We start from the raw sequence: 57,671 nt of genomic DNA, 5'->3' as shown, positions 1-57,671 counted from the left end.
GGCTCCTCGTCTAGACGCGCATCCAGCACGGCGTTCCGATAGTCGACCATGATGTCCGCCGCGACCCGATCGAGCACCGCCGTCCCGACCTCGATGTGATTACCGCAGGTACGACCGGTGCAGGGATCCGGAAACCCCAGCTCACCGATACCCCCATCGACCACCGATTCCCCCTCCACCCCCCGCCCCACGATCTCCCACGTATAGGCACCGACATCCCCAGCCTGCGCGCGATGGTGCTCGGACATGGCCCGAACGGTACCGGACCCACCCTCCCCAAGCGTCAAATCCCAGTCGCCCGCAACTCAACCCCCTGCAACAAACTCCAATCGAAATACGCCCAGTAGTCGCCTCTTTGCCCTGTCGCGGGGTCGATCGCGGAGAAGGCGGAGACGTCGCCGATGGCGCCTATTCCGTCGACATGGTCGAGCGGAGCGAAGCCGCTGTCCGATAGCTCGCTATGGGTGCAGGACCATGGTGTCAGGTCGGAGAGGGATTCCAACCGCGGTCGTGGATGCTGTGGGTGACGGACGAATCGACGGAAAAGTATGCGAGCGTGTGGGATTTCGGTCAACTCGACCTGGAGTCCTGGCCAGAACGACAGATCCCATCGGGCGTACCGGAATTCACGTCCACCGTGATAGTCGATATTCGTCGAGTCCGGTGCGCCCCAGCCGGTTATGAATTCGGCGATCGAGGTGATCCGATGCGCTTGACGCCGTTGCTCGGCGGCCGCTGTGTCGGCGCGCGTGACGCCGAGCGTGCGGAGCAGCGCCTCCGCCGAAGCGGGGGCGCTGTCGCACATCGGATGCAGCATTGCCAGCTGATATTCGTAGAGAGTGATCACAGAACTCTCGTTCACCAATTCCCCCTGGTCCGCGCCTCTTGGAGACGAACGTACCAGTCTCGGTGGTATTCGGTTGGCTGCCAGTCGATCTCGGGAGCTGGGTTCAGTTTGGGGCGCAGAGGGCGGTTTCTACTAGTTGGTTGATGTTGCGGGTGGGTTCTGGGGTGGTGGGGACCTGGTTGGCGATTACGGTGACGGAGCGGCCGTCGGGGGTTACGCCGCCGCGGGTTTCGAAGCCGTCGATGTCGCCGCCGTGGCCCCAGCTGTCTTTGCCGCAGGGGAGTTGGGTGTGCATGATGCCGAGGCCGTAGCCGGCGGGCGGTCCCGTAACCGGGAGGGGGACGGTGGTTTTCAGCTCGGCCAGTTGGGCGGGTGGTAGCAGTTTTCCGGCGAGGAGGGCGGTGAAGAACTGGTTGAGGTCGGCGCCGGTGGAGACCATCGCGCCGGCCGCACCGGCCGAGGTGACGTTCTGGTCGGTGTAATCGACCAGGGCGCCGTCGATCTCGGCGTAGCCGCGGGGGTGTGGGCCGCGGATCTCGGTTTCGTCCGGGTCCGGGTAGTAGGTGCCGTGCAGGCCGAGCGGCTCGATGATGCGGTGGGTGATCTCCGCGCCGAGCGAGTTTCCGGTGATCTTCTCGATCACCATGCCGGCGAGGGCGTAGTTGGTGTTGGAGTATGCCCACTGGGTGCCGGGTTCGAAATCGGCGGGGGCGGTGAGCGCGTTGCGCACCACCTCGGCGATATCCGTTCTCCCCCAGCGGACTTGCTCGTTGTGCGTCGAAATCTGGCCGGGTTTGGGCGTCGTGCCGAACTCGGCCGCGTATTCGGGAATTCCGCTGTTGTGCTGCAATAGGTTTCGGATCGTGATCCGGTTTCCGTCGATACCCGGGCCGTGCACGACGCCCGGCAGATACCGTTCCACCGGACCGTCGAGATCGACCTTGCCCTCGCCCACCAATTGCAGCATGACGGTCGATACGAATACCTTTGTGTTACTGGCGATTCGGACTCGGGCGTCGTCCGGGAACGGCGTGCCTTGCTCGCGGTTGCCCAACCCCGCCTTCGCGGTCCAGGCCTGACCGTGATCGGTGACCACGATCTGAACGCCGGGCAGGTGGTCCACCGAGACCAAATTATTCAGGGCCTCAATGATTTTCGCCCGATCGGCATCGGTGGCGACGGGCTCGACTCGATCCGTTCCCGTGGAACTGCATGACGTCGCGATCGCGGCGACTACTGCTCCGGTGACCACCACGGTGGCCAACGATCGATCCCATACCCGGATGCGCAAGACGATTCCCTTCTGTTGCGGACGCAGTCACGGTATGAGAAATCGGGGTAGCCCCGCTATCCGGCAGACCCCTCTCTTTCCGGTAGTGCTGGCACCACCCGTGCGGACTGTGACCTGGGTCGTTCCAGATCAGGACTATGAAAGCCGCCACTTCTGAGTTAGTGTGACACCGCGTACTGGTAACGCGAATTTTCAGATAGCTGGATGGCTGGGCCGGGCGCGTAGGAGCGCCCGAAGGTGGAAGGGATCTCAATGAAGAGTGGAACAACCTCGGGTGCTGCGGCAAGGACCTGGCGTCGAGCCACGGTCCTGGTCGGCGTCGCAACGATCCTGCTGGTCAGTGCCGCGACGGGCGCCGGGATGGCGGCCGCGGCGCCGGCGAACGACGTCCCGATCCAGCCATTGCCGGTGCTGGTACTGCCGCCCGAGCTGGACCCGTTCTACAAGGCGCCCGCGGACGTGATCGCCGCGACCGAACCCGGCGGGATCATCAAGGCCCGCCAGATCACGCCCGCCCTGCTGTCGGTGGCGCCGTTCAATATCGACGCATGGCAGGTGCTGTTCCGGACGAACGACAGCCACGGCAACGCGGTCGCCACCGTGACCACCTTGATCAAGCCACGCGGTCCCGCTCCGGAGGGCGGGCTGAAGCTGCTGTCGTATCAGGTCGCCGAGGATTCCACCGCGCAGTACTGCGCGATGTCGTATGTGGCGCAACAGGGTTCGATACCGGCCGACTACGTCAACTCGGCCGAGACGTCGCTGGGTATCGCGTTGGGCGTCTCCCAGGGGTGGGCGGTAGCGATCACCGACTACCAAGGCCCGAACTCCGCGTGGGGCGCGGCGGTCCTGGGCGGTCAGGCGACCTTGGACGGCATCCGCGCGGCCGAGAATTTCGCACCGTTGCAACTGACCGCGGGCCCGGCGACACCCGTCGGACTGATGGGCTACTCCGGCGGCACCATTCCGACCGGCTGGGTCGCCGAGAATCACGACACCTATGCCCCGGAGATCAATATCGTCGGCGTGACGATGGGCGGCATCGCCACCGCGGACCTGAAGGGCGTGCTGCGGTTCAACAACTTCAACTACGGGGCCGGGCTGATCGGCCCGGCGATGCATGGTTTCGCCACCGAATACCCCGAGGTCCAGAACGTGCTGGACAGCCAGTACGACTGGTTCGGGCGGTTCATGATGACGTTCAAGAGCTTCATCTGCCACCCACAGGGTTCGGTGCTGTTCCCGTACTGGAACTACCTGGGGTCGTTCACCGGATCCGGTGACCCACTTGACCTTCCGCAGGTCAGCGCTGCAATCAACGCCCAGGAACTCGGCAAGCGGACCCCGCATGTTCCGATGTATCTGTACCACGCACAGAGCGACGAACTGATCCCCAACGCGGGCGTCGATCGGGTGGTGAACCAGTACTGCCAGGATCCCGGCGCGAGCATCACCTACACGCGAGAGTTCTTGGCGGAGCACATCTCCGGCATCATCGGCTGGTTGCCGAAGGGGTATCGGTTCATCATCGACCGGATGAACGGCGTTCCCGCGCAGGCGGGTTGCAAGATCGACAGCCCGTACAACACGCTCACCGACGGCGACTTCGTCGGCCTGATCGGCAAGGAGTGGCCCCAGATCGCCGCACTGGTAACCGGATTCCCGGTCGGCGCGCACTGATCGCGTCCACCGACTCGCGGCGTGCGTTATCGGTGCCCGTGGGCCGGTAGCCACGCCGCGACTCGGAAGCCGCCGTCCGGTGCCGGTCCCGCCTCTAGCCGGCCACCCAATTGCGTTGTGCGCTGGCGCATTCCGTCGAGTCCGCGACCACCGCCGTGATCATGCCGGTCACCACCGCCGCCGGTGTCGGTGATCGTCACGGCGAGTTGTCCACCGACGACTCGGATGTCGACGTCTGCTTGTTTCGCACCGGCATGACGCAAGACATTGGTCAGGGATTCCTGCACGATCCGATACGCGGATTCCGCGACCACCGACGCGACATCGATGCTTCCGTGCCGGTGCACGGTCACCTCGACGCCTGCCTTCGATATGGTCTCGGCCAGTCGGTCCAGGTCGTCGAGATCGGGCGAGGACGCGGAATGATCGCGATCGTCACCGATCACCCCGAGCAGCCTGCGCACCTCGTCGAGGGCTTGCCTGCCGACCTCCTCGACCGCTTCGATGGCCAGTTTCGCCTTGGCCGGATGTGTGTCGAAGACGTCGTTGGCGGCCGCGGCCTGGAGCACCATCAGCGACACGGTGTGGGCGAGCACGTCGTGGAGTTCGCGGGTGATCCGCGCCCGCTCCTGCAACACCATGCGGCGCGCCTCGGACTCGCGCCGGGCCGATCTGGCTCGGCCGAGCGCACCCCAACTCCATGCCAGCGCCGCCGCGCCGGACCACAGCAGCGCAGGCAACCACCGGTCGGTGGCACCGAGCGCGGCCGTGAAGAGCGCGACCGCCGCGCCGAGTCCCCACAGCGAAATTCGGGCCGGGCGCAACCAGGAGAGCGTCGTCAGCACGATCAAGGCGACGCCCGGCCCCAATTGCAGGTGCATCAATTCCGGGGTCGCGCCGACGAACAGCGAGACCAAGGTGACTACCAGTGGCCTGCGGTCCATCCACCAGACGACCGCGACCTGGCAGACCGCCAGCGCGATCGCGGCGAAGCGACCGGCCGAGGTGAGTGCGGGCTGCGGGATGAGCAGCATCGGCGCGACCGTGGCGAGTGTGCACGCGACCAGCAGCACCCGCCAACGCCGTGACAGTCGAGTCTCGAACAGATCCGGCACGTTGCCGACGCTACCGGGCCTGCGGAGCCGCGGAAGCCTCACCGATCAGCGCGTCCGGGATCGGGCGGGCGAGTTCACGAACCCCCGGGCGATTTGGGCCGGACCAGGCCGAGGTCGTAGGCGAGGACCACCGCCTGCACCCGATCGCGGAGTCCGAGTTTGCGCAGAATGGCCGAGACATGGGTTTTCACGGTGCCTTCGGTGACGTCGAGTTTCGCCGCGATCTCGGCATTGGAGGCCGCCTGCGCGATCAACGTGAGCACCTCGATCTCGCGGTTCGTCAGCTCGGCCAGGTGCGGTGTCGCGACGGGTTCCGGGTGGACCTCGGCGACGAATCGGTCCAGCAGGCGCCGCGTCACCCGTGGCGCGAGGAGGGCTTCGCCGCCGGCCACCACCCGGATGGCCTCGACCAATTCGGCCGGCCGCGCGTCCTTCAACAGAAATCCGCCTGCACCCGCCCGCAATGCCGCGTACAGCAATTCATCCTCGTCGAAGGTGGTCAACACGATTACCGATGGGCGATGCTCGGCGGTGGTCAATTGCTGAGTTGCCTGGACGCCGTCGACACCCGGCATCCGGAGATCCATCAGGACGATGTCGGGCAAGGTCTGCGCCGCCAAACGGACTGCCTCCGCGCCGTTCTCGGCCTCGCCGACGACCTCGATATCGTCCCTGGTCTCCAGAATCATCCGAAGCCCGGTACGCACCAATGCTTGATCGTCGGCGACCAGCACCGTGACCGTCATCAGTCTTTGACAGGATCTGCGCCGCTGCGTTTGGTCACCGAGTCGCCCGCGTCGAGCGAATCCCACAGTGCCCGATCGACCCGTACCTTCACCGTGCTCCCATCGTCGAGTTGCACCACCAGGCGACGATAAAGGTTAGCCCCGTCGAGCAGGCCACGCGATTTCTTGACCACCGTCCCGTGCCATTCCTGCTGCGCCATCTGATCCACTCCTCGCTGGTAGAGCCTCATCGCCGGCCCGTTGGCGCGGCGTGCGCTCCAGTGTTGCCGCTAGGGCCCGCCCGGCACATCAACTTGCAGCGGTAGTTGTCTCTCTGTCGAAAGTTAGAGACGGCGGGGACACACCGTCGCAGGCCGTAATGCGCCGTGTCGCGAGGGCACCCCTTGAGACTTGTCTCCGCGATGGCATCCGTTGATCGCCCGGCGGTAGCCGGTAACGAGTTCGTGGTCAATCGAGAGGCTGGGATATGAAACGTACGTTGGCAGTCCTGATCGGGGTGGTGGCAGTTTTCGGCGCCGCCGCGTGTTCGGATGATTCCAAGCCTGCACCGAGTACTACCAGTGTGAAGGCGACGACGACCACGTCAGCGGCGCCGACCACCACGACGGCGCCGGCGGTGAGTCCCGCTCCGCAGCAGCCGACGACCAGTCAGCAGCGCGGCGCGGACGGCTCGACCAACAACAACCTGAGCCCGGAATACTGCGCCAAGAACCAGGATCCGGGTTGTCCGCTGGGTAGCTACGTCGGTCCCAACGCCATCCCCAGCCCGAACGGCGACGGCACCTGGGTGCCGTGCGAAGGCACGATCTGCACCAACCCGAACCACGGGGCGGGCCCGGAAACCACTCCGCCGGTCGAAACCCCGACGACCACCCCGCAAGATACCGCCCGAGTCGAGGGCGCCCCGTGTGAAGGCGACGGCCGCTGGGTCCACCTCACCGGCGACAACGCCGCGCACTACGGCACCGAATGGCTCTGCCAGCACTGACGCCCGACCCGGCGACGAGGCGCGATGGTGGTGGGCTTTCCTCGCACCGCCACCGTCCGCCACGCACCCCGATTGCGTCATGAAACTTGTTTACTAGAAAAGGAATCGGTGAAAGCTGCTGGAACTGGTCGCCGGCTGGTCGGAGTCCGGTGCGCGCGAACCGATCAGGCCTTCAACGCGCTTCCGGACGGGACGAGCCGGTAGCCGGTTTCGTCGCCGACGACGAGACCCGCTGTGGGAGCGGGGAAGTGGGTGCCGAGGATGAGAGTGTCGGTGTCGGTGAGGGATTGGAGTAGGTCGCGGCGGGAGGCTTCGGCCAGGCGAGGATCGATGTCGACACAGCTGCCGATGGTGGGGTCGGTGAATTGGACGGGATGGTGGATGCAGTCGCCGGTGATCAGCGCGTCGCGGTCGCCGAGTTGGACGGCGAGGTGGCCTGGTGTGTGGCCGGGGGTGGGGAGGAGGCGCAGGCCGGGGACGACATCGAGGCCGTGGTCGGGGACGTCGAGGATGTCCAGGAGTCCGGCGTCGTTGATGGGGTGGACGGAGTCGTCGAACATCTGCCGGCGGGCCTCGTCCATGTCGTACTCAGCCCAGAACTGCCATTCGGCGCGTGCCGTGAGGTAGCGAGCGTTGGGGAAGGTCGGCGCCCAGGTGTCGTTGTGCCAGTGGGTGTTCCAGCCGACGTGGTCGGTGTGCAGATGGGTCAGCACGACGACATCGACGGATTCCGGGGCGTAGCCGGCCGCGCCGAGGCGCTGGAGGTAATCGGTGTCGAGGTTGTTCCAGGCCGGGTTCGCCCGGGTCTTGCCGTTGCCGATGCCGGTGTCGACGAGGATGCGCAGTCCGTCGATCGTCACGGCGAAGGTCTGGCTGTGCAGGTTCAGCGTGCCGTCGGTGTCGGCGAAATGCGGTTGCAGCCAAGGCTGTTCGGTGACCACGTCGGGAGTGGCGGAGGGGAGCAGCCAGGCTCCGGTGTGCGGGGGCAGCGCGATCTCGTCGATGCGGTGGACGGTGAGGTCGCCGACAGTCCAGGTGGGGGCGGTCGCTGTGGGCATGGGATTTCCTTCGGCTGCGAGGTAAAAGCTATTCGTTTGCGTTAAGCGACGGTAGCTCCTAGTCTGGCGTTAACGCAAACTATTCGCTTTTGTGCGTCCGACGGCTGAGAGGTGCCATGTCCACACATCCGCTGACCCCGTCCGAGGCGGCCCGCTGGTCCGCTCGCGCGGGACTGGTGTTGCCGGCCGAGCGTCACGCCGGCCTGGCCGCCACCGCCGAGCACATCCACTCCGTCGTCTCGGCGCTGCGGGAACTCGATTTCGACGACATCGCACCCGCCGCGGTCTACCGCGCGCAGGAAGGCCACGATGAAACCGCATGAGCTGACCATCACCGCGGCCGCGACGGCGATCCGCGCCGGCGAGATCTCGCCGGTCGAATTGGTCGATGCGGTGCTGCGCCGGGCCGAGCAGGTGCAACCGCGGTTGGGCGCATACGTCACGATGACCGCGGATCGAGCCCGCGGCGCAGCGCGCGCGGCCGAACGTGAAATCGCTGCTGGACACTACCGAGGCCCACTGCACGGAATTCCCATGGGGCTCAAGGACTTGATCGATGTCGCCGGTCTCGGGACCACGGCCAGTTCGCGCGTGCGCGAGACCCACCGCGCCGAGTCCGACAGTGCCGTCGCCGCTCGTCTGGCCGCCGCCGGCGCGGCCCTGCTGGGCAAGACGCACACCCACGAATTCGCCTACGGTCTGACCACTCCGCAGACCCGCAACGCGCGCAACCCCACTCGCGTCGCGGGTGGATCCAGCGGCGGATCAGCCGTCGCCGTGGCATCCGGAGCGGCGACGTTCGCGGTGGGCACCGACACCGGCGGGTCCATCCGGGTCCCCGCGGCACTCAACGGCGTCGTCGGACTCAAGCCGACCTACGGACGGATCTCCCGGCACGGCGTGGTCCCACTGTCCTGGTCGCTGGACCACGTCGGCCCGATCACGCGAACCGTCGCCGACGCCGGTCTGGTGCTGAATGCGTTGTCCGGGTACGACTCCCGCGATCCGGCATCGGTGCCGACGCCCGCCGAAGACCTCGACGCCCCGGCCGACCTGACCCGACTGCGGGTCGGCATACCGACCAACTACTACTTCGACCGCGTCGACCCCGAGATATCGGCTGCGGTCCACCGAGCCATCGAGCACCTGCGCGATCTGGGCGCTCAACTTGTCGATGTCGACATCCCCATGAGCCGATACTTCCAGGCCATCCAGTGGGGGCTGATGGTCCCGGAAGCCAGCGCCGCCCACGAACAGACTCTGCCCACGACCGGCGACCAATACGGCGATGGTGTCCGCGTTCTGCTGGAGGCGGGTGAGCTGTTGTCCGCCGGCGATTATCTACGCGCGCAACGTGCCCGAACCCTGCTCCGCCGCGCATGGGCAAGCATGCTGGAGAGCGTGGATGTTGTTGCGGCACCATCGGTTCCGATCACCGCCGTTCCGGTCGGTCAAGAAACGGTGACCTGGCCAGACGGCACCACCGAAGCCGTCGCCGACGCTTACGTCCGCCTCAATTCGCCCGGTAACATCACCGGAGTTCCCGCGCTGTCACTGCCGGTCGGCAATGACAGCGCGGGCCTACCGATCGGCATGCAACTCCTCGGACATCCCTTCGGCGAAGCGACTCTGCTGCGAGTCGGGCGTGCCTACGAAGAGTCAGATCTCGTCACCACAGTTGGACGCGATTTAGGGTGACAACATGAGTCGTAAGCCGATGGTCCGTCCCGGAGGGCGAAGCGCGCGCGTCCAACAGGCGGTCCACTCGGCCACACACGAGCTGATGGCCGAGATCGGACGCGACGGTCTGACCGTTCCGTTGATCGCCACCCGCGCCGGCGTCACCCCGTCGACGATCTACCGGCGTTGGGGCGACCTGCGCGAGTTGCTCTCCGACGTAGCGGTCGAACGACTCCGTCCGGAAACCGAACCGGAAGATCACGGCACCCTGGCCGACGACCTGACCGCGTGGGCCGAGCAGTTCCTGGACGAGATGAACTCGCCGCCTGGGCGCGCCTACATTCGCGACGCGCTGCTCGGTGATCCCGACGGGTCGAATGCCGGGCAGTGCTCGGACTACGCCGCGGAACAGATCGCGGCCATCCTCGCGCGGGCCGGCGATCGCGGCGAAGCGACGCCCGATCCCGAGGACATCCTCGACCGCGTGGTCGCTCCGATGATGTACCGCTTACTCTTTCGGCCCAGCGCGCTGAATGCCGAATACGCCGGCCGGCTCGTCAACGATTACTTCGCCGGGCACGTGGGTTAGTCCGCCGTCAGTGACCTGCGGCCAGTCCGGCCGCCAAAAGACCGAAGGCGGTCTCGGCCCGCGCCACCGCCGTAGGGTAGATTTCGTCGGCGCTCCGGCCGGAGCGTATCGCCTGGGCGTTGTGATACGTGAGAATCCGCTGTGCGCTGAACACCTGTGCCGCAACAAGATGCGCGAGGAATTCGTCGTTCGGCTCGACGGTGGTGCGCAGCGCGTCGGCGAGATCCTGCTCCTGGGCGACCATGTATCCGGCCAGATGCGCCATCAGCGCGGGCGTCGAATACAGCAGGTGGTGGAACGTGACGGCTTCCGGGGTGTCGTTGAGTCCGGTGAGCGGATCACGCTGAGCGAGTAGATCGAGAAAGTTCTGCCGGAGCGCACGCAGCGCGGACGTGCCGGCCGGGCGTTCCCGGACCACGACCGCGGACCCCCGCCCGCCGCCGATGAACCGGCGCAGCACCAGATCTTCCTTCGTAGGGAAGTACGCGAACAGCGTGGGCTTGGATACCTCGGCCGCGGCCGCGATGTCGGCGACCGACACACCGTCGAACCCCGACTCCTGGAACAGCGCGAAGGCCGCGTCCACGATCGCCTGCCGCGTGCGGCTCTTCTTGCGCTCGCGCAACCCGGGTTCTTCCATGAGGCCAGCGTAGCGAAATCCGATTCCGTAAATAATTTGACTTGGACATATAATTGACCGAGTTAAGATATCTGACTACCGAGGTGGGGGTTGACGCGACCATGCAGAACACTGATCACGACCACGTCGAGCCCGAGATTCGGGCCGAACGCGATTACCTGAGTGCCTGCCGCGCGGCGCTGGCACGCATGCGCGAAGAGGCGGTTTCCGCGCTGGCCACCGGCCGGGGTGAGGGCGATGTCTTCGACAAGATGCAGAACTTCGCCGCCCGGCAGTTCCACCAGCGGCAGATCAAGGAGCTGTCCGGACTCGACGATGTGCCGTTGTTCTTCGGACGTCTGGACTTCCCGTTGGGCGACGTCTACGACACGGTCCGGGATCTCGGTGCGCCTTCGTCCGCGCCCGACAGTGATCGCGTCTACGTCGGGCGTCGCGGGGTCAGCGACGAGGCAGGCGAGCTCATGGTCATCGACTGGCGCGCCCCGCTGTCGCGTGCCTTTTACGAAGCGAGCCAACAGGATTCGATGCAGGTGCGGGTGCGCCGCCGGTTCGGTTTCGATCATCACGGCGAGTTGACTGCCTTCGAGGACGAATCCTTGGACTCCCGGTTCGCGCGGGCCGACGCGAGTGACCTGCTGGCGGCGGAGATCGAACGACCGCGCAAGGGTCCGATGCGCGACATCGTGGCGACGATCCAGCCCGAACAGATGAGCCTGGTGCGTTCTCCGTTGGATCGCACGCTGTGTGTCCAGGGTGCGCCCGGCACTGGGAAGACGGCCGTCGGCCTGCATCGGCTGGCGTATCTGCTGTTCACCGAGCGGGATCGGTTGCAGCGGGAGGGCGGGGTCGCGGTGATCGGGCCGAACCGGTCGTTCCTCGCGTACGTCCGCAACGTGCTGCCTGCCCTCGGTGAAGTGGAGGTCTTGCAGACTACGATCGATGAACTCACCAGCTCGGGCGTCGACGTCACGCGGGCCGAAGATCCACGGACCGAGCGGATCAAGGGTGACGCGCGGATGGCCGAAGTCCTTCGGCGGCACCTTTTTTCGCGCATCGGGCCGCTCGAGGATTCGGTGCAGGTGAAGCATTTGCAGCGCACGTGGCACCTGTATCCCGAGGAGATTGCCGACGAGCTCGCCGAGGTGCGCGACCGGGGGACCGACTACCGCAGTGGCATCGAGTTGCTCGCCCAGCGCCTGGCCCTGCTCGTGCTGCGTCAGATGGAACGCAGCGGTAATCCGGCGAGTACGAGCACGCTGCGTCAGCTCAGCCGGAACCGGGCGATCGTCCGCGCGGTCCAGCAGATGTGGCCCGAAACCGACGCTGTCCGAGTGGTTTTCGAAATTCTCACCGATCCCGATGAACTTGCCCGTGCGGCCGACGGCATCCTGTCTGCCGACGAGCAACAGGCCATCCTCGGTAATCCGCGCCCGCGCAGCGTGAAAACGATGACCTGGTCCAGCTCTGACCTCGCCCTCATCGATGAGGCCTCGGGGCTGATCGAACGTCCGGCGAAACTCGGCCACATCGTCGTCGACGAAGCTCAAGATCTCAGTCCGATGCAAATCCGCGCGATCGGTCGTCGCGTCGCCGGTGCCTGCACGGTTCTCGGTGATCTAGCCCAGGCCACCAGCCCGTCCGCCGCCGAAGACTGGGCCGCGGTCCTCACCCACCTCGGGCGGCCGGACGGGCAGATCGAGGAACTCACCCGCGGCTACCGCGTCCCCGCCCAGGTCATCGACTTCGCCGCTCGCCTGCTGCCCTACATCGCGCCTGAACTGCGCGGCCCCGCGTCGTACCGACAGTCCGTCGACGCCCTCCAAATCACCAGAGCCGCACCGGAAGACATCACCGAGACGGTGCTTGGCGCATGTGCCGCCGCGTTGATCGAAGAAGGATCAGTCGGACTGATCGCCGCCGAACGCGACATTGCAGAACTACATAAAGCCCTGTCGGCCAACGGATTACCGCATGTCATCCTGGGCGTCGACGACGACAACGACGCCCGCCTGACCCTGGTCCCGGTCACCCTCGCCAAAGGCCTCGAGTTCGACACCGTCCTGGTCATCGAACCCGCCCGCATCGCCGACGCGGAACGACGAGGCCTGCAACGCCTTTACGTCGCACTCACCCGAGCCGTCAGCAACCTGCGCATCATTCACGCCGACGCCCTGCCGGAGCCTTTGGTGCGAGAACCAGCGATGAGCCTCTAACGCCCTGGCGTCAGAAAGACGGCTGAGCAAGGGGCGCGCAGTGTGGCACGGCCGTTGGTCGCGGGCGCCCGATACTGCGCTGCGGATGCGACTGCAGTGACCGTAGCGCTCGATTCGCCGGTGGTGTCGGCCCGACTCGGTCCTGGTGGATGGTGACGTGGCACACATAGGGTGACGGGATGCGCGTACACCCGCTTTTCGCGCTTCGGATACTGCTGACGGTATCTGCGGCACTGTTCATGGTCACGCCGTATTCACCTGTGGCACAGGCTGATCCGGACGCAGGTGCGGCGGGTTTGGCGTGGGACTCGACCTACCGGGAACCGCCGCGTTATCCGAACGTGCACATCGACTGGGACGTGCCCATCACGATGAGCGACGGAACGGTGTTGAAAGCCAACATCTATCGCCCCGCCGATGCGGCGGGCGCGCCGATCACCGAACCGACACCGACCATCGTCAACCTCACGCCATACACCAAACTGGTGTGGAACGTGCTGGATTCGGCGATGGCGGTCCCGGTGATCGGCGACGCGCTGCTGCAACTGTTTCGCGACTTCGACCTCACCGGAACACCTTTCGACGGTCTGACCGACATCACCAAGGCCTGGGGCACCGGCCTGCCGCGGAACCTGACCGTCGACCGCAACCTGATCAAGTCCGGTTACACCCAGGTGGTCGTCGACGTGCGCGGTACCGGATTCTCCCAGGGCGTCATGGAATTCTTCGGCGCACGCGAACAGCAGGACACCGTCGAGGTGATCGACTGGACCACCGGCCAGCCCTGGTCCACCGGCGATATCGGGATGAGCGGCGTCTCCTACTCCGCGGTCAATCAGATCCAGGCCGCCGACAAGCAACCGCCCGCGCTGAAAGCGATCTTCCCGGTGGTGCCGGGCAGCGATCTGCTGCGCGACATCCTCGCGCCCGGCGGTGGGTTGCAGGTCGGTTTCGTGCCGGCCTGGCTGGTCGGGGTCAACGGCCTCAAACTGATGCCGGACCTGCTGTCCGCCGTGCAGGGACGGTTCGACTGGAAGTGGCTGGCGGACCGCGTTGCCAGTCCGATGACGTTCTTCGACATGCTGATCGGCGCACTGGCCGTGACCGACGTCGACCAGTTTCCGGACAGCGTGCGCGCCCTGCTCGGCGAGCACAGTCCGCTGCGCGACGGCATCCTCTCGCACCCGGACCGCATCCACACGCCGACCTTCGTCGTCGGCGGCTGGCACGACGTGTTCACCAACACCGAACCCTTTATCTACCAGCAGATCCCGCTGCCACCGGGGCAGAAGCAGCTGCTGATGGACAACGCCTATCACATCAATGTCGGCGCGGACTTCGGCGAACCGGGCTTTCCGCCGCGACTGGATGTCCTACAGCGGGCGTGGTTCGACAAGTGGCTCGAGGGCATCGACAACGGCATCGATAACTACGGCCCGGTCACCAGCAAGCAGCTGGGCGGCGGTTGGACCACCACCGGCCAATTCCCGCGCGCCGGTGTCGAATACCAGCGCATGTATCTCAGCGCCGCATCGAGCGGCACCGCTGACACCAGCGTGTATGACGGAAGTCTCACCACAGCAAGCGATTTCACGCCGGGGCAGCTGACCGTCGCACCGGGTGTGACGAGCTTGTGCGCCAACGATGCCGCGGTGGTGACCGCCGGCGCCGCCTCGATCCTGTCCGGCTGTGCGAAAGACGCACGGCCGCATGAACTCAACGGACTGACCTTCACCAGCCCGCCCGTCGCCGAACCGACACTGGTCTCCGGCCCGGTCAACGTCCACCTCAACACGGTCCTCGACGCCGCCGACGGCTACTGGAGCGCCACCGTGAACGACGTCGCGCCCGACGGCCGCTCGACCGTCCTGGCCACCGGACAACTCACCGCCTCACTACGCGCCATCGATCCCGACAAAAGCGTCCGGTCGCCGAACGGTGACTTGACCGCCCCCTACCTGCGATTGACCCTCGACAGCCGCCAGCCGATCGTCCCCGGCGCACCGACCACCCTGGACATCGGCCTCACACCGACCGATGCGGTACTTCAGCCCGGCCACCGGCTACGCGTGGACGTCTTCGCCAGCAATCTCCCGAAGGGGCTGCCGCTGACGCCGATGCTGGTCGACAGTCAGCTCAAACCTCAGCACCTACTGCTCGACCCGAACGAACCGAGCTTCGTCAACGTCCCGATCGGCGGCCGACCGGCCTGGTGAGTGGTCCGCCGCGGCCGAATCGCGACTCCGGCGCGCGGTCGAGCGGATATGTCGGTCCTCGATGCCAGACTCTGGGGCATGAGATGGGCGGTGGCCGAAGCGGGCGAGGGAGGTGCGCGTCTGTGTCCGCTCGATCAGGACGGTCACCCGGCGGGGCCGGTGCTGCACGAGCCGTCGCTGGCCGAGGCGGTGCGCTCGCGTCCGGAGGTCGATCGGTGGGTCTGGCGGTCGACGGCGGAGATCTACCGGACCTTGCTCGCGGCGGGGGTGCGGGTCGGCCGCTGCTATGACGTGCAGACCGCGGAGTCCCTGCTGATCGGTCACGAGGAGGGGCAGTCGGGTCAGCCGCGCTCGTTGGCGGCAGCCTGGGCGCGACTGCACAACCTGCCCGTCCCGCTGGACGCACCCGCCCGGGCCGCCGAGACCCAGCCGTCGCTGTTCGAGTCCGGCCCGGTCCCGCTGCCGAACGGCACCGACGAATTCACCGCCCTGCTGGAGGTTTACGCGGGGCAGATAGCGCGCACGGCGAAGACCGAATACCCCGACCGAATGCGGTTGCTCGTCGCCTCCGAGTCGGCGGGCATGCTGGTGGCCACGGAGATGCAGCTGGCCGGGATCCCTTGGCGCGCGGACGTGCATCGCGAACTGCTGGACAAGATGCTGGGCGATCGCTTCCCCGGCAGCTCGGAACCGCGCAAGATGGCGGAATTGGCCGACGAGGTGTCGAGGGCGCTCGGCGTGCGAGTCCGGGCCGACCTGCCGCAAGACATCATCAAAGCCTTCGGCCGGGCCGGCATCCTGTTGTCCTCCACCCGAAAATGGGAGCTGCAAAAGATCGATCACCCGGCGGTCAAACCGCTGCTGGCCTACAAATCGCTCTACCGCCTGCACACCGCCAACGGCTGGGCCTGGCTCGAACAGTGGGTGCACGAGGGCCGCTTCCGGCCCGAATACCTGCCCGGCGGAACGGTGACCGGCCGCTGGACCACCAATGGCGGTGGCGCACTCCAGATCCCGAAGGTGATCCGGCAAGCCATCCGGGCGGACCCCGGCTGGTCCCTGGTCGTCGCCGACGCCGACCAAATGGAACCGCGAGTGCTGGCTGCGGTCTCCCGCGACCCCGGACTGATGGAAGTCGCCGGCCGCGGCGACGACCTGTACGCGGACCTGGCCGCCCGCGCTTTCGGCGGCGACCGCGACCAAGCCAAAATCGCCCTGCTCGGCGCAATTTACGGCCAGACCTCCGGCGACGCCCTCACCCACATGGCCGAACTCCGCCGCCGCTATCCGGCCGCGATCGCGTACGTCGACGACGCTGCGCACGCCGGTGAGGAGGGACGTCTGGTCCGCACCTGGATGGGCCGCACCTGCACCCCGGTCACCGCCGGACTGCCCGACGAGGCGGACTTACCGCAGGAAGAAGTCCGCTACGGCACCGCCGCGGCACGCGCTCGCGGCCGCTTCACCCGAAACTTCGTGGTGCAGGGCAGCGCCGCCGACTGGGCCCTGCTGGTGCTGGCGGGCCTGCGCCACGCGATGCACTCCGCCGGTCTTCGCGCCGAACTCGTCTTCTTCCAGCACGACGAGGTCATCGTGCACTGCCCGGCCGAGGAGGCCGAGCAGGTCGCGGAGATGATCGCCACCGCGGCCGACAACGCGGGCCGCATCGCGTTCGGGCCCACGCCGGTGCGTTTTCCGTTCACGACGGCGATCGTGGAGTGCTACTGGGACGCCAAATGAGCGCGACCCACGTAGCCGCGCGAAGGTTGACGTAGCGGCCAGTTGACCATGCCGCAGCGGCATAGTTTTGACTGGAGTGGATGTCGGCACCTTTGTGCGGGCAACTTCGATTCCTGAGGGGGCAGTCGTGGCGTGGAGTACTCGTCAGCTCGCCGATCTCGCCGGCACGAGCGTGCGGGCGGTACGGCACTATCACGAGGTCGGGCTGCTCAACGAGCCCGAACGGCGGTCGAACGGCTACAAGAGTTACGGCGTCGCGCATCTGGTGCGGTTGCTGCGGATCAAACGCCTCACCGATCTCGGGTTCTCGCTGGCCCAGATCTCCGAGATGGGCGAGGCCGCCGAGCATCCCGAACAGGCGCTGCGCGCCTTGGACGCCGAACTCGCGGCGAGCATCGAACGCATGCAACGCATTCGGGTCGAGCTGGCGCAGACCCTTCAGCAGGCCGCACCGACCGACCTGCCGCCCGCACTGGCGCAGGCCGCCGCGCACGCGGACCTGTCCGACGCCGATCGTGCGTTCGTCGTCGTACTGGCACGCGTACTCGGTCCCTCGGGCATCGACGCGTATATCGAGATGCTCCAGACCTACAAAGCAGATCCCGCGGCCGTCGAGTTCGACAACCTGCCCGCGGACGCCGACGCGACGACCCGTCGCAACCTGGCCGCACGGATGGTGCCGCAGGTCCGGACGATGCTCACCAAACATCCGAACCTGCTGAACCCGTATGTCGATGCGCCCAGAGGTGCGCGTTATGCCTGGCAGACGGCGGAAGTCGCGGTGAACGACCTCTACAACCCGGCCCAGATCGACGTGCTGGCGCGCGTCGGCGAGGAGATCGAGGCCGCACCGGAGCCCGGCTGGGCGTGATGGGCAAGCCGTCCGCCGGTGCCGCGACCGCCCCGGGACAGGCTGGGTGCGGCCGCGACTCGGCTTAAGCCCCGAACCAGTGCGTGAGCGCCGCACGCAGTGTCTGTGCCGCGGTCTCGACCGGTTCGTCGATGGATGCGGCCCAAGCGATATGCGCATCCGGCCGGATCAATAGCGCGTCGGCCGGGCGGTCACCGGTCTTCGCGGTGCGGATGTCGACCCGGTCTTGCCAGTCACGAGCGATCTCCAGAAACTCCGGACGATCCGCGAGGTCGAGCAGCACGGGCCGGGCGGCCCGCAGGAGTTCCGCGACACTGGTGACGCCCGCGTCCGAGTGCAGGGTGAGATCGGGCGCGAACGTGCCGGTCAACGCGTGGTGCTCGGAACCGGGCATCGGATAACGGATATCGGCGTGGCCGACCAGCTCGCCCATGCGCCGCAAGGCAGGCTCGTCGCTGACCAGTTCCTGGAACACCTGCCGCAGCGCGTCGGCGGCCAGATCGTCGCCGCGCCGCAATGCCACCTGCGCTCGCGTTTGCAGCATTGCGCGGGCGCCGGCGAAGTGGCGTTCGTCGTGATAGGTGTCCAGCAGTCCGTCCGGCGCCCAGCCGTTGATCTCCGCGCCCAGCTTCCAGGCCAGGTTGACCGTGTCGAGCATGCCGACATTGAGCGCCGTGCCGGTCGCGGGGAACAGGTGGGCCGCGTCGCCGGCCAGCATGATCCGCCCGTCCCGGTACCGCTCGACCTGCCGATCCTTGAAGGTGTAGCGCGAGAGTCGAATCGGCTCGCCCAGCGGCAGGTCCGCGCCGAGCACCCGGCGCGCGCTGGCCGCCACCTCGGCGAGGGTCAGCGGTTCATCGTCGTCGTATTCGGTGGACTCGTCCTCGGTGGTCTGCATGGACCACACGCCGTCGGTGATCGCGAACGCGAACACGCCGCGGTCGGTCCGGGTGAAACCCGAATGGATCCGGCCCAACCCGGGCACCTCGATGTCGCCGTTATCGAGCACCGTCACCGCATCGGGCACGGTGACCTGGGCCAGCCGGTTGACCTCCGGATAGGTGGTGCCGGGGAAGGGGATCGCGGCCAGCTCGCGGATCCGGCTGCGTCCGCCGTCGCAGCCGACCAGGTAGCGGGCGGTCACCTGATGGGTTCCGTCCGGTCCGCGCACGTCCGCGGTCACGGTGTTCTGGTCCTGGCGCACCCCGACCACCTCGTGCCCGCGCCGGATCTCGGCGCCGAGTTCGCGGGCGTGCTCGTCGAGCAGGCGCTCGATCTCCCGCTGCGGGATCGGCAACGTGTGCATCGGCGCGTCCGCCATCCGGGTGAAGTCCAAATAGATGTTGCCGAACGGGAATCGGGGCGCGAGGTGCGGATCGCTGCTGACCGCCTCGAACCGGTCGAGCAGGCCGCGGTAGCGCAGCAGGTCCAGGATTCGCCCGCCGATGCCGCTGGCCTTCGGGGTGTCGCGTCGCTGCGACTGCCGTTCCAGTACCAGCGAACGCACTCCGGCAAGGCGCAGCTCACCGGCCAGCATCAGGCCACTCGGGCCAGCGCCCACGATGATTACGTCGGTGTCGGTCAATCGAAAACTCCCATTTACGCAGGTTCTGGCTACGGCGGACGAGTATGCCGTACCGCCCGGGTCTTGCGGCAAGTCCCGGGGTGCGCTATATGTTGGGAGGGGAAGGGGTGGGGATGCGCCGTTCCGGCAACCTCTTGGCAAGGCCGCGAACGTATCTGCTCACACCAGTGCGGCCCGCCCCTGGGCGTATTCGATGAGGGTCTCGACGTAGTTCGACGTGTCCGGGTCCGTGAGGCAGGCCCGGAGTTGCGTGACCGCGTCGTCGAGTTCCGGTCCTGGTCCACGATCGGCGAGCAGGACGACGATCGCCTCCAAGGTCGCGAACTGCGGGTCCGGATCGGCCAGCAGCTCATCGAGGTATCCGTCGGGTTCCAGTAGTCGAAGGGCCCGGCGCGCGTAGGTGTGCACGCGCTTGGGTAGCTCGGCGCGGATGGTGTCGACATCGTCTTGCAGCGCATGTCCGCCGGGTAGGCCGCGCAGGGACCACGGCTCGGTCAGGTTCTCCGGCAGGCCGCGTTCGTTGAGCAGGCCGGGACCGCTCGCCTGCTCGATCGGCACCAGGGGCAGACCCAGCTGTGCGTTGCGCCAGTTACGGAACTCCCACCAGGCGAGCGGTGTCGCGCTCAGGCACAACCCGAACCGCAGCACCTGCTGCCCGTCGGTCCAGGTGCGTTGCGTTCGAGTGCGCCCGACGGACGCCAGACCGCCCGGCACCTCCCGCACCCACAGGCCCTCCGAGCCCTCGAAACCATAGGGCAGTAGCAGCTTGCCCGCATCGCGCGTCAGCCGGCGCAGCGCCGAGTCCATTCCGACCATGTCAGCAGGCTAGCGGTACCCGCCGACATAATCGGATCAGCATGCATCGCACAGTGTTTCGCGGTATTCGGAGGACGCCTCTTCGGCTTACTTCGTTTCGACCCGGCCGAGCGGGTCGGCGCCCGCCGTCAGCGCGTCCTGCGCGGCCTGCCACGCGGAATCGCCCGGGAAGAACTGGCTGCGGAGGTAGGCCCAGGTGAGCCGCTGGACCGCGGCCACTCGCGCGGGATTCTCGTCGGTGGTCTCGGCGACGTCGTAGCCCGAGATCCCGCCGAGCCCGTGCTCCGCGTCGAAGAGGGTGAGCAGGGACTTCGGGCCGGGGGCGAGGAAGTATGGGTCGGTGTGCCAGTCCGGACCGTTAACGGTCAGGTGCGCCGAAGCGTCCTGGTCGCCGGCGACCACGAGCGTGGGCGTCGTCATCTTGGCGAAGTCGGTGGTGGCGAAGAACGAATAGTTCTGCGCGACGAACTCGGTGAGGGCGTCGCCGCCCCTGCCGGGCGCGGCCAGCAGCACACCCGCCGTGATGCGCGGCTCGGCGAGGTTCACCTCGGTTCCGTCGTCCGGATCGGTGAGCCGCGCACCCAGCAGCAGGCTCGCGGTGTGCCCGCCCATCGAGTGCCCGGCAACCGCGACCTTGCCACGGTCCAAGCGTCCGGCGAGTTGCGGCACGGCCGATTCGAGCACGTCGAGCTGGTCGAGGATGCGCGTCATATCCTCGGCTCGTGACCGCCAATACATCGGTGCCCCAGGGGTATTGGGAGCCAACTTCAATGTCGAAGAACTCAGGTGGGTGGGCTGGATAACGACGAACCCGTGCGCCGCCCAGAAATTGACGACGGGAGCGTAGCCGTTCAATGAAGAGAGATTGTTCGAGTGCCCCTGGCCGTGCGAGAGCAGAACGAGCGGCAGGTCACCGCCGGCCGTCGGCGCGGACACGCGCAGTTGCAGGTCCACGGGCCGACCGGGACTCGGCAGCGTGATCGGACTGACCGAGAGGACAGGCGTCTCGCCGAGGTTGATCTCACTCATGATGCGTCTTTCCGTTCGATATCCGCCGCCGATTCCGTTCGGTACGTGCGGGTTTCAGCAGAGTCAGCGCTGGCCGCAGTGAAGCGGAACGTTGCTCCGTATTAATATACGGAGCGCTGTTCCGCTTTGTCAACGGCGCGAACGACCGATGATTTCGGGTCGCGCGCCACGTTCACATGAGTAAGGCCTATAACGATTCACGCGGCGTCAGCCGCGCCTATCGGATGAGCCTGGATCAGGGCACCTTACGCATGTGGCGACCCGAACCCGGCTTCTCCCAACGCTTTTCCGGCAGCTTCAGTTCGGACGGCAACCGGATCACGCCTTAGGCGGCTCAGGCCATCGCCGGCAACCGCATAGGCTCGGTGACGTTCCAGGTGGCCGGCACATCACGCATGAGCAGGGTGCAGTCGAGAGTCGCACTGCCGCTGGGGAATCGGGTGGTGTCGTCGAAGAAGGTCGACCGGACGGCGTGGGTGTGCGCCGGGCGGACCTGCCAGGCGTTGGTGGACAACTCGAGTCCGTCGAGCCGGCTGCTGTCGCGGCTGGCGGAGTAACCGATGCTGCTCTCGCGGAAGAAATCCGAAGCGGCGGTCAGATCGGGGAACAGCATGCTGCCGCCGAATTCGTCTACGGTGCGTACATCCACGCTGACCTGGGTCGAATTGTCGCGGGTCGTATAGGCGACGTGCAGATCGCGTTCGCTCTCTACGACCTCGAAGCGGGCGAAGCTGTGCACTCCGGGGAACAACCGCCCGCCGAGTGCCACATTCAACGACGATCCGCTGTCCCGGCGCGGAATATAGACACCGCTCTCGACCCCGTCCGGACCGTCCCATTCGACGGCGATCCGATGCGCGGCATTCTCGCTGCGCACCCCGACGGCGCTCGGCAGCCCGACCGGACGCACCTGACCGAGCCGGACGAGACAGATCCCCGCGACCGCCCAGTCGTTCGCCAGATGCGGTCGTAGCGGCGCGGGCAGCAGGTCCGCCACCACCTCCGGCTCGACGCGGTAATTGATCAGCAGTCGTCTCTCGATGATGCTCGAAATCTGCGGCATCATGGCGTAATTCCTCTCCCGAACCCCTTCGATTTCGACCGTACTCAGAATCGCGCCCATCGGCTGCGAGACTTTCGTCGCATTCGGCCGGGAAACGCCGGAGGGCGGGGACCAATACTGGTCCCCGCCCTCCGTTTACCGCACGCGACCGCGCGCGGTTATCAATCAGCCCAGACGCGCCTCGATCGCCTCGATGATCCGCGGCCGCAGCTCGGCGGCGCTGATCACGGCGTCGACCGAACCGACCTCGACCGCGCGGTGGATGTTGTGCACCTTGTCGAATTCCGCGGCGACCTCGCTCAGCTTCTCCGTGCGCACCGACGACCTGGTCTCGTCGAGCTCGGCGGTGAGCGTCGCGCGGTCGGTGCCGGAGGCGTTCGCCGCCCGCGCCGCCAGCTCCCGCACCCGCGAGTCACTCGCGGTGCGCCGGTTGACATCACCGGCGAACACGACCGCGGCGGCGGGAGCGCCACCGAGCACCGAGGCGAACGAACCCTCCAGCGCGAGCACGGTCATGTTCGGGTTCAGCTGCTTCGAGAACACCACGAACGCGCCACCGTGGTACCGCGAGATCACGCAGAACACAATGGGCCCTTGGAAGTTCACGATCGCCCGGCCGATCTCGGCGCCGTACTCCAGCTGCAACTTCTTCATCGACTCGGGCGAGCCGTCGAAGCCGGACAGGTTGGCCAGCACGACCAGCGGCCGATTTCCACTGGCCCCGTTGATTGCCCGCGCCGCCTTCTTCGACGACTGCGGGAACAGGGTGCCCGCGGTGTAGGTGTCCGGTCCGTCGGTGGCCGGGAAGCCACGCCGCGGCACGCCGCGGGATTCGATGCCCAACAGGCACACCGGAATACCGCCGAGGTGCGCGTCCTGCACCACCGCGGTCTCGGCGTCGGCCATGCCCGCCCAGCGCTCCAGCACCGCGTGGTCCTGGTCGGACACCGCGCGCATGACGGACCGAATATCGAAGGGCTTCTTGCGATCCGGGTTGGCGGCCGCGGAGAAGATCTCGCCGACGGTCCGGAAGTCGCTGTCCGCCAACATGTGCGGGAAGTCGGAGATGTCGCGATCGGCGGGATCGGTGGTCTGCGACCGTCGCGGCGACTGCTCGCCGGGTGCGATGTAGGTGTGGTCGTAGTGCGCCATCAGCACGTCGCGGGCCGCGGCCAGATCCGGTGCCCAGTACTGGGCTTGGCCGTTCGGGCCCATCACGCGGTCGTAGCCGCCGATGCCGAAGTTGTCCTCGGCCGACACGCCACCGGAGAAGTCCAGCGCCTGCTTGCCGGTGAGCACCATCGCGGAGTCCGGCGTCATCACCAGGATGCCCTTGGTGTGCATGAGCATCGTCGCTTCGGCGTTCCAGTACGGCTGCGCGCCGACGTTGATGCCCGCGACCACGATGTTGATTTCGCGCCCGTCCTGGGTGAATTCGACGATCCGCTTGAGCGCGGCCGCCACCCAGTCCATGTTCTCGGTGCCGGACTCCATGGAGATCCGCGCGCCGGAGGACAGCGCGTACCACTCCAGCGGCACCTGCATCTGCTCCGCGAGATCCAGGGCCGCGATGATCCGGCGGCACTCCGGTTCCGACAGCGCGCCAAGGGATTTCGTCGGATCGCCGAGCAGCACCACCCGGCTGATGCCCTCCGGGTACTGCGCGGTCGGCGTGTTGACCACACCGGCGACGATCGCCGCGGTGTTGTGTCCCTTCGGCCGGTCGACCGGCACCAGCGTGTAGTCGGGCGCGAGGTCGTACTCGTCGAATTCGCCGAGCAGGCCGGTCAATTCGTACGGGTAGACGGTGCCGCGGCTGCTGGCCCGGAGCACCTTCTGCCGGTACTCGTCGAGCGGCTCGATCACGTCGTCGGTGCGTTCACCGACGGTGACCTCGGTGGCGTCGAACCCGATGCGCACGGCGACCTTGGTCAGCTCGCCGGACTTCGGGTCACGCTGACGCGCGATGAGCAGGATCTCTTCCAGCCCGGCGCCCGCGGTGGTCGGGCGCACGTGCCGCACGACCGTCTCCAGCTCGGCCGGGGTGACGTCGATCGGCGGCCAGATGTACATCACGATGCGGTTGGTGTTGAACCGATTCGCCGACGGCCGCATCGACTGCGCCCGGCGGATCGAGTCGAGACAGGTCGCGATGGCGATCTCGGCGGTCGGCAGCGCGAGCAGCCTGCCGTCCTGCTCCCGCAGCGCGGCCAGGTCCCGCACCTGGGCGAACGCGATGAGGCGCTCGTCGGACGGGTTCTCCTTGGCGACGCAGCGGAACAGGTACACCTCTTCGTCGTCCGAGGACGGCAAGCGGGTGAGGTCGAACTTGCGCAGCCGCTGCATCTGCATCCGCTGTGCGATGTACGGGTGCAGGCCGCGGATCAGTCGCTCCTCGGCCATACCGGTGGCCGACGGACGGAAGGTGAAGTGGTGGTGCATGACCGCGCCGCCGCTACCCGCGACCGCGACGGTGATCCGGTGCACCTGGCTCGGCAGCGGATACCCGCCGAGCACCTCGTGCAACGCCGACGCCATCGCGTCGAAGTCCGCGGGCTGCTTCTCCCAGCTGAGGTAGATATCGGCGTCGATGGACGCGGCGCCGCCCCTGGCCAGTTCGGTGAGGCCGTTCAGCACGGTGTCGAGCGCGTCGAACCGCACGGCCGCCGAAACCAGGCTCAGGCCACGGCGTTCGGCGATCACGAAGGTGCAGCCGGCCACCTCGCGGGTGTGCACGTCGCTGAGGCCCTTGTTGCCGTAGTACCGGCGGGTCAGCACCTCCAGCATGACCGTGTTGTCCCGGTTGCCGCGGACCAGTCGCTGCCCGAGCAGCCGCACCAGCGGCTCGGTGCTGCGCACCATCTCGGAGATGCGCTCGGCCCGGTCCGGCGGGCCCTGGTGCGCGTCCAGGTAGCGCAGGTGCTTGCGGATGTTGGTGTAGACCCTGGCGCGGTTGCGCCGCAGCAACGGCTGGCCGTACCAGGCGTAGACCAGGCCACGCGCGAGGTCGGCGATCACCGGGACGCGGACCTGGGTGGCCGCGACGAGCCGCTCCAGGGCCAGGCCGACCGGCTCGCGCAGCGCACGATCCGGCATCGGCTCCTGCAGCCATTCGCGCAGCAGCGTGGTGATCACGGTGACGGTGTCGGACGGGCGCTGCTGGGCGAGGAAGATCCGGAAGACCGCGGCTTCGAGTTCCGGGGTGCGATCCAGCTCGGTCACGCCGTAGTGACGCAGCGCGTTGGAGAGCTTGGCCTGGAACGACTCCGGCAGACCGGCCCGTTCCACGTCGAGGCTCTGCAAGTAGGTGTGGAAGTACTCGCGCGGGCTGTGCACGTGGCTGTGGTTGCCGTCGTCCTCGGACGAACGGTTCTGACTCAGCTCCGCGAGGTCGGCGAACACCTCCATGAGCTCGAGTTCCTCGGCGAGCGGCCGGCGGCCGTCGGCGAGGGCGGCTCGGCGCGCGGTGAGGTAATCGCCGAGCACCCGGCTGTCGTCGTGCGGGTCGACGTCGTAACCGAGCAGTAGGCTGCGCAGATCTTCCTGGCCGCGGGTAGTGCGCTCGTGCGGCTGGATCTGGGCGGGCCCGACCGGCAGGTCCAGCTCGACCGACCCGACCGCGGCTTCGGCCTCGGCTTCGTCCCCGTCGCCGAGCGGCTCGAGCCACATCAGCGGCGCACCGGTCTCCACCTGGCTGCCGACGGATACGGCGCATTCCTTGACCCGCGCCTTGAACGGCGCACGCAGCACCGTTTCCATCTTCATGCTCTCCAGCACCAGGATCGGCGCGCCGGCCTCGACCTCGGCGCCGACCTCGAGCGGGGTCGCGACGACCAGCGCGGGCGCGGGGGAGCGCACGACGCCGCCCTCGTCCCGGCTGATCCGGTGGGTCACGCCGTCGACATCGACGAGGTGGACCGGCCCGTGCGTGCCGGTGGTCAGGCGATAGCGGGTGCCGTTGACCATGATCTGCCCGGTGTGCCGGTCGAAACGCTCGAGATCGACGTCGGCGGTGCGGATATCGCCCGCCGCCTCGATGCCGATGCGGAACCGGTGCGCACCGATGCGCGCGACGCGCACCCGGTAGCTCGCGCCGCGCAGCTTGAGGTCGAGCGGCCGGCCACTCTCGTGCTGGACCTGCGGACGTCCGCCGGACGCGGTGGAGAGCAGTCGATGCTCTTCCGCGCGCTCGTCTTCCTCGTAGGCGTCGATGGCCGCCGCGGCGAGCGCGATGGCGGAGTGCCGGTGCGAAACGAGACGACCCTCGGCGCGGACCCGGTCGATCCAGCCGGTGTCGGCGCTGGCGTCGATCACCTCGGGCTGGTTCAGCAGGTCGAGCACGAAGCTCTTGTTCGTCGCGCCGCCCTCGATGATCACCCGGGTCTGCGCGACCGCGCGGCGCAGTCGGCCGAGCGCCTGCTCCCGGTCGCTGCCGTAGGCGATGATCTTGGCGATCATCGAGTCGAAGTCGGCCGGAATCGTGTCGCCTTCGCTGACGCCGGTGTCGACGCGGATGCCCGGCCCGGCGGGCAGGTTCAGTCGCGCGATGCGGCCAGGGGCCGGGGCGAAGTCGCGGTCGGGGTCTTCGGCGTTGAGCCTGGCCTCGATGGCGTGCCCGCGCTCGATGGGCATGTCGCCCTCGAGCCGGCCGCCGGAGGCCACGTGCAGCTGCGCCCGGACCAGGTCGAAACCGGTGGTGTACTCGGTGATCGGGTGCTCGACCTGGAGGCGGGTGTTCACCTCGAGGAAGGCGAACAGCTGGTCGCCGGGGTGGTAGAGGAACTCGACGGTCGCCGCGCCGCGGTAACCGACCGCGATCGCGAGCCGCTCGGCCGAGGCCTTGAGCTCGGCGGCCTGCTCGGCGCTGAGCACCGGCGACGCCGATTCCTCGATGACCTTCTGGTTGCGGCGCTGCACCGAGCAGTCTCGGACGCCGAGCGCCCACGCCGTGCCCTGGCCGTCCGCGATCACCTGGACCTCGACGTGCCGGGCGCCGGTGACCAGGCGCTCCAGGAACACGACGCCGCTGCCGAACGCGCGCGCGGCTTCCTGCCGGGTGCGCTCGTAGGCGTCGACCAGGTCGGCGTCGTTGGTGACCACGCGGATACCGCGCCCGCCACCGCCGGCGGTCGCCTTGAGCATCAGCGGGTAGCCGATCTCGGCGGCGGCGGTCATGGCGGCTTCCACGGTCTCGACCGCGCCGCGGCTCCACGGCGCGACCGGCACGCCGACCTCTTCGGCGATCAGCTTCGCGCCGATCTTGTCGCCGAGCTTGCGCATGGCATCCGGGCTCGGTCCGATGAAGGTGACGCCGATCTGCTCACACAGCTCCGCGAACGCCGGATCTTCCGCGACGAAACCCCAACCGACCCATGCCGAGTCGGCACCGGTCGCGACCAGCGCCTGTTCGAGCGCTTTCAGGTCCAGATACGGACGCGCGGACGCGGGGCCGAGGTCATAGGCGATGTCGGCCTCGCGCACGAACGTCGCGTTCCGGTCGACGTCGGTGTACAGGGCGACGGTTTCGATCGGACGCGCGGTTGCCGCGGCCAAATCTCGGACGGCGTGGATGAGGCGCATAGCGGCCTCTCCCCGGTTCACGATGGCGATGCGGCTGAACACTCGCCGACTCCTTCCTCTCCTGAGCGCTGGCCCGGACGACGGGCGAGGGGTTGCAACTCTCGGTCCCGCGTAGTGTGCACCTCTTATCCAAATATGTGCACAGCGAACGGGTGTTACCGGCCCGTAGCGTGAAATTGCCTATCGCCAGCGGGTCCGGCATGTGACTTGTGCGTCGGGCCGGGGGCCGGTCACGGCGGATGAATCACATTGCGTACAAACAGTATCGACCTTCGATCGCAGATTCGTCTCGTGGGCCTGGAACGGAGGGGCGATCATGGTGCGAAGAGGTTGTATTTCTGTTCGGCGGCGGCGTTAGCCGAGCGCGGAGTCCGATCGAACAGGGGATTGGGGTTGCCGTGTTGATCGGCCGGAAAGTCGAGCGCGATCTGATCGCGGCGTTCGTCCTCGGACAGGGCGGTGACCAGCCGGTATTGGTTGTTCGCGGGGATCCGGTCGGCGGCAAGACGGCCGTGCTGGAGCTGGCCGCCGATATCGCCGCAGCGCGGGGTGCGCGGATGTTGCGGGCGGCGGCTCACGCTGTTCGTCACCCTTGCCGGTACGGAGAACCGCATCACCGTGGACGACTGCGCCGCAGCCCTCGCGGTAGGTGATTCGTCACGGTGACGGCAGGCGTGCGATGCCCGCGATGTTCTGGGCGGCCGAGTCGAGTGGGCAGTCGTAGACCCTCCGGGCGATGATGTTGTTCGATGAGTAGACGGTGGCGGACGGTCCGGGTCTTGACGCTGTTGGTTGTGGTGTCGTTGGCCGGAGCTGGGTGCGACAGCGTTATCGATCGCGCAGCGGCGCCGGAGGTGGAGGCGTCGAGCAGTCCTGAGCTGGTGCGGGAAGCGGTCGAGTACGGCGGTTGGGTATTACCGGCGGACGCGAAGGTGCTCCTGGTCCGGAAGGAGATCGTGCGCGACCGGAAGTATCAGATCGCGGCTGAGATGTCGCCTACGGACTTGTCCTCGATACTGGCGCAGTCTCGGTTCACGCCCCCGTTCGCAAGGGACATTCCGCCGTATCTGACCACGACGATTGCCGGCCCGGACTTGGCGACGTCGCCGAGTGTTCGACGCGCGCAGGAGTGGTTCACATCGCCGGCGGGAAAGGTCATGCTTCGCGATGTTGTGGTCGACGAACGTGACGAGAACACTCGAATCGTCCATATCGAGTTCCGTGGTGTATGAACTTAAATTGGGCGTTGTCTGTTTCTGAGTTCAGAAATGGTCGATTGGGTGGTTTACGATCTGATAAATACTCGTTGGGTCGCAATGTGATTCCCGGATACTGTCACGATGGAACCACCGAGTGATCTTGCGTCGAACAATGACTCGGAGCCCGCGCGGGCGGGGCAGATGCTGGTCGATGGGGTGGTGCCGTCGAGTGTTCTGGTGGTGGGGGCGGGGATCTCGGGATTGGCTGCTGCGCAGGCACTTCGGAAGCGTGGGCATCCGGTGACCGTGCTGGAGGCGCGGGCCAGGGTCGGTGGTCGGATCTGGACCGACGGTGAAGGTGTCGACCTCGGCGCGCATTGGATTCATGGGACCGAAGGTAATCCGCTCACCGAATTGGTGGAGCAGCTCGAAATTCCGTTCAGTTATGTCGGTGGTGACAGTTCCTACACCGGTGGATTCGACAGCCTGACTCTATTCGGCCCCGATCGGCAGGTCACTCCTGCAATGGTCAAGAGTCGCACGCTGGAACTCGCCGACAAAGTTCTGCACGAACTCGAACAACGCGCCGAAATTGCCCGCCGCCGTGACGATCCGGATAGACCGCTCGTTGCGGTGGTCGACGAGATTCTCGCCGAGGCGGCTTACAGTTACGCTGACGAACAAGCCGTCCGCTACCACCTCAACGTGATCCTGCGCGAAGACGTCGCCGAAGACCCCGGCGGACTGTCGTTCAAATATTGGGAGGACGGCTACCGCGTCTACGGGTACGGAGACAGCGTCCTGCATCTCGGTTATCAGGCCGTGGTGGACGCGCTTGCCCAGGACCTGACCATCGAACTGGAAACCGTTGTGCAGCAGATCGATACCAGCGATGGCTCAGTGCGAGTGGCGACCAATAGGGGAGTCTACGAAGCCGACAAAGTGCTGGTCACCGTGCCACTGGGCGTGCTCAAAGCAAACGAAATCGACTTCCGCCCACCACTGCCCGAGGTGAAACGCCACGCCATCGAACGACTCGGCTTCGGCACCCTCAACAAGATAGCCCTGCACTACGACGAACGATTCTGGCCCGCAGACCAATACGTCTTCGGCTACCTCTGCCGCGAGACCGACAGCTATCCCACCGTGGTCATCAGCATGTGGAAGTCACACGGCAAACCGATCCTGGTGATCCTGCTCGGCGCATCGCTCGGCCGCGCCATGGAAACGTGGACAGACGAGAAGGTCGGCGACTACGCGACAACCGTCGTACGCGACATCTTCGGATCGGAAAGCCCAGCACCCGAACACATTTCCAGGACCGCATGGTCATCGGACCCCTACGCGCACGGCTCCTACGCCTGCATCGGCGTCGACGCTTCCCCACGCGACCTCGACACCCTCGCCGAACCAGTAGGCGACCGCCTGTTCTTCGCAGGCGAGGCGACCAACAGCTACCACTGGGGTTGCGTGCACAGCGGATACGAATCGGGCCTCCGCGAAGCGGCCCGCATCGCCGACGACCCGTCGCTCTACAGCCCACCGAGCACGGAAACCTCACGTAGACAACGGCGCGACATCGACCGGATGAAACGCTTCGCCCGAATGCGCATGAGCCACCTCGGTTTCGAGAGCCTGCGCGAACGGGTCGCCTGCCTCGCCGCCGGCGTCGACCCCTTCGGCGTGCGCCTGTTCGCGCCCCTGGTCGACGCCGACCTCGAAACCCTGGCCTCGATGTTCGACGAACTCACCTACGCCCCAGGCGATCCCGTCTGCCGCGAGGACGACTCCGCGCACGGCGTCTACGTGGTCGCCGAGGGCGAGGTGGAGGTCGACTTCGGCGGCGTCTACGACCGCGCCGGGCTCACCCGCGGCGCCGTCCTCGGCAGCCACGACCTGTTCTTCGACGCCAGAACGAGTTCCGTCACCGCCGTCACGCCGGTCCGGCTCTACTACCTCGACCACTACCGCTACAAGACGTTCCTCTACGCCTTCCCCGACGTCATGATGATGATGCTCGCCGACTTGGTCAGCCGTTGGGAACAATTGGAGGATGTGCTCGGCGCCGCGGCACTGACCGGCGCGCAGCGAATTCTGCGATCCCGCAGCGGCGGTGGCATTGCGTCTTGACTCCGGGCAAGCCCGAAGCAACTGGGGAGCAGCGGCATTGTGCCGAACTGCCCGCGCCGATACTGTGCGTCTATGAGCGACTCTCGGTACCGCCGCGGTCTCGCGCAACCGCTGTTCCTGTCCGCCGTGGTCGTTGCGCTGCTGCTCGCGACGGCAGCCTGCGGCGGCACGGGCGAAAGTCATTCCGCGCCCGAAACTCCGGCGGCGGCCACCAGTGTCGAGGTGAATCAGACCGGCGGCTTCGCCGGCGTCAACCAGGTCTATACCGTCGACGAGACGGTGGACAACCCGCGCCGCGGCTCGTTGTTCGACCTGGTCGCCGCCCCGGACTTCCGCACGCTCACCGACGCCTACACCGGTCCGAACGACTGCCGCGACTCCTACCAGTACGCGGTGACCGTCACCTATCGCGACGGCACCACCAAGAGCATCAGTACGGATGAATGCAACGAGTCGCCGAAATCGCTGACCGACGTCATCGCGCTCACCAAGGAAATCGGCCGCCGCAGCTGAGCCCGGTGTCGGTCGTTCGGATGACTTGTCCGCCCATTTCACCGGTCGCAAACTTGATTGATGTCAAGCGCGGCCGATGCTGAATTCGAATCCATCGTCCGGGGATACCTCGTGGCCCGCGCGGACGGCTACCCGCACTCACCCAGCGCAATAGTCGCGCTCGCCAAAGGGATGCGATTCAACGGCGGCGACCTGATCCGCCTCCTGCACGGACTCGACGTATTCGCCGACCAGTTGGGCGAATACGAGGCGATCCTGGACCTCCGGACCCAAATCGGCGCCGAGGAGAACGCACCGGCATCTACGAGCCTGGTCGAATGATCTGCGCCGTGCTGGGGATCACCGTGTGAATCTCAGGTCAGATGATCGAAATCGCCACGTACCCAGCCGATGTGGCGATCGGCCGACCGGCGAATGATCGCGCGGGCATCGGTATCGATGGTCTTACCGAAATTGTCGTAGAGACGGTCGAATTCGAACTCTTCGGCGGTCGTCGTGACCCGATCGACCACCGCGGCCGACAGCGGAATGCGGTTGGGGTAGCTGCGCATGAAGGCGACGGTTTTACGGTCCGGATTGGCCTGGATCGTGTCCGCACTGAACAACACACCCTTGCCCTCGGCACCCGCAGCCCAGTGCAGGACCGAACTGCCCGCGAAGTGCCCGCCCAACTGACGCACGGTGATACCCGGCAACAACTCGAGCCGACCAGACCACGACCGAATCACCGGATCCGGCCGCGCGACCCATTGCAGATCCGACTCCGGGACGTACACCGGCACCCCGCCGAGCAACCGACTCCACTCCACCTGAACGCCGTAATGATGCGGATGACTGGGCACGATCGCAACGACCTCGCCGAGCTCGCGCACCCGCCGCGCCGCATCCTCATCCACATAACCGGTCAGATCCCACAGCACGTTCCCCGCAGGCGTCCGCACCAAATGCGACTCCTGCCCGATGCCGACCTCCGGCTCCACCGTCACGCCGAACATATCCGGCTCCAACTCCCGCACCTCCACCCGGTGCCCGTCCGCAACCAGCTTCTCCAGCGTCACCCACAGCTGCCCCTCCGCAGGCACCCACTGCCGCTCATCGGCACAGATACGGCACACCAGCGCCCCACCCTCATGCTCGACCGCACACGTCCGACAGATCTTCCACATACTCGACCCCGTCCAATCAGGTACACCCACCCCCGTTTCTACACGCAGACCAAACCCCCGCGCAGTCGAACCTCCAGCACGGCAACCTGCGGTGCTGGAGGTCCGACCTAGGCGGCTCGATTCGGCAATCGCGCAAACGTCAGCCGGTGATCGCGGTGCCGGATACAGGCCCGCCGCCGCTGACGAAGCCGGTCAACTGGTTGAGGAGGTTGAGTAGGACGATGAGCTGGAGGAATGGGGGCATGTGGGTTCTCCCAGAGGGTTCGGTGGGTGGGCTCAGATAGCCTGCGCGGCGGATGTCAGAGGGAGGGTGGGGTGGTGGCAAAGGTGGGTAAGAATTTGGGGTGAGGGGGTGGGTTCGGATTCTTACGCGGCTTTGCGGTCGGCTTGGCATTTCCTTGAGGGTGGTCGTCCAACCTGATTGAGACGCCCGGTGGTTGCCGGGGATCGTGACGGAAGGAAGTGCCCGCCATGTCTCAGCCTCTCCACTTGACCGGTCGTGACGGATCGTCGCCGGATTATGCAGGCCCGCAGCTCTTCTGGAGCCGTGCGGACCTTTCGCAGCCGGACGCCGAGCGCGCCTTGCCTGCCGATGTCGTGCGGTACTGGAGTGATCGCCACGTCGTGATCACCGGCGGAACCAGCGGTATCGGGCTGGCGGTGACCGAGTTGGCGCTGGCGGCCGGTGGTCGGGTCAGCGTCCTCGCGCTCGAAGATGCAGGACTGGAACGTCTTTCGGCCTTCGCGGAGTCCGAGCCGCGACTTGCGGTGTTCGCCGCCGACGTGACGAACAAGGCACAGATCGACGCAGTCGTGGCGAAAGCCCGTGCCCGCCACGGCGATATCGGCGCAGTGATCGCGTGCGCAGGCATCGCCAAGCCCGACTACTTCGACCGGTTGAACGACGCCGATTTCGTCAGGCACATGGCGGTGAATTACTTTGGCGCGCTGCATGTTATCCAGCCGGCGCTGCCCGACCTTCGAGCCGGTGAGCGCGGCAGCATCACGGTCATCTCGTCCCTCGCGGCAGTGCTGCCCTGCTTCGGCTACGGCGCGTACAGCCCGAGCAAGTCCGCCGTACGGACCCTCTGTGAAGTGCTACGCCAAGAACTCAAGCCCCACGGCGTCACGGTCACCGTCGTCATGCCGCCCGATGTCGATACCCCGCAACTGGCCGCCGAGGCCGCCACGAAACCGGCTGAGTTGCAGGCCTTGAGCTCCTCGACACCGATCACGGCAACCGCCGTCGCAGAAGCCCTGGTGATCGGCGCAGCTCGTGGCCAAGCCTCGGTCGTGCCGACCCGCTCAGGCCGCGTGATGCACTGGCTCTCCGCCGTCGCCCCCAGGCTGATGGCTTGGATCATGGACCGGACGATCGCCCGAGTCCAACGCCACAACCCCCACTGAATCCCCTTGCCGGTCACGCAAAACCGCTGGCCCCAACGCCCCCGCACTGCTAACTTTCCGCGGTGGATCTCTTCTCACGCTCATGGACAGCGTTGCGCACGGCCGTCGCCGACCTCGAGGATCAGGACTTCCAACTCCCCTCCGGCTGCACCGGCTGGCTGATCCGAGACCTGGTGTGCCACTTGATCATCGACGCACAGGACGTCTTGATCACCCTCGTGACGCCCACCGAAGCAGAACCCACCCGCGATGCGGTCACCTACTGGAACGTCGTGGAACCCCCGACCGGCGACGACCCCCTCGACGCGCTCATCGTCCGCCTCGCCGCCGCATACCAGCACCCGGAACTGCTCAAACTCCACCTCGACGACCTCGGCGCCGCAGCAGGCCGAGCCGCGGTACTCGCGAACCCCGACACCCGGGTCACCACCCAGGACTACGTGCTCACCACGGCCGATTACCTCGGTGCATACGTCATGGAATGGACCCTCCATCACCTCGACCTCATCGCCCACCTCCCCGACGCCCCCGACCCGCCGGCCGAAACCCTGTCCCACGCCCGCGAAACACTCGAAAAGATCGCCGGCGCACCGTTTCCCGCGTCGATTTCTGACAAGGACGCACTGCTGATCGGCACCGGCCGCCGACTCCCCACCGACCCGGAGCACACCGAATTGGGCGACCTGGCAACCAAACTCCCATTCGCCCTCGGGTAAACGCGCGCACACCCCCGGTTCGATTGAAAGTGCTGCTAAACGTATGTAAGTAGGACACCGCTCAGAGTTCACGGTTCGGGAATTTGATTTACCGTAGTCCCGGATCGACCGTTCGAAGGGCCCACATCGGCGTGGTGCTCCTTCGGCATGAATTCCATATATCGAAGCGCGGCACGCTACTTCGCCCGGCAACAGCCCCCAACGCGGTCCACTCGCCTCGAGGCGGACGGCTCGGTGATGCGCGTGTCCGTGCGGCCGACGGACCGAATTCGGTAGTGAGGGTGCAGGTGTCAGTCATGCGTTCGTCCAAGCGGTATGTGGTCGCCACGATGGTGACCGTCGGGGTTGCCGTCGGTTCGACTGCCGTCACCGCGCCCGCGCAAGCGGAACCGTCCGGGTGCGCGGTGACATTCAACCTGTTCATCCCCGGCACCTGGGAGACCGACGAGGAGGCCGATCCGGCGCAACCCGTCGGCATGCTCGCGCCGATCGCTGAGGCGATCCAACGCCAGCAGGGCCCGAGATCCGAAATCTATTTCACGCCATACATGGCCCGCGCGTTCGACAACGGCTACACCTACGCCGACAGCAAGAGCACCGCGCTGAACAACGCGAACGCGGTCCTGCGGGACTACGGCTCCCGTTGCCCCACTACGAGATTCACGATCAACGGCTACAGCCAAGGCGCCGACGCCGCGGGCGACCTCGCCGCCGAGATCGGCAACGATCGCGGCCCGGTCCCCGCGGATCGGGTCCTGGCCGTCGGCCTGCTCTCCGACCCGGGCGCAGGCACCAAGGGCGAATCCGCCGTCGGCCCCGGCACCGCGGGCACCGGCATCGCCGATCCGCGACCGCAGGGCATGGGCAAGCTCTCCGGCCGGGTCACCTCGATCTGCGACCCGCACGACCTGTACTGCTCGATCCAGAAGAGCAACAACCCACTGCTCGGAGCGCTGGGCTCGATCCTGAGCAAGGCGTTCAGCGGCGCACCGCCGGCGGACTCCGGCTTCCCGCTGGCCGCGGCCCTGACCTCGGACTTCTCGAAGAGCGACCTCCCCGGCCTGGCCACCTCCGTCGCCGGCCTGACCTCGAGCCTCGCCGCTCCCGCCGGGATCGACCTGGCACGGGTCCGGATCAACGCGAACAAACTGCTGGACACCCTCAACCCGGTAGCCGACCTGATCGACTCCGGCGCGGCCAACTCGGCCGCCACCGCCCGACTGCTCGCCGCCCCGGATGGCACCGCCGAGCGCAACGCGGGCGAGGTCCTGACCATTGCCGGGAAATCCGACCTCGCGGGCGCCGCGTCGGCGGTGCGCACGATCGCCGACACCTCGACCAACTTGCTGGACCGCGGAGTCAGCACGGTCCCGTCCGGCTCGCCCAAGGCCCGTTCGCTGCGCGCCGCCGCCCACGCCGCCCGCGACCGCGTCGCACCGCTGGCCTCCACACCGCCCGACGTCCTGGGATCGTCGACGCGTGTGCTGTCCCTGCTCAAACCGAGCGTGCTGGTCGACCAGGCACTCGACGTCGCCGCCGACGTCACGACCTTCGATTTTCCCGGCATCCTCGGCAATCTCACGCTGCTGCCGCAGAAGATCGTCGCGATGGACGCCGCGGGCGCCCACCAGGTCGCCGGCGAACTGAACAATCAACTACAACCGTTGGTCGAACTCGTGGGAAGCGTTGACCTGAACTGGATTTCGCAGATCCTCGCGCTCATCCCGGACGCGCAGGGCTTCACCGAGGTTGCGGCAAAGGTCACCTCGATCCTGTCCGGCGTCGACATCCCGCGGCTGGCGAACATCGTCGCCCGAATCCAAGACGTCGCGTGGTCGGTGCTCGCGAAGGTGGTCCCGCCACCCGGCCAGGCCCCCGACCTGGTCGGCGCGGGCGCCGCGCTGTCCGGCCTGCTGCCGATCGGCGCCGACCTGGCGTCGGTGGCGTTCGACATGTTCAGCGGCAAGGCGCAGCCGGCCCCACCCGCGGTGCTCGGCAAGCGCGCCCCCGCGCCGGCCCACCCGGTCGCCCAGCCGGACGTCGCCCTCGACGACCTGACCGCCCCGCTCAGCCAGATGACCAGCTTCCACGACATCAACCTGGTCAACCTGGTCGTCGACGGGCTGAGCGCGGCGAACTTCGTCGCTTCGGGCGTGCACACGAACTACGGATCCCTCGTCGTGGACGGCTCCGGCCGCAACGCGGTGCAGTGGCTCGGTGATTGGATGAACCAGCGGATCGGATACGTCAAATAAGCGCGGCGGCAGTGCCATGATGAGGTGAAACCTGTCGGTCTCGGGAAGGGGACGACGTGTCGGAGCCGTCGAGTGATGATCCGTTCGGTGGTCGGCAACCGACCAGCCATGAGCGGATGACCGGGCTGCCCTGGGACGCGTCGTATCAGGACGGGCCTGCGCCGTGGGATGTCGGTCGGCCGCAGCCTGCGCTGGTGCGGGTGGCGGCGGAAGGCGGATTCGCCGGAGCCGTACTGGATGTCGGGTGCGGGTCTGGTGAGAACACGCTTTATGTTGCCTCGCTGGGGTTTTCGGTGCTGGGTGTCGACGTGGCGGAGACGGCGCTGGCGATCGCGCGAGAGCACGCCGTCGAACGGGGGATCGAGGTCGAATTCGCCGTGGCCGACGCGTTTCGACTGGAGCGTTTGGCGCGCAAGTTCGGCACCTTGTTGGACTGCGGGATGTTCCACACCTGCGACAAAGACGAGCGACCGGGCTATGTGGCGAGTCTCGCCTCGGCGACCGAGCAGGGCGGCACGCTATATGTGTTGTGCTTCAGCGACGTCGGGCCGGATGCCGGTCCGCATCCCGTCGGTCGAGACGAACTCGGCGGAGTGTTCGAAGCCAGCGACAAATGGAATGTCGTTGCCATAGAACCGGATCGGGTACTGACGAGGTTCCATGGCGACGACGGTGCGCCGGCGTGGTTCGCGACCATCGAGCGGATTTAGCTCAGCGGTAGGTGTATTCGTCGACGACTCGCTTCACCGTGCCCAGAGCTTCACGCAACGTGTCGAGGTCCGTCGAGCCGAGCGCCAGCCGGATCGCGTGCGGGACATTGGCGGACGTGGCGAACGGTTCCGCCGTCGACACCGAAATGCGTTCGCGCATAAGCGCTGCCGCTAGCTGATCGGCTCGCACGTCCTCGGTCAGCGGGAGCCAGAGGAAATACGACGACGGATGGCCGATGTAGGGCAGGCCGGTCAGAACGTCGCGCGCAATAGCCTGCCGGGCTTTCGCGTCGTCGCGCTTCTGCTCCTCCATTCGCGCGACGGTGCCGTCCTCGAGCCACCGGCAGGCGATCGCCGTCATCACGGCCGGGGTGTTCCAGGTGGTTGCGCGGATCGCCCGCTCGATGGCCGGCACTAAATCGGTTGGGGCCGCGAGGAATCCGAAGCGCAATCCGGTCGCGACATTCTTCGACAGGCCGGAAACGTAGACGGTCCGTTCCGGCGCGAGCGAGGCCAACGGAGGCGGTGTCTGCTCGGCCAGGAAGGCGTATGCAGCGTCCTCGATGATGAGCAGATCGTGTCGTCGCGCGATTTCGACGAACTGCTCGCGATGGTTCGCTGTCGTAACCGAACCCAACGGGTTGTGCATGGTCGGCATCGCATAGACCGCGCGCACCCGCCTCGTCGCGCACAACTCCTCGAAGGCGTCGAGATCGGACACGTTGCCCACCAGGGGGATTGGTTCCACTTCCAGGTGAAGCGCGTTGGCCAGCACCTTGAATCCTGGATAGGTCAAGGCATCCGCCGCGACGACATCCCCGGGCCGCAACGTTGCCATGGCCGTCACCGCCAGTCCGTGCTGAGCGCCGCTGACGATCAGCACTCGACCACCATCGACCGGCAACCCGGCCTGCTCCAGATGGCGAGCAACCGTGTCCCGCTCATGCGGACGCCCGCCATGCGGCTGATAGCGCAGCAGGGCCTCCACATCACCGGACGACGCGAGCTGACGCAACGCCTGCCGCAGCAGCTCGGCGTGACCGGGCAGCACCGGATAGTTGAAGCTGAGATCCACCACGTCCGCGGCGGTCGCGACCTGGTCGATGCCATAACTGGGCGGCACCGCCAGGTCCCGAACGAAGGTGCCGCGACCGGGCTCCCCACTCACCAGCCCCATGGCCTCGAGCTCCGCATAGACCCGCGATGCCGTCACCAAAGCCATTCCCTCGGTGGCCGCCAGCCGGCGATGCGTCGGCAGGCGCGTCCCCGACGGCAACCGCCCCGAACGGATATCGGCCGCCAGCGCATCCACCACACTCTTGTATCGAGACACCCGCCGATTGTATGCATGACAATTTCTTGATTGTATTGAACCGGCCGCAATACAGTGCCTGGCAACACCTTCGAAAGGCCGTCGCCATGCATATCGCCATCCTCACCTTCGAGGGCTACAACGAACTCGACTCCCTCATCGCCCTCGGCGTCCTCAACCGGATCAAGAAGCCGGACTGGCGCGTCACGATCGCCAGCCCTGCCCATCGGGTCCGCTCGATGAACGGCGTCGTCATCGAATCGATGGCCACCTTGGAAGAAGCAAGCGCCGCCGACGCGGTCCTCGTCGGCAGCGGCAGCCAAACCCGCGAAGTGGTCGCCGACCCGACCCTGATGGCCCGCCTGCGCCTCGACCCATCCCGCCAACTCCTGGCCGGACAGTGCTCCGGCACACTGGTTTTGGCCAAACTCGGCCTGCTCGACGGCGTCCCCGCCTGCACCGACCTGACCACCAAACCCTGGGTCCAAGCAGCCGGCGTCAACGTCCTCAACCAGCCCCTCTTCGCCAAAGGCAACATCGCCACCGCCGGCGGCTGCCTGGCCTCCCCCTACCTCGCCGCCTGGATGATCGCGCGCCTGGAAAGCGTCGAAGCAGCCGAAGAGGCCCTGTATTACGTTGCGCCAGTAGGCGAAAAGGAAGCCTACGTAGCGAACGCGATGCGAAACATCACCCCGTACTTGCACACGGAACCGGCCACCGTTTAGGGCTCCGCGGCGACTAACCAGCGGGCAGGTCATCTCGGAATGCTTGCCGAGCACCCGCCCGACGGCGTTGTACGCGGCATAGAGGGCCTGGCACGGTTATACCGCCGCCGTGCTCACCGCCTCGGCCGTCGCGTTGCACCTCGAACGCACCCGGGGACCGATCGGATGCCGCGTTTGTGCGTTATCCCAACTTCGGCTCGGTCCACGGAATCCGGACCCTCGCGGTACGTCTCGGTTTACAGTGGATCGACGGTCCAGCACGAGATGTCGGGGACGTTCACGCCTCGCCGGTGGGTTCTCGTCGGGAATCTATGGAGGTCTAGCATGGGCGTCGCGGTCAGAGCTGAAGGTGTCACCAAATCCTTTGGCTCACAACGAATCTGGCAGGACGTATCGCTGACGCTACCCTACGGTGAGGTCAGCGCGCTGCTCGGCCCGTCGGGTACCGGCAAGTCGGTCTTTCTGAAGTCATTGATCGGTCTGCTCCGCCCCGAACGCGGGTCGATCTATATCGGCGACACCGATATCACCACCTGCTCCAACAAGGAGCTCTACGAGATCCGCAAACTCTTCGGCGTGCTGTTCCAAGACGGCGCGCTGTTCGGCTCGATGACCCTCTACGACAACGTCGCCTTCCCGCTTCGTGAGCACACGAAGAAGTCGGAATCGCAGATCAAACAGATCGTCATGGAAAAGCTCGAGCTGACCGGCCTGCTCGGCGACGAGGGCAAACTACCCGGCGAGATCTCCGGCGGCATGCGCAAACGCGCCGGCCTCGCCCGCGCGCTCGTGCTCGACCCGCAGATCATCCTGGTCGACGAGCCGGACTCCGGCCTCGACCCGGTCCGCACCTCCTATCTGAGCCAGTTGCTGATCGATATCAACGCGCAGATCGACGCCACGATCCTGATCGTCACGCACAACATCAACCTGGCCCGCACCGTCCCCGACAACATCGGCATGCTGTTCCGCCGCCAACTCGTCATGTTCGGTCCCCGCGAGGTCCTGCTCACCTCCGACGAACCCGTCGTCAAACAATTCCTCAACGGCCGCATGCAGGGCCCGATCGGCATGTCCGAGGAAAAGGACGAGGCCCAAATGGCCCGCGAACAAGCAATGTTCGATGCCGGCCATCATCACGGCGGCGCCGAAGAAGTAGAAGGCATCATCCCGCAAATGGAAGCCCAACCGGGCATGCCGGTCCGGCAAGCGGTACTGCGCCGCAAGGACCGCGTCCGCGAAATCATGCACACCCTCCCGCACGCCGCCCAAGCCGCCATCCGCGAGTCGCTCGACCGAAAGACCAACTAACCCCTCAGTTTCCGGGTTTGGTGAATTCTTCGATCAGTACGGGATACTGCTCGCCACCGTGCCCGGCGGCGATCGCGCGGTCGGCGATCGCCTTGAACAATTTCGGTAGCTCGGCGTTCACGCCTACTGCTTCGCTTTCCTCGATCAGGTGCGTCATCGCCCGCACGTCTGTCTCCAGCGCCGACACCTCGGCCGGGTAGGCGCCGTTGTCGATCTGCTCGGCATAACCGGGTAGCCAGTCGGCCACGCCGGCCGCCATCTGCCGGGCGAACGGCGCGAACGTCGCGGCGTCGACACCTGCCGTTTTGAGCATGGCGGTGCCCTGCAACCAGGCGTTCAGCACGCTCCACATCATGGCGAGGCCGGCCACGTCGTACAGCGAGGCCAGCCCATGATCCGCGCCGAGGTGGGAGACGGTGCCGAGCGCTTCGAGCGTCGACTCGTGCTGCTGGAAAACCGACTGCGGACCGCTGTGCAGAATCATCGCGTCGGCGGTCCCGATCGCAGGGGGAACGGCCATGATGGCGCCATCGAGGTAACGCACGCCGTGCTCCTCGGCCCAGCGCGCGGCGGATCGGGCCTGGGCCGAATTGCCCGAGGTCAGGTTGAGCAGGGTCGTGCCGCCCAGCTCGGCCTTGCTCGCGTCGAGCAGTTCGCGCACGGCCTGATAGTCGGTGAGGCAGATGATCGTCAAGGGGCTCGATCCGAGCGCGTCGTCGAGTGTCGGCGCGAGTCGCGCGCCCTCGGTCACCAAGTTGTCGGCCTTGGCGGGCGTGCGATTCCACACGGTGGTCGGATGTCCGGCCTTCAGGAACGCGCCGGCCAGCGCCTGGCCCATCAGCCCGAGTCCGATGATTGTCACGGAGGTTTCGTTGTTCATGGCAGCATCATCAACGTTGATACCGGTGTGAAGGTCAAGTGAGGTTTTCGATGTTGATCGGTGAACTGAGTAGTCGGACGCGCGTCAACGCCCATCAATTGCGCTACTACGAGGCCCAGGGACTGCTGGAGGCCGAGCGTGGCGCGAACGGCTACCGCGAGTACGACGAGACCGCGGTGCTGCGGGTGAAGCAGATCCGGCACCTGCTCGGCGCCGGGTTGTCGTCCGAGGACATCGCCTACCTGCTGCCGTGCGCCGTCGGCGAGGCCCCGGAGCTGCCCGGGTGCCCGGAGTTGCTGGCCGCCATGCGGACCCGGCTGCGACGACTGGACGATCAACTCGGCAAACTCACGCAATCTCGTGACGCCCTCGCCGATTACATCGATGCGGCCGAACGAACCGGCGGCGACGGTTATCCACCTTTCGACGACGCTGAATCGTTGCCCGTATCCGCCTGATCAGCTCTATTGTCGTGTTCGTCAATGGAACAGCGACAATCCTGTGTAGTTTGCTATTCGATAGCTCAAGTGCCCTTCATTTCGATTGGGACCAGGGGAGTCGATCATGGCAATCAGGAACTTTGCTGCTATCGCTCGGCGTGCGGCCGGCCCGGCCGCGCCTCGGCAACCCGTCGCGCAACCACAGCCGGAGGGCAGCACCGGGCCGCTCGCGGTACTGGTTGCGGCGCTCGCTTTGGCCGCGATCTTCGCGCCCGCCTGTAGTCGATCGGACCCGCAGCCCCGGCCGGAAGTCAAAGCGTCGGTACAGGAGCGCCCGGCATCGAGTGTGCAGTGGGCGGCGTGCGAAGGCGAAGAACTCGCGAGCCTGGAATGTGCCACGGTGCAGGTTCCGATGGATTACCGCAATCCCGCGCTCGGGCAGATAGATATCGCGATCAGCCGAGCCGGCGCGCAAGATCCGCAACGACGTCTCGGCGTGCTGTTCACCAATCCCGGCGGCCCCGGCGGCGCGGGATTGGCCATGCCGGCCGGTTATGCCGAACAGCCGATCGGGCAGGTCTACGACATCATCGGCATCGACGTGCGCGGCGTGGGCAAATCGACGAACCTGGCCGCCTGCGCGCCCATCGATGAAACCCGTTTTCCAGTTTCCTCGCAGAGTCGGCCCACCGACAACGACCTGATCCAACTCGTCGAGCAGGCCAAGGCCAAGGAAGCGGCGTGCGCGCAAACCGGCGGCGAGTTCCGCCGTTATGTGACCACGATGAATACCGCCCGCGACATGGACAACATCCGCGGCCAACTCGGCGAGTCCATGATCAATTACCTCGGCGTCTCCTACGGCACCTGGCTCGGCGCGGTGTACGGGGAGATGTTTCCCGGGCACCTGAACCGGAATGTGCTCGACTCCTCGATGGATCCACGGGTCAGCTGGCGCGAAGGCGACGTGAACAATACCGCCGCGACCAAGCAGAACTTCGAGGACTGGGCCACCTGGACGGCCGAGCGCGACAAGGTATTCCAGCTCGGCGCAACACCGGCGGCGGTGCGCGCCTCCATCGATACCATCGCCGAGGCCCTCACCCGACATCCGGTCGGCGGCTTCGAGTCTCGCGACGACTTCGACGGCGCCGTCGGCGAATTCACCCGCTACCGCAAATCCTGGGCGTCGTTCGCGAAGAGCATGCACTACGTGCTCGACGAGGTGCACGGCGCACCGCCGCGCCCCGAGGTGGACAAGAGCAACCAGCACGCCGTGCAAACCGCGGACGCCCTCGACGACGACGCGGTGACCGAACGCGACGACGAGGACAAGGACATGTCCGACGCGGTCAACGCCGCAGTGCTCTGTGATTGGGACTGGCCGACCGACATGGAGGTCTACTTCCGCGACATGCGTTCGGCCCGAGACACTTTCCCGTACGGCAACACCGTCGGCCAGCTCAGTCCCAACGCCTGCTCCTTTCACACCGACAAGGTCGAACCGCTGGTCAAAATCGGCGCACCGAAATACCCACGCGGACTGGTGGTTCAGTCCGACGGCGACACCCAGACCTCGCTCGTCGACGGCCGGGCCATGGCCAAGACCCTCGACAGCGTCCTGATCGTCGTGCACAACGAAGGCGCGCACGGCCTCTACGCCGCCGACCCGGTGAACGCCTGCGTCAACGACGCGGTCAACGCCTACCTGCTGGACGCGAAACTCCCTGCCGCAACGGTGGATTGCGCCACCGCCGACCCGCCCATGCCGGTCCCATCCCAGCCCGACCCGGCCAATCCCGACCCCGAGGCGACCATCCCGCTTCTGGGCGAAACCGCCGACCAGCTCAAGACGGAGGTCGAAGCCGGCCCCTGAACGGTCAGTGGCCGGAGAGTCCTTGCCAGATCTGGCGTGATGCGGCCAGGGGGTCGGCGGCGACCGTGGGTTCGCTGTTCCAGATCCGGGTGAGTGATCGATCGGGCGTGAACTCGGGCCAGCCGGGATCTCCGGTGGTGGCGAAGGAGATCCAGGAGGAGCGGAGTTGTTCGGATAGTCGCAGCAGGCTGTCCGGTGGCCGGGGTCCGCCGAGAACGAAGGTGGCGAGCGGACTGTCGGTGTTGCCGAGGGTGGCCGGGATGTCGGCGACGTGACAGGCGCCGAGGATGCCGCCGAGAGCTGGGCTGGCCCAGGTGAAGTCGTAGACGTGGCTGCGCCCGCCCGCGGCGGTGTGCGCCTCGGCGAGCCAGATGGCGGGCATGCGGAACATCGCGTCGGAGTACATGACGGTGTAGAGCTGCGCGTCGGTGGAGGTGGGGTAGGCCGCACGGTAGGCGGCGGGCGCGGAGGGTGGAAGTCCGAGATGCGCGGCGGTAGTGGACAAGTCGACCGTGCGCAGCCGGGCCCGGCGCGGAGTCGACGGCAGGCCGTGCCGGCGCAAACCGCGGGCGGTCATGCGCGCGAAGGTCGGCAGTCCTTTGATCATCGCCGACGCGCTCGGTTGCAGCAGCCCGCGACTCAACGCGAACAGGGTGAACTCGTCGTGCGTCGAACCGGAGATCAGATCGACGTCGCGCGCGACCCCCGAACTCAGTGCGAGCCAAGGCTTGTCCACCACGGTGACGCCGTCGATGACGGGAGTGAAGGCGGTGATCGCCTCCGGCGTCGTCCAGGCGCCAGGGTCGGCCTCCATCGCGGCGAGCGGCTCGTCCTGCACCGACAGCAGCGCGATCGGCGACTGCGTCGCGAGATCATCGAGTCCGACACCGAGTGCGGCAGCGATGATTTCGGCGATCCGTCGCGATTCCGGCACCACGAGCAGGCGCGCGGCCGGACTCTGCACGATGGCCCGGCGGAACAGTCCACGCGCGGCGGGCGCGGACAGCAAGGCGGAGATGGACAATCCGCCGCCGGACTCGCCGAAGAGGGTGACGTTGTCCGGGTCGCCGCCGAACGCGGCGATATTGTCGTGCACCCAGCGCAGCGCCGCGGTCTGATCGAGGAAGCCGCGATTGGCGGGCGCGCCGGGAACGAAACCGAAGCCCTCGAAACCGACTCGATAGTTGAACGTCACCAGCACGACGCCGCCGCGGGCCAGGATCGCCCCGTCGTGCGCCGGATCGCTGGACGAGCCGGCCTTCCAGCCACCGCCATGGATCCACACCATGACCGGCAACCGGTCACCGGAACCACCCGGCGTCCAGACGTTCACACTGAGGCAGTCGAGTCCGTCCGCGGGCCGCCACAGCGGTGGCGTGCCGGGCGTCAACGGCAATTGCGGTGGGGCGACGCTGTATTCGAAGGCGGGCCGCACACCGTCCCAGCCGGCGACCGGAACCGGCGCTTGCATGCGGAGCGCCCCGTCCGGTGCGGCGGCATACGGGATGCCCTTGAAGACGAAAAGCTCACCGTCGGTGCGACCTTCGACGGATCCCGCCGTGGTCTCGACTACAACGCCCATGAGTTCACTCCTACTCGGCCGGTGGCGAGTCCGGAATCACGGCCGTGACTTCGATCTCGACCTTGGCATCCTGCTCGACGAGGCGGGACACCTCGACGGCGGTCATCGCGGCGTTGAATCCGCCGATGATCTCGCGGAAGGCCACCCCGATCTCCCGGTACGCGCGCACATAGGCCTCGACATCGGTGACGTACCAGGTCATCCGGACGATGTGCGCGGGTTCGGCGCCGGCCTCGGCGAGCACCGCCACGATGTTCAGCAGCGTTTGGCGCACCTGGTCGGCGAGGTCGTCGGAGTGGAACACGCCCTCGGCGTCCCAGCCGATCATGCCGGCCACGAACACCAGTTCTCCGCGGGCGGCAATGCCGTTCGCGTATCCACGGGGGCGTGGCCAGCCCGGCGGTTGCAGGATCCTCATGCGGTGACCGCCGAATCGCCGTGCACCGCACCGATTTCCCGCAGCCGGAAGCGTTGCAGTTTGCCGGTGGGGGTGCGCGGCAGCGCGTCCACGAAGGCGATGGCCCTCGGGTACTTGTACGGGGCCACCGTCTGTTTCACGAAGTCCTGCAATTCCTCCACCATTCCGTCACGGGTCTCGATCTCCTCGCGCAGCACCACATACGCCTTGACGATCTGGCCGCGATCCTCGTCTGGCACGCCGACCACGGCGCAGTCGGCGACCGCGAAATGCCCGGCCAGCGCGTCCTCGACCTCGGGTGCGGCGATGTTGTAGCCGGACGACACGATCATGTCGTCCGAGCGGGCCTGATAGTGGAAATAGCCGTCCGGGTCCATGGAGTAGGCGTCGCCGGTGTAGTTCCAGCCGTCGCGCACATAGACGGTCTGCCGGTCATCGGCGAGGTAGCGGCAACCGGTCGGACCGCGCACCGCGAGCAGGCCGATCTCGCCGGGGGCCAACGTGTTTCCGTCTTCGTCGACGACGCGTGCTTCGTACCCGGGTACCGCTTTGCCCGTCGCGCCGGGTCTGGCGTGCGTTTCGTCGGCGGAGATGAAGATGTGCAGCATCTCGGTGGCGCCGATGCCGTCGATCAGTTCGATGCCGGTGGCGTCGCGCCATCGGGTGCGGGTGCTCGGCGGCAAGGATTCGCCCGCCGAGACGCATTTGCGCAACGAGGTGTCGCGCAGGTCGTGGCGGGCGAGGATTCGGTATGAGGTCGGGGCGGTGAAAAGCACTGTTGCACCGAATATCTCGATCGCATCGAGCAGCTGCGGCGGCCCTGCCTGTTCGAGCAGCACCGTGGAAGCGCCGACCGACATGGGAAACAGCAGCAATCCGCCGAGCCCGAAAGTGAAAGCCAATGGCGGACTTCCGATGAACACGTCGTCCGGCTCCGGGCGCAGGATGTGCTGCGGGAAGCAGTGGCAGATCGCCATGACATCGCGATGGAAATGCACGGTTGCCTTCGGCACGCCGGTGGTGCCGGAGGTGAAGGCGATCAGGCAGACGTCGTCGGCGGCGGTGGCGACCGTGTCGAATTGTCCGTCGTGGCGGGTCATCAGGGTTTCGAGGCCGTCGGCCGCCGTGCTGCTGAAATAGCGCACCTGGTCCAGCGTCGGACAGGCGGCCACGACAGTTTCGAGTCGTGCGGCGAGCGCAGAATCGCAGAGTGCGTGGGTGATTCGTGCCTTGTCGACGATCTGGGTGAGTTCCTTGACCCGCAGCAGCGGCATAGCCGTTACGGCGATGCCGCCGGCCTTCAGCACCGCGAACCAGCACGCTGCCAGCATGGGATTGTTCGGGGCATCCAGCAGCACCCGGTTGCCCGGCACCAGACCCATGTCCTGCACCAGCACGGCCGCAATGCGATTGGCGTGCTCGTTCAAGTCGGCATAGGTCCAGCGTGGTCCGCCGGGCGCCTGCACACACAGCCGATCACCGTTGCCGATTTCCAGCTGCCGGTCGAGTAACTCGGCGGCGCAATTGAGTTGGTCCGGGAACCGCAGTTCGGGCGCGTCGAACACGAGGTCCGGCCACTGATCGAGCGGCGGCAAGTGGTCGCGGGCGAAGGTATCGATGTGGGCGCTTTTCATGGTCGAACCTTGTGGGAGAGAGGGGAAATCGTGGATCAGGACGCCGTATCGGTGGTGGTGCCGCGCAGGAGTTCGCGGGCGATGATCAGTTGCTGTACTTCGGTGGCGCCCTCGTAGATGCGCAGGGCACGGATGTCGCGGTAGAGCCGCTCGACCGGCTGGTCGCTGACCACCCCGAGCGCACCCCACATCTGCACGGCGGCATCGATGACCCGTTGCGCGCCTTCGGTTGCCGCCAGCTTGGCCATGGCCGCCTCGCGGGTGACGGGTCGCCCTTGATCGCGTTGCCAGGCCGCGCGATAGGTGAGCAGCGCGGTCGAATCGATCGTGGTCGCCATCTGGGCGAGTTCGGCCTGGGTCAGTTGAAAGTCGGACAGCACCCCGCCGAACATGCGGCGCGAGGTCGCCCTGGTGAGCGCCTCGGCCATGGCCCGGCGGGCAAAGCCGACCGCCGCGGCGGCCACCGAGGTCCGGAAGACGTCGAGGGTGCGCATGGCCAGCGCGAAACCCCGTCCCGGATCGCCGATCAGCTGAGTGGCCGGGACTCGGCAGCCGTCGAAGCGCAACCGGGCGAGTGGGTGTGGGGCGATCACGTCGATGCGCTCGGCGATGTGCAGACCAGGATTGTCCGCGTCGACGATGAAGGCCGAAATCCCGCGTGCGCCTGCGGCTTCGCCGGTGCGGGCGAAGACGACGTAGAAATCGGCGATGCCGCCGTTGGAGATCCACGTCTTTTCACCGTCGAGGACGTAGCCGTCGCCGTCGGCCCGCGCGGTGCACGCCAGCGCCGCAGCGTCGGAGCCCGCATCGGTTTCCGAGAGCGCGAACGCGGCGATCGCCGTACCGGCGGCCACCCGCGGTAGATACCGCCGCTTCTGCTCCTCGGTCCCGGCGAGGCTGATCGCGCCGGAACCGAGTCCCTGCATGGCGAAGGCGAAGTCGGCCAGCGCGTTGTGTTCGGCGAGGATCTCGCGGGCGAGACAGAGTGCCCGCGTGTCGATCTGCTCGCGGTGACCGCCGAATTCCGGACCGGCGACGGTGTGCCGGAGCCAGCCCGCGTCGCCGAGCGCGCGGACCAGCCGGCGACAGCGGGCGTCGACATCGGTGCTGGAGCCGTTGTTCAGGTGATCGGCCGCCCAGTCGTGCAGCGCGGCGGCCAGTTTCCGATGCTCGTCCTCGAAAAACGGCCAGTCCCAGTGGGCTTCGGACATGGCTAGTTCCCTTCGAACTTCGGGCGCTGCTTGTCGCGGAACGCGTGATAGGCGCGTTTGAAGTCCTCGGTGAGCATGCAGAGGGCTTGCGCCTGCGCTTCGGCTTCGATGGCCTGATCCACCGTCATCGACCACTCCTGGTGCAGCATGGTTTTGGTGATGCCCTGCGCGAATGTCGGCCCCTCGGCCAGCCGGCGCGCGAACTGCCCGGCGGCGTCGAGCAACTGCTCCGGTTCGGCCAGTTGGTTGAAGAACCCCCACGCGTAGGCCTCGTCGCCGGTCATCGCCCGCCCGGTATACAGCAATTCGGACGCGCGGCCCTGCCCGATGATGCGCGGCAGGATCGCGCAGGCCCCCATGTCGCACCCGGCGAGGCCGACCCGGGTGAACAGGAACGCCGTTGCGCTGCGGGCGGTTCCGACGCGCAGATCCGAGGCCATCGCGAGGATCGCACCCGCCCCGGCGCAGACGCCGTCGACGGCGGCCACGATCGGCTGCGGACAGGCGCGCATCGCCTTGACCAGGTCGCCGGTCATCCGGGTGAACATCAACAGTTCGGGCGCGGGCATCGCGATCAACGGGCCGATGATGTCGTGCACATCGCCGCCGGAGCAGAAGTTCTCGCCCGCGCCGTGCAGCACGATCACCGCGACGTCCTCGGCATAGGCCAAGCGGCGGAACAGATCTCGCAGTTCGGCATAGGAGTCGAAGGTCAGCGGGTTCTTGCGGTCCGGCCGATCGAGCATGATCGTGCCGACGTCCTCGTGGACGTCCCACTGGAAATGAATGGCCGTGTAGTCGGCGAGGGTGACGCGATTGGCCTCGCGCAGTGCGGGGTCGAGGTGTTGGGTCATGAGCGTTCCTGGTCATTCGATACGGGGGAGGGGTCGGCCGTGGCGGCGAGGTGCACCCGCAGCTGCCCGAGCAGGTCGAACAGCGCCTGTTCGTCGCCGCGGCCGAAACCGGCGAACATCTCGGTCAGCCAGCGTTCGTGTTCGGCGGCCATCTCTTCGAATCGCTCGCGCCCGAGCTCGGTCAGCCGCACCAGCGTCGCGCGCTTGTCCACCGGGTCCGGGATCCGATCGACCCAGCCCTCGGCCACCAGCTGATCGGTCAGGCCGGTGACATTGCCGCCGGTCACCATCAGATAGCGGGACAGCGCGCTCATCCGCAGACCGTCGTGATGGCGGTCGAGCTGGGCCAGATAGTCGAAGCGGGGAAGGGTCGTGGCGAACCGGACCCGCAGCCTGGTGCGGATCTCCTGCTCGATCTCGTTGGTGGTGGCCAGCAAGCGCAACCACAGCCGCACGTCGAGGTGGTCGCCGGAGACGGTGCGGGCCTCCATGCCGATGCGTTCGTCGCCGAGTTCGCTTTGCGTGGTCACCTCACATCACCTCCCCGCCGCTGACCGAAATCGACTGTCCGGTCAGCGAACCCGCCGCGTCCGAGCAGAGCCACGCGACGGTGGCGGCGACCTCGTCCGGCTCGATCAGCCGTCCCTGCGGGTTGTGCTTGGTGAAGGCGGCTCGGGCGGCGTCGGCGCTGCGGCCGGTCGTCTCGATCACGTGGGTCACGCTCTCCTGCAACAGGTCGGTGTCGGTGAAGCCGGGGCAGATCGCGTTCACGGTGATCGCTGTGCCCGCGAGTTCCAGTGCGAGCGAACGGGTCAGGCCGATCACGCCGTGCTTGGCCGCCGCATAGGCGGTGACATAGGGGTAGCCACGCAGGCCGGCCGTGCTGGCGATGTTGATCACGCGGCCGCGGCCGGTCGCGAGCATGTCGGGGAGCGCGCTGCGCGTGCACAGGAAGGTGCCGGTCAGGTTGACAGCCAACATGTTCTGCCACAGTTCGTCGGTGGTACGGCGCAACGGCGCGCTCGCCGCTTGGCCGGCATTGTTGACCAGGATGTCGATCGCGCCGTGTTTCAGGCGGGCATCGGTGAACGCGGCCGCGATGGCTTCCGGGTCGGTGATGTCGCACGCGATGGCATGCGCCTGCGCCGACTTCGGCAGTTGCGCAACAGTTTCGGTGGCCCGGGCGAAGTCGCGCGACAGCAGGGTGAGGCGAACGCCCTCGTCCGCGAGTTTATGCGCGATCGCGGCGCCGATGCCGCGTGATCCGCCGGTGACCAGCGCGTGCCGGTCGGCGAGACCGAGCGGAGTGTCGTCGGGCATGCCGGTCAGGCCTTCCCGGCCGCGGCGGCGGCCTGCTGGCGTTGGATGTTCGCTTCGAATTGCCTTTTGGCGGCGCGGTATTGCTTGGGCCAGCCGAGTTCGGTGAAGCCGATCTTGGCCGCCTCGTTGAGGGTCCAGGACGGGTTCGCCAGGTGCGGGCGGGCGATGGCGCACAGGTCGGCTCGACCGGCCGCGACGATGCTGTTCACGTGGTCGGCCTCGGAGATGGCGCCGACGGCGATCGTCGGAATTCCTGCCTCCTGCCGCACCCGGTCGGCGAACGGGGTCTGCCACATGCGCCCGAAGGTCGGTTGCTCCTGCTTGGTGACCTGACCGGAGGAACAGTCGATGAGATCGGCGCCCGCCTGCTTGAACCGCTTCGCGATCTCGACGGCGTCGGCCGGGGTGATGCCGCCCTCTACCCAGTCGTGTGCCGAAATCCGTACCGACATAGGCAGTTCGGCGGGCCAGGCCTCCCGTACCGCCGCGAATACCTCCAGCGGATAGCGCAGCCGGTTCGGTAGCGATCCGCCGTATTCGTCGGTGCGCTGATTGGTCAGCGGCGAGATGAAGCTGGACAGCAGATAGCCGTGTGCGCAATGTAATTCGAGCCAGTCGAAGCCTGCTTCGGCCGTGCGCTGGGTAGCGACAACGAACTCGGCCGTGACCTCTTCCATGTCTGCGCGGGTCATCTCGCGCGACCACTGGCTCTGCCCGGCCAGATACTGCTGTGGCGACGCCGAGATCAACGGCCAGTTCGGTTCGTCGTCGTCGGGTGTGAGCGGTTGATCGGTGCCATCCCACATACGGCGGGTGGAACCTTTCGCACCCGAATGTCCGATCTGCATACCAATTTTCGCGTCGGTGTTGTCGTGGACCCAGTCGACGATGCGCTGCCATGCCTGCCGCTGCTCATCGGTGTACAGGCCGGGGCAGCCGGGCGTGATCCGGCCTGTCGCACTCACACAAGTCATTTCGGCGAACACCAGCCCGGCACCGCCTTGCGCGCGAGCACCGAGGTGCACCAGGTGGAAGTCGCCGGGTACGCCATGTACGGCCGAATACTGGGCCATGGGTGAGACGACTATCCGATTCTTCAACGTCACCGAGCGTGCCGTATACGGCGTGAACATCGGTGGGACGGAAGGCTCTTCGGCAGTCCGCGGCAGCCCGGCCCGCGTGTCGAACCAACGTTCGTAATTCTCCAGCCAGCCCTTGTCGCGCAGGCGCAGGTTTTCGTGACTGATCCGCTGGCTGCGGGTGAGCATCGAGTACATGAACTGCTCGGGTTCGAGTTGATCGCAATAGCGTTCGCCGCAGACCTCGAACCACTCCATCGCATTCCACGCCGCGTTCTGTAGTCGCAGGGCATCGATCGACCGGACGTCCTGGTAGTGCGTGAGCACATTGGGCAGGTCCGCGGGCGTATCCCCGTGCTCGCCGAGTTGACGCACTAGTTCGATGGCGTCCTCGAGGGCCAGCTTGGTGCCCGAGCCGATGGCGAAATGTGCGGTGTGCACGGCGTCACCCATCAGCACGACGTGGCTGTTGCCGTTGTGCAGCCACCACTTCTCGCACTTGACCCGCTGGAAGTTCTGCCACCCCGACCCCGGCAGATGACGCGAGTTCGTCATCAACTTCTCGCCCTGGAGGTTGTCCGCGAACACGCGCTCGCAGAACGCCACCGACTCGTCCGGCCTGGCCTGGTCGAGACCGTGTGCCCGCCAGACGTGTTCGGGCGCCTCGACGATGAACGTGCTGGTGTTCTCGTCGAACTTGTAGATGTGTGCCTGCACCCAGCCATGTTCGGTCTCCACGAAGTCGAAAGTGAAAGCGGCGTACAGCTTCTCGGTGCCGAGCCAGATGTAGCGGTTCGGTCGCGTCACGAGGTCGGGCACGAAAACGTCCTGGTGCTTGCCGCGAATCCTGGAGGAGATCCCGTCGGCCGCGACGATCAGGTCCGCGTCGGGAAACTCGCTGTCGGAGGCGACCTCTCGGTCGAACTCCAGTCGTACCCCGACCTCTTCGCACCGCGCCTGCAAGATGTTCAGCAGCTTCTTGCGCCCGATCCCGACGAAACCATGTCCGCCGGAACGCAAAACTCTTCCCTTGAACCGCAACTCGATGTCGTCCCAGTGGTTGAACGCCGATTCGATCCGATCCGCGGTGGTCCGATCCCACACCCGCATCGTCTCCATCGTGGCGTCGGAGAACACCACACCCCAGCCGAAAGTGTCATAGGGACGGTTCCGTTCGACCACGGTCACCTCGTGATCGGCATTCAGCTGCTTCATCAGCAACCCGAAGTACAGTCCGGCGGGCCCGCCGCCGATGCACACGACCTTCATACGCTCTCCTCGAGTCGCGGTATGAAGTACTTTACATCTAAAGCTTTAGACATAAAGCACTTTCGCAGATCTCGACGCCGCAGGATTTCGCGGGCCAGGTACTTTGTCAGCGGTCGTCCGCCGAAGGGAGGATCGGCGGCCTCATTCGTTGCGGAGATCGTCCTCCGTCGCGCCGAGCCGCCAGTATCCGCGAAAGGTGACGTCGGCCTTGGGGATACGCCGCTCGCCGACGAGGTGGCGGCGCAGCGCGCGCACGACACCGGATTCGCCCGCGATCCATGCGTAGGGCCGCTGGTGCGGTAGCGCGGCGTCCTGGATCGCCTGCACGATCCGGCCGCGCTCGCGCTCGTCGTGCACCAGCCAGGTGATCTCGGCGTCCGCCTGGGTGCGCAGCTCCCGGCGATCGGCCTTGTGTGGCACCTCGATCCAGACCTTGGCGACGGTGCCGGCGGGCAGCGATTCGAGGATGCTGGTCGCCGCCGGCAGGGCCGTCTCGTCCGCGGCGATGAGGACGCAGCCGGCGTCGACGGGCGGGCGGAAGGCGACGCTGCGATTGTTGCTGTCGGCCGGCCCGAGGATGGTGACCCGATCGCCCGGTTGCGCCTGGGCCGCCCACCGCGACGCCGGTCCGCCGTCGGCGTGCGGGACGAAATCGATGTCCAGCTCACCTGTTTCGGGCCGATGCTCGCGCGCGGTGTACGCGCGCATCACCGCGCGGACTTCGGGATCGGCGGCCCGCCATTCGGCGAACCAGTTCTCCCCGGCGTCTTTCGGCACCCACGGTTTCGACTGACCAGGGTGCGGCAGGAACAGCGACAGGCTCTGATCGCGCCCGCCGCTTTCGAAGCCCGCCAACGACGGACCGCCGAACACGATGCGGAGCTGGGACGGGCTGAGCAGCTCGGTCCGCAGGACCGGCACGTTCTCGAAGAAGCGAAAAGGTTGGGCGCGCATGATGACTCCCGGTCAGATGACTTTGCTGGAGCGTCGGATGGTCGCCGCCAGATCCTCGAGCAGCGGTGCGGTTCCCGCGTGGGAGAAACGGTAGATCGGCTGCCAGTTGCCGATCTGGTTGGCGCGTACCGCGGGCAGGCCGCGCCAGACCGGGTTGGCGTTCAGCGCTTCCGGGGTCAATCCGGTGGATCTGCGGTCGAGCAGGATCAGGTCGGCCGGGTACTTGTCGGTGTGCTCCCAGCTCAGTTGCTCGAAGAAGTCGTCCTTGGGGAGCTGATCCGGTTCGATCAGGTCCACCCCCAGCTGCGCGAAAAAGCTCAGGTCGGCAGAGGCTTTCGGATCGGAGACGTAGAAGATGCCGGGCGCGGCCGAGGCGGCCAGGACCCGCAGTCCCGGCCGTTGCGTGACCGCGTCCCGAACTGCCTGTGTCGCAGCATCGAACCGAGCCTTGGCTTGGATTGCCTTTGGCGCGTTCAGATCCGCGCCCAGTGCGCGGGCGAGTTCGGTATAGCGGGCGATGGTCTCCGGCAGCGTCCGGTGCGAGACCCGCACCGCCGCCACGTTCGGGTTGATCGTCAGGATCTTCGCTTTGCTCTCGTCCGGGATGTACCAAAGCCGGTCGGGCGCATACATATCGGTGACCAGGAGATCGGGTTCGAGCGACGCGTACTGCTCGACGTTGAACTCGCCCCAGTTGTTGCCGAGGACGGTCACCTTGCCGAGGTCGAGATCGCCGGTGAGCGGCGCCAGTTCGCCCGCTGGTGTGCGAGTTTCGCCGAAGACGCCGACGACGCGATCTTGCAGACCCAGGTCGGCCAGCATCGCGGCAGCGCCGACGAAGGCGACGATCCGAGACGGCACTTCCTTCGTGTGGACGGTGCTGCCCCGGTCGTCGGTGAACGACCAGCCGCCCGGTCCGGTGTACGGATCGTCCGATCGGGACCCGGAGCACGCGGTGGCGACGGTGCCCAGCCCGACTGCGCAGGCGGTCGTGAGCAGGCGACGGCGGGTGATATGGATTGTGTCCATGGCGGCCATTACAACGACAACCTACCGGTTAGGCAAGCCTCACCTACATGAGTTTGATCACGCGGTTACCGGTGGTATTCGAGGCGAACAGCCAAAGTCGTTGCCGGATAAGGCAACCACGATCAACGCCAGCTCGGTAACCACAGATGTTGCTGCCACGTCGACTGCGTGATCGGCATCGCGGTCAGGATCGGGTAATTCCAGACAAAGTTCGCGACGACGAACCCGAGATACAGACAGACCACCAGCAGGCCGGTATCGCGACGCTCGCTGGACTCCCCGGCACGTCCGAGGATCTGTCCGAGCGCCAGCGCGATCAGCATGACCAGGAACGGTGCCATCGCGGTGGCGTAGAAGTAGTACATCTGCCGGTCCAGCACGGCGAACCACGGCAGCCAGCCCGCGGCGTAGCCGGTGAGTACGGCCAGGTAGCGCCAATCGCGCCGGGTGACCGACTGCCACAGCGCCCACCCCAACGCAGGCAAGGCCAGCCACCAGATCGCCGGCGTGCCGAGCAGCATGATCGCCCGCACACACGCCGATTGCCCGCATCCGGTGGTCTGCGCGGGGTCGGGAAAGTGGTAGAGCATCGGCCGCAACCCCATCGGCCAGGTCCACGGCTTGGACTCCCACGGGTGGTGGAAGCCCGCGGAATTGGTCAGGTGGGTGTGCACGTCGAGCACCTCGGAATGCTGGAACCACAAGGACCGCAGCATCTCTGGCACCATCGCGAAGAATCCGCCGTGATCGACCTGGATGCCGACGGCATGCCGGTTGATCGCGCTCTCGCTGGCGAACCACCCCGCGAACGACCCCAGATACACCCCGATCGCGACGATGACTAGCGCAAACGCCGCCGGAGCGATATCTCGCACGATCGTGCCGACGAAGGGGCGCGGCACCCCGTAGCGCCGGCGCGCGGCGATATCGAACCCCAGGCAAAGGATTACGAAGGCGACCATGAAATAGGCGCCCGACCACTTTGTCGCACAGGCTAATCCGAGCAACACCCCGGCCGCGAACCGCCACCACCGCACGCCCAGCCGAGGTCCGAACGCGGTCAACGCGATTCGCCCTTCGGCCGCGGCGCGCGCCATCCGTGCCCTGACCTCGTCCCGATCGACGATAAGGCAGCCGAACGCCCCCGTGACCAGCACCGCCAGAAAGATATCGAGCATCCCGATCCGGGACGAAACCAAGGTCACGCCATCGGCGATCAGCAGGATTCCGGCGATCGCGCCGATCATCGTCGACCGGGCCAGTCGGCGGACGACCCGAATCACCAGCAGTACCAACAGGGTTCCGGCCACCGCCGCAGAAAATCGCCAACCCAGCGGCCCGTACCCGAACAGCACCTCGCCGATCGCGATCAGCAGCTTCCCGGCCGGCGGATGCACCACGACCACATATCCGGGGTTGTCCTCGATGCCCATCCCATTGGTCAGCATCTCCCGCGCTTGCAGCGCGTAATACTTCTCATCGAAGACCGGTGTCCCGCCATCGGTCGCCGAGCCGAGCCGAGCGAACCGCGTCACCGCCGCGATCACCGTCAGCGCGATCGTGACCCACCAACCGCGTGCCGTATCACCCAGCCCTCGCTCGGTCTGCGGTCGCAGCACCGAGGGCCTGACCACCGGCGCAACCCCCAAACCAACCACGCCCCGACCCTACGCAAACCGCCCATCGCACGGCCGAACCAGGCCCCGCCCGGATCGGATGATCCTGGGCCGGGCCGCAATTCGGTCGGGGTCAGTTCATCATGCTGTCGAGCGTGCCCGGCTGGTAGGAGCCGCCCTTCTGGTGCACGATCACCGCGAGCCGGTTGGCCGCGTTGATCATGGCGACCAGCGCGACCAGCGCCACGAGCTGCTCGTCGTCGTAGTGCTTGCTGGCCCAGGCCCAGGTCTCGTCGGACACGCCCTGGTTGGCGTCGG

50 protein-coding genes and 1 pseudogene (2 of these 51 running past the window's edge) are annotated in these 57,671 nt (G+C 66.7%); 22 read left to right on the top strand and 29 right to left on the bottom strand.

The window, feature by feature from the left end:
• The 3 genes from AB0M22_RS31140 to AB0M22_RS31130 form a co-directional block, all read right to left on the bottom strand.
• Window positions 1–248 carry the 5' portion of a hypothetical protein gene (locus AB0M22_RS31140; RefSeq protein WP_364734508.1) on the bottom strand. Its footprint begins 550 nt before the window's first position, so 248 of the gene's 798 nt are visible here — the first part of the coding sequence; it begins with the start codon at window positions 246–248; the stop codon falls past the left edge of the window.
• A 35-nt stretch (window positions 249–283) separates the two neighbouring features.
• Window positions 284–862 carry a hypothetical protein gene (locus AB0M22_RS31135; protein ID WP_364734506.1) on the bottom strand — a complete coding sequence of 193 codons (579 nt, stop codon included), beginning with the start codon at window positions 860–862 and terminating at the stop codon, window positions 284–286.
• An 88-nt stretch (window positions 863–950) separates the two neighbouring features.
• Window positions 951–2,138 carry a serine hydrolase domain-containing protein gene (locus tag AB0M22_RS31130; RefSeq protein ID WP_364734504.1) on the bottom strand — a complete coding sequence of 396 codons (1,188 nt, stop codon included), beginning with the start codon at window positions 2,136–2,138 and terminating at the stop codon, window positions 951–953.
• 252 nt (window positions 2,139–2,390) lie between these two features.
• Between AB0M22_RS31130 and AB0M22_RS31125 the strand changes: the two genes are divergently transcribed.
• A complete protein-coding gene (locus AB0M22_RS31125) occupies window positions 2,391–3,818 on the top strand; it encodes a lipase family protein (RefSeq protein ID WP_364734502.1) in 1,428 nt (475 codons plus the stop codon).
• A gap of 26 nt (window positions 3,819–3,844) precedes the next feature.
• On the opposite strand, the gene AB0M22_RS31120 is transcribed toward AB0M22_RS31125, so the two are convergent.
• From AB0M22_RS31120 to AB0M22_RS31110, 3 genes are all read right to left on the bottom strand, one after another.
• Entirely contained in the window at window positions 3,845–4,933 is a 1,089-nt protein-coding gene (locus AB0M22_RS31120) for a histidine kinase (RefSeq protein WP_364734500.1), read from the bottom strand.
• Between the two features lie 74 nt (window positions 4,934–5,007).
• Window positions 5,008–5,679, bottom strand: a complete 672-nt coding sequence (locus AB0M22_RS31115) for a response regulator transcription factor (RefSeq protein WP_364734498.1) — start codon at window positions 5,677–5,679, stop codon at window positions 5,008–5,010.
• Window positions 5,679–5,879, bottom strand: a complete 201-nt coding sequence (locus AB0M22_RS31110; protein WP_364734496.1) for a hypothetical protein — start codon at window positions 5,877–5,879, stop codon at window positions 5,679–5,681. The genes AB0M22_RS31115 and AB0M22_RS31110 overlap by 1 nt, the downstream gene beginning before the upstream one ends.
• Before the next feature lie 455 nt (window positions 5,880–6,334).
• Here AB0M22_RS31110 and AB0M22_RS31105 point away from each other — a divergent pair.
• A pseudogene (locus AB0M22_RS31105) lies at window positions 6,335–6,514 on the top strand (hypothetical protein); the annotation flags it as partial.
• 317 nt (window positions 6,515–6,831) lie between these two features.
• Here the strand turns inward: AB0M22_RS31105 and AB0M22_RS31100 are convergent.
• On the bottom strand, window positions 6,832–7,725 hold the full coding sequence (locus AB0M22_RS31100; protein ID WP_364734494.1) for an MBL fold metallo-hydrolase: 894 nt from the start codon (window positions 7,723–7,725) through the stop codon (window positions 6,832–6,834).
• 116 nt (window positions 7,726–7,841) lie between these two features.
• On the opposite strand from AB0M22_RS31100, the gene AB0M22_RS31095 reads away from it, so the two are divergent.
• The 3 genes from AB0M22_RS31095 to AB0M22_RS31085 are packed head-to-tail and all read left to right on the top strand — an operon-like array spanning window position 7,842 to window position 9,994.
• Window positions 7,842–8,048, top strand: a complete 207-nt coding sequence (locus AB0M22_RS31095; RefSeq protein ID WP_364734492.1) for a hypothetical protein — start codon at window positions 7,842–7,844, stop codon at window positions 8,046–8,048.
• On the top strand, window positions 8,035–9,423 hold the full coding sequence (locus tag AB0M22_RS31090; RefSeq protein WP_364734490.1) for an amidase: 1,389 nt from the start codon (window positions 8,035–8,037) through the stop codon (window positions 9,421–9,423). Before AB0M22_RS31095 ends, AB0M22_RS31090 begins: the two co-directional genes overlap by 14 nt.
• Before the next feature lie 4 nt (window positions 9,424–9,427).
• On the top strand, window positions 9,428–9,994 hold the full coding sequence (locus AB0M22_RS31085) for a TetR/AcrR family transcriptional regulator (protein WP_364734488.1): 567 nt from the start codon (window positions 9,428–9,430) through the stop codon (window positions 9,992–9,994).
• Window positions 9,995–10,001: 7 nt separating this feature from the next.
• Here the strand turns inward: AB0M22_RS31085 and AB0M22_RS31080 are convergent, their stop codons facing one another.
• A complete protein-coding gene (locus AB0M22_RS31080) occupies window positions 10,002–10,634 on the bottom strand; it encodes a TetR family transcriptional regulator (protein ID WP_364734486.1) in 633 nt (210 codons plus the stop codon).
• Window positions 10,635–10,735: 101 nt separating this feature from the next.
• Between AB0M22_RS31080 and AB0M22_RS31075 the strand changes: the two genes are divergently transcribed.
• From AB0M22_RS31075 to AB0M22_RS31060, 4 genes are all read left to right on the top strand, one after another.
• Window positions 10,736–12,847: an ATP-binding domain-containing protein gene (locus AB0M22_RS31075; RefSeq protein ID WP_364734484.1), complete on the top strand. Its 2,112-nt coding sequence runs from the start codon at window positions 10,736–10,738 to the stop codon at window positions 12,845–12,847.
• Window positions 12,848–13,026: 179 nt separating this feature from the next.
• Window positions 13,027–15,063, top strand: a complete 2,037-nt coding sequence (locus AB0M22_RS31070) for a CocE/NonD family hydrolase (protein WP_364734482.1) — start codon at window positions 13,027–13,029, stop codon at window positions 15,061–15,063.
• 78 nt (window positions 15,064–15,141) lie between these two features.
• Window positions 15,142–16,803, top strand: coding sequence for a bifunctional 3'-5' exonuclease/DNA polymerase (locus AB0M22_RS31065; protein WP_364734480.1), 1,662 nt, complete (start codon window positions 15,142–15,144; stop codon window positions 16,801–16,803).
• 127 nt (window positions 16,804–16,930) lie between these two features.
• On the top strand, window positions 16,931–17,674 hold the full coding sequence (locus AB0M22_RS31060) for a MerR family transcriptional regulator (protein WP_364734476.1): 744 nt from the start codon (window positions 16,931–16,933) through the stop codon (window positions 17,672–17,674).
• Window positions 17,675–17,738: 64 nt separating this feature from the next.
• On the opposite strand, the gene AB0M22_RS31055 is transcribed toward AB0M22_RS31060, so the two are convergent.
• The 3 genes from AB0M22_RS31055 to AB0M22_RS31045 form a co-directional block, all read right to left on the bottom strand.
• Window positions 17,739–19,259 carry an FAD-dependent monooxygenase gene (locus AB0M22_RS31055; RefSeq protein ID WP_364734474.1) on the bottom strand — a complete coding sequence of 507 codons (1,521 nt, stop codon included), beginning with the start codon at window positions 19,257–19,259 and terminating at the stop codon, window positions 17,739–17,741.
• 159 nt (window positions 19,260–19,418) lie between these two features.
• The gene (locus AB0M22_RS31050) at window positions 19,419–20,075 is read right to left on the bottom strand and encodes a hypothetical protein (protein WP_364734472.1); all 657 of its coding nucleotides are present in this window, start codon (window positions 20,073–20,075) and stop codon (window positions 19,419–19,421) included.
• A gap of 87 nt (window positions 20,076–20,162) precedes the next feature.
• On the bottom strand, window positions 20,163–21,104 hold the full coding sequence (locus AB0M22_RS31045; RefSeq protein WP_364734470.1) for a chlorophyllase: 942 nt from the start codon (window positions 21,102–21,104) through the stop codon (window positions 20,163–20,165).
• Window positions 21,105–21,280: 176 nt separating this feature from the next.
• On the opposite strand from AB0M22_RS31045, the gene AB0M22_RS31040 reads away from it, so the two are divergent.
• On the top strand, window positions 21,281–21,433 hold the full coding sequence (locus tag AB0M22_RS31040; protein WP_364734468.1) for a hypothetical protein: 153 nt from the start codon (window positions 21,281–21,283) through the stop codon (window positions 21,431–21,433).
• Between the two features lie 5 nt (window positions 21,434–21,438).
• Here the strand turns inward: AB0M22_RS31040 and AB0M22_RS31035 are convergent, their stop codons facing one another.
• The 3 genes from AB0M22_RS31035 to AB0M22_RS31025 form a co-directional block, all read right to left on the bottom strand.
• Window positions 21,439–22,170, bottom strand: a complete 732-nt coding sequence (locus AB0M22_RS31035; protein WP_364734466.1) for a DUF2071 domain-containing protein — start codon at window positions 22,168–22,170, stop codon at window positions 21,439–21,441.
• 162 nt (window positions 22,171–22,332) lie between these two features.
• Window positions 22,333–27,789, bottom strand: coding sequence for a carboxyl transferase domain-containing protein (locus AB0M22_RS31030; protein ID WP_364734464.1), 5,457 nt, complete (start codon window positions 27,787–27,789; stop codon window positions 22,333–22,335).
• Between the two features lie 272 nt (window positions 27,790–28,061).
• On the bottom strand, window positions 28,062–28,325 hold the full coding sequence (locus tag AB0M22_RS31025; protein ID WP_364734462.1) for a hypothetical protein: 264 nt from the start codon (window positions 28,323–28,325) through the stop codon (window positions 28,062–28,064).
• A 216-nt stretch (window positions 28,326–28,541) separates the two neighbouring features.
• Here AB0M22_RS31025 and AB0M22_RS31020 point away from each other — a divergent pair, with 216 nt between their 5' ends.
• The 4 genes from AB0M22_RS31020 (at window position 28,542) to AB0M22_RS31005 (ending at window position 31,910) form a co-directional block, all read left to right on the top strand.
• Complete coding sequence (locus AB0M22_RS31020; RefSeq protein ID WP_364734460.1) at window positions 28,542–28,979, top strand: hypothetical protein; 438 nt, start codon at window positions 28,542–28,544, stop codon at window positions 28,977–28,979.
• A 108-nt stretch (window positions 28,980–29,087) separates the two neighbouring features.
• Entirely contained in the window at window positions 29,088–31,076 is a 1,989-nt protein-coding gene (locus AB0M22_RS31015) for an FAD-dependent oxidoreductase (RefSeq protein WP_364734458.1), read from the top strand.
• 72 nt (window positions 31,077–31,148) lie between these two features.
• Complete coding sequence (locus AB0M22_RS31010) at window positions 31,149–31,589, top strand: protealysin inhibitor emfourin (RefSeq protein ID WP_364734456.1); 441 nt, start codon at window positions 31,149–31,151, stop codon at window positions 31,587–31,589.
• 60 nt (window positions 31,590–31,649) lie between these two features.
• Complete coding sequence (locus AB0M22_RS31005) at window positions 31,650–31,910, top strand: hypothetical protein (protein WP_364734454.1); 261 nt, start codon at window positions 31,650–31,652, stop codon at window positions 31,908–31,910.
• A gap of 32 nt (window positions 31,911–31,942) precedes the next feature.
• On the opposite strand, the gene AB0M22_RS31000 is transcribed toward AB0M22_RS31005, so the two are convergent.
• The gene (locus tag AB0M22_RS31000) at window positions 31,943–32,704 is read right to left on the bottom strand and encodes a hydrolase (RefSeq protein WP_364734452.1); all 762 of its coding nucleotides are present in this window, start codon (window positions 32,702–32,704) and stop codon (window positions 31,943–31,945) included.
• 540 nt (window positions 32,705–33,244) lie between these two features.
• On the opposite strand from AB0M22_RS31000, the gene AB0M22_RS30995 reads away from it, so the two are divergent.
• The 4 genes from AB0M22_RS30995 to AB0M22_RS30980 all read left to right on the top strand — a co-directional run bounded on the left by AB0M22_RS30995 (window position 33,245) and on the right by AB0M22_RS30980 (window position 37,843).
• Entirely contained in the window at window positions 33,245–34,162 is a 918-nt protein-coding gene (locus AB0M22_RS30995) for an SDR family NAD(P)-dependent oxidoreductase (protein WP_364734450.1), read from the top strand.
• A gap of 62 nt (window positions 34,163–34,224) precedes the next feature.
• Window positions 34,225–34,878: a maleylpyruvate isomerase N-terminal domain-containing protein gene (locus tag AB0M22_RS30990; RefSeq protein ID WP_364734448.1), complete on the top strand. Its 654-nt coding sequence runs from the start codon at window positions 34,225–34,227 to the stop codon at window positions 34,876–34,878.
• Window positions 34,879–35,174: 296 nt separating this feature from the next.
• The gene (locus AB0M22_RS30985) at window positions 35,175–37,133 is read left to right on the top strand and encodes a cutinase family protein (protein ID WP_364734446.1); all 1,959 of its coding nucleotides are present in this window, start codon (window positions 35,175–35,177) and stop codon (window positions 37,131–37,133) included.
• 116 nt (window positions 37,134–37,249) lie between these two features.
• On the top strand, window positions 37,250–37,843 hold the full coding sequence (locus tag AB0M22_RS30980; RefSeq protein ID WP_364735139.1) for a class I SAM-dependent methyltransferase: 594 nt from the start codon (window positions 37,250–37,252) through the stop codon (window positions 37,841–37,843).
• Between the two features lies 1 nt (window position 37,844).
• On the opposite strand, the gene AB0M22_RS30975 is transcribed toward AB0M22_RS30980, so the two are convergent.
• Window positions 37,845–39,155: a PLP-dependent aminotransferase family protein gene (locus AB0M22_RS30975; RefSeq protein WP_364734444.1), complete on the bottom strand. Its 1,311-nt coding sequence runs from the start codon at window positions 39,153–39,155 to the stop codon at window positions 37,845–37,847.
• Window positions 39,156–39,262: 107 nt separating this feature from the next.
• Here AB0M22_RS30975 and AB0M22_RS30970 point away from each other — a divergent pair, with 107 nt between their 5' ends.
• Together AB0M22_RS30970 and AB0M22_RS30965 are read left to right on the top strand one after the other, a co-directional pair.
• A complete protein-coding gene (locus AB0M22_RS30970) occupies window positions 39,263–39,880 on the top strand; it encodes a DJ-1/PfpI family protein (RefSeq protein WP_364734442.1) in 618 nt (205 codons plus the stop codon).
• Between the two features lie 324 nt (window positions 39,881–40,204).
• Window positions 40,205–41,191, top strand: a complete 987-nt coding sequence (locus tag AB0M22_RS30965; protein ID WP_364734440.1) for an ABC transporter ATP-binding protein — start codon at window positions 40,205–40,207, stop codon at window positions 41,189–41,191.
• Between the two features lie 4 nt (window positions 41,192–41,195).
• Here AB0M22_RS30965 and AB0M22_RS30960 read toward each other — a convergent pair whose 3' ends face one another.
• Window positions 41,196–42,071, bottom strand: a complete 876-nt coding sequence (locus AB0M22_RS30960; protein ID WP_364734438.1) for an NAD(P)-binding domain-containing protein — start codon at window positions 42,069–42,071, stop codon at window positions 41,196–41,198.
• Window positions 42,072–42,121: 50 nt separating this feature from the next.
• Here AB0M22_RS30960 and AB0M22_RS30955 point away from each other — a divergent pair, with 50 nt between their 5' ends.
• Window positions 42,122–42,529 carry a MerR family transcriptional regulator gene (locus tag AB0M22_RS30955; RefSeq protein ID WP_364734436.1) on the top strand — a complete coding sequence of 136 codons (408 nt, stop codon included), beginning with the start codon at window positions 42,122–42,124 and terminating at the stop codon, window positions 42,527–42,529.
• Window positions 42,530–42,635: 106 nt separating this feature from the next.
• The gene (locus AB0M22_RS30950) at window positions 42,636–44,387 is read left to right on the top strand and encodes an alpha/beta fold hydrolase (RefSeq protein ID WP_364734434.1); all 1,752 of its coding nucleotides are present in this window, start codon (window positions 42,636–42,638) and stop codon (window positions 44,385–44,387) included.
• Between the two features lie 4 nt (window positions 44,388–44,391).
• Here AB0M22_RS30950 and AB0M22_RS30945 read toward each other — a convergent pair whose 3' ends face one another.
• The 12 genes from AB0M22_RS30945 to AB0M22_RS30890 form a co-directional block, all read right to left on the bottom strand.
• Entirely contained in the window at window positions 44,392–45,969 is a 1,578-nt protein-coding gene (locus AB0M22_RS30945) for a carboxylesterase family protein (protein WP_364734432.1), read from the bottom strand.
• Window positions 45,970–45,979: 10 nt separating this feature from the next.
• A complete protein-coding gene (locus tag AB0M22_RS30940) occupies window positions 45,980–46,387 on the bottom strand; it encodes a RidA family protein (RefSeq protein WP_364734430.1) in 408 nt (135 codons plus the stop codon).
• Window positions 46,384–48,021 (bottom strand): AMP-binding protein, encoded by a 1,638-nt coding sequence (locus AB0M22_RS30935; RefSeq protein ID WP_364734428.1) that lies wholly within the window; start codon window positions 48,019–48,021, stop codon window positions 46,384–46,386. Before AB0M22_RS30935 ends, AB0M22_RS30940 begins: the two co-directional genes overlap by 4 nt.
• Window positions 48,022–48,056: 35 nt before the next feature.
• Window positions 48,057–49,232: an acyl-CoA dehydrogenase family protein gene (locus AB0M22_RS30930; RefSeq protein WP_364734426.1), complete on the bottom strand. Its 1,176-nt coding sequence runs from the start codon at window positions 49,230–49,232 to the stop codon at window positions 48,057–48,059.
• Between the two features lie 2 nt (window positions 49,233–49,234).
• Window positions 49,235–50,086 carry an enoyl-CoA hydratase family protein gene (locus AB0M22_RS30925; protein WP_364734424.1) on the bottom strand — a complete coding sequence of 284 codons (852 nt, stop codon included), beginning with the start codon at window positions 50,084–50,086 and terminating at the stop codon, window positions 49,235–49,237.
• A complete protein-coding gene (locus tag AB0M22_RS30920; protein ID WP_364734422.1) occupies window positions 50,083–50,616 on the bottom strand; it encodes a MarR family transcriptional regulator in 534 nt (177 codons plus the stop codon). Before AB0M22_RS30920 ends, AB0M22_RS30925 begins: the two co-directional genes overlap by 4 nt.
• A 1-nt stretch (window position 50,617) precedes the next feature.
• Window positions 50,618–51,406, bottom strand: a complete 789-nt coding sequence (locus tag AB0M22_RS30915; RefSeq protein WP_364734420.1) for an SDR family NAD(P)-dependent oxidoreductase — start codon at window positions 51,404–51,406, stop codon at window positions 50,618–50,620.
• 5 nt (window positions 51,407–51,411) lie between these two features.
• Complete coding sequence (locus AB0M22_RS30910; protein ID WP_364734418.1) at window positions 51,412–53,754, bottom strand: bifunctional salicylyl-CoA 5-hydroxylase/oxidoreductase; 2,343 nt, start codon at window positions 53,752–53,754, stop codon at window positions 51,412–51,414.
• 141 nt (window positions 53,755–53,895) lie between these two features.
• Window positions 53,896–54,708: a siderophore-interacting protein gene (locus tag AB0M22_RS30905; RefSeq protein WP_364734416.1), complete on the bottom strand. Its 813-nt coding sequence runs from the start codon at window positions 54,706–54,708 to the stop codon at window positions 53,896–53,898.
• A gap of 12 nt (window positions 54,709–54,720) precedes the next feature.
• Window positions 54,721–55,737: an ABC transporter substrate-binding protein gene (locus AB0M22_RS30900; protein ID WP_364734414.1), complete on the bottom strand. Its 1,017-nt coding sequence runs from the start codon at window positions 55,735–55,737 to the stop codon at window positions 54,721–54,723.
• A gap of 122 nt (window positions 55,738–55,859) precedes the next feature.
• Window positions 55,860–57,371 carry a phospholipid carrier-dependent glycosyltransferase gene (locus tag AB0M22_RS30895; protein ID WP_364735137.1) on the bottom strand — a complete coding sequence of 504 codons (1,512 nt, stop codon included), beginning with the start codon at window positions 57,369–57,371 and terminating at the stop codon, window positions 55,860–55,862.
• A 115-nt stretch (window positions 57,372–57,486) separates the two neighbouring features.
• On the bottom strand, window positions 57,487–57,671 hold the end of the coding sequence (locus AB0M22_RS30890) for a carboxymuconolactone decarboxylase family protein (protein ID WP_364734412.1). It continues 301 nt past the right edge of the window; 185 of the gene's 486 nt are visible here — the last part of the coding sequence; the start codon falls outside the window, past its right edge — the gene reads right to left on this strand; its stop codon occupies window positions 57,487–57,489.

The sequence above is a fragment of the Nocardia sp. NPDC051756 genome (assembly GCF_040681495.1).
Classification (GTDB): domain Bacteria; phylum Actinomycetota; class Actinomycetes; order Mycobacteriales; family Mycobacteriaceae; genus Nocardia.
This window is presented reverse-complemented; position numbering and strand designations above follow the sequence as displayed.

Bases quoted from the DNA above. Each gene is read 5' to 3' on its own strand.
- AB0M22_RS31100 (WP_364734494.1), bottom strand. From the start codon at position 7,725: ATGCCCACAGCGACCGCCCCCACCTGGACTGTCGGCGACCTCACCGTC.
- AB0M22_RS31040 (WP_364734468.1), top strand. From the start codon at position 21,281: ATGAGTAAGGCCTATAACGATTCACGCGGCGTCAGCCGCGCCTATCGG.
- AB0M22_RS31080 (WP_364734486.1), bottom strand. From the start codon at position 10,634: ATGGAAGAACCCGGGTTGCGCGAGCGCAAGAAGAGCCGCACGCGGCAG.
- AB0M22_RS30925 (WP_364734424.1), bottom strand. From the start codon at position 50,086: ATGACCCAACACCTCGACCCCGCACTGCGCGAGGCCAATCGCGTCACC.
- AB0M22_RS31095 (WP_364734492.1), top strand. From the start codon at position 7,842: ATGTCCACACATCCGCTGACCCCGTCCGAGGCGGCCCGCTGGTCCGCT.
- AB0M22_RS30915 (WP_364734420.1), bottom strand. From the start codon at position 51,406: ATGCCCGACGACACTCCGCTCGGTCTCGCCGACCGGCACGCGCTGGTC.
- AB0M22_RS30905 (WP_364734416.1), bottom strand. From the start codon at position 54,708: ATGCGCGCCCAACCTTTTCGCTTCTTCGAGAACGTGCCGGTCCTGCGG.
- AB0M22_RS31035 (WP_364734466.1), bottom strand. From the start codon at position 22,170: ATGATGCCGCAGATTTCGAGCATCATCGAGAGACGACTGCTGATCAAT.
- AB0M22_RS31090 (WP_364734490.1), top strand. From the start codon at position 8,035: ATGAAACCGCATGAGCTGACCATCACCGCGGCCGCGACGGCGATCCGC.
- AB0M22_RS30980 (WP_364735139.1), top strand. From the start codon at position 37,250: ATGACCGGGCTGCCCTGGGACGCGTCGTATCAGGACGGGCCTGCGCCG.
- AB0M22_RS31045 (WP_364734470.1), bottom strand. From the start codon at position 21,104: ATGAGTGAGATCAACCTCGGCGAGACGCCTGTCCTCTCGGTCAGTCCG.
- AB0M22_RS31050 (WP_364734472.1), bottom strand. From the start codon at position 20,075: ATGGTCGGAATGGACTCGGCGCTGCGCCGGCTGACGCGCGATGCGGGC.
- AB0M22_RS30940 (WP_364734430.1), bottom strand. From the start codon at position 46,387: ATGAGGATCCTGCAACCGCCGGGCTGGCCACGCCCCCGTGGATACGCG.
- AB0M22_RS31070 (WP_364734482.1), top strand. From the start codon at position 13,027: ATGCGCGTACACCCGCTTTTCGCGCTTCGGATACTGCTGACGGTATCT.
- AB0M22_RS30970 (WP_364734442.1), top strand. From the start codon at position 39,263: ATGCATATCGCCATCCTCACCTTCGAGGGCTACAACGAACTCGACTCC.
- AB0M22_RS30935 (WP_364734428.1), bottom strand. From the start codon at position 48,021: ATGAAAAGCGCCCACATCGATACCTTCGCCCGCGACCACTTGCCGCCG.
- AB0M22_RS31005 (WP_364734454.1), top strand. From the start codon at position 31,650: ATGTCAAGCGCGGCCGATGCTGAATTCGAATCCATCGTCCGGGGATAC.
- AB0M22_RS30965 (WP_364734440.1), top strand. From the start codon at position 40,205: ATGGGCGTCGCGGTCAGAGCTGAAGGTGTCACCAAATCCTTTGGCTCA.
- AB0M22_RS30910 (WP_364734418.1), bottom strand. From the start codon at position 53,754: ATGAAGGTCGTGTGCATCGGCGGCGGGCCCGCCGGACTGTACTTCGGG.
- AB0M22_RS30950 (WP_364734434.1), top strand. From the start codon at position 42,636: ATGGCAATCAGGAACTTTGCTGCTATCGCTCGGCGTGCGGCCGGCCCG.
- AB0M22_RS30955 (WP_364734436.1), top strand. From the start codon at position 42,122: ATGTTGATCGGTGAACTGAGTAGTCGGACGCGCGTCAACGCCCATCAA.
- AB0M22_RS30930 (WP_364734426.1), bottom strand. From the start codon at position 49,232: ATGTCCGAAGCCCACTGGGACTGGCCGTTTTTCGAGGACGAGCATCGG.
- AB0M22_RS31075 (WP_364734484.1), top strand. From the start codon at position 10,736: ATGCAGAACACTGATCACGACCACGTCGAGCCCGAGATTCGGGCCGAA.
- AB0M22_RS30900 (WP_364734414.1), bottom strand. From the start codon at position 55,737: ATGGACACAATCCATATCACCCGCCGTCGCCTGCTCACGACCGCCTGC.
- AB0M22_RS31110 (WP_364734496.1), bottom strand. From the start codon at position 5,879: ATGGCGCAGCAGGAATGGCACGGGACGGTGGTCAAGAAATCGCGTGGC.
- AB0M22_RS31125 (WP_364734502.1), top strand. From the start codon at position 2,391: ATGAAGAGTGGAACAACCTCGGGTGCTGCGGCAAGGACCTGGCGTCGA.
- AB0M22_RS31010 (WP_364734456.1), top strand. From the start codon at position 31,149: ATGAGCGACTCTCGGTACCGCCGCGGTCTCGCGCAACCGCTGTTCCTG.
- AB0M22_RS31015 (WP_364734458.1), top strand. From the start codon at position 29,088: ATGGAACCACCGAGTGATCTTGCGTCGAACAATGACTCGGAGCCCGCG.
- AB0M22_RS30960 (WP_364734438.1), bottom strand. From the start codon at position 42,071: ATGAACAACGAAACCTCCGTGACAATCATCGGACTCGGGCTGATGGGC.
- AB0M22_RS31085 (WP_364734488.1), top strand. From the start codon at position 9,428: ATGAGTCGTAAGCCGATGGTCCGTCCCGGAGGGCGAAGCGCGCGCGTC.
- AB0M22_RS31065 (WP_364734480.1), top strand. From the start codon at position 15,142: ATGAGATGGGCGGTGGCCGAAGCGGGCGAGGGAGGTGCGCGTCTGTGT.
- AB0M22_RS31115 (WP_364734498.1), bottom strand. From the start codon at position 5,679: ATGACGGTCACGGTGCTGGTCGCCGACGATCAAGCATTGGTGCGTACC.
- AB0M22_RS30985 (WP_364734446.1), top strand. From the start codon at position 35,175: ATGCGTTCGTCCAAGCGGTATGTGGTCGCCACGATGGTGACCGTCGGG.
- AB0M22_RS30945 (WP_364734432.1), bottom strand. From the start codon at position 45,969: ATGGGCGTTGTAGTCGAGACCACGGCGGGATCCGTCGAAGGTCGCACC.